At 72.6% G+C, this 55550-nt stretch carries 52 protein-coding genes, 3 tRNA genes and 1 pseudogene (1 of these 56 running past the window's edge); 30 read left to right on the forward strand and 26 right to left on the reverse strand.

What is annotated here, in order from left to right:
- Nucleotides 1-1398 precede the first annotated feature (1398 nt).
- Entirely contained in the window at nt 1399-1707 is a 309-nt protein-coding gene (locus ABZ249_RS26745; RefSeq protein ID WP_220564069.1) for a hypothetical protein, read from the reverse strand.
- A 276-nt stretch (nt 1708-1983) separates the two neighbouring features.
- On the opposite strand from ABZ249_RS26745, the gene ABZ249_RS26750 reads away from it, so the two are divergent.
- The 4 genes from ABZ249_RS26750 (at nt 1984) to ABZ249_RS26765 (ending at nt 3953) form a co-directional block, all read left to right on the forward strand.
- Nucleotides 1984-2802 carry a helix-turn-helix transcriptional regulator gene (locus ABZ249_RS26750; protein WP_355268271.1) on the forward strand — a complete coding sequence of 273 codons (819 nt, stop codon included), beginning with the start codon at nt 1984-1986 and terminating at the stop codon, nt 2800-2802.
- A 101-nt stretch (nt 2803-2903) separates the two neighbouring features.
- Entirely contained in the window at nt 2904-3026 is a 123-nt protein-coding gene (locus tag ABZ249_RS26755) for a DLW-39 family protein (protein WP_218619584.1), read from the forward strand.
- A gap of 194 nt (nt 3027-3220) precedes the next feature.
- Nucleotides 3221-3293 (forward strand) — tRNA-Ala (locus ABZ249_RS26760).
- 285 nt (nt 3294-3578) lie between these two features.
- Nucleotides 3579-3953 carry a YciI family protein gene (locus tag ABZ249_RS26765; protein WP_355268274.1) on the forward strand — a complete coding sequence of 125 codons (375 nt, stop codon included), beginning with the start codon at nt 3579-3581 and terminating at the stop codon, nt 3951-3953.
- Nucleotides 3954-4080: 127 nt separating this feature from the next.
- Here the strand turns inward: ABZ249_RS26765 and ABZ249_RS26770 are convergent, their stop codons facing one another.
- Nucleotides 4081-4617 (reverse strand): dihydrofolate reductase family protein, encoded by a 537-nt coding sequence (locus tag ABZ249_RS26770; protein ID WP_355268277.1) that lies wholly within the window; start codon nt 4615-4617, stop codon nt 4081-4083.
- A gap of 1124 nt (nt 4618-5741) precedes the next feature.
- On the opposite strand from ABZ249_RS26770, the gene ABZ249_RS26775 reads away from it, so the two are divergent.
- Nucleotides 5742-6074, forward strand: a complete 333-nt coding sequence (locus tag ABZ249_RS26775) for a WhiB family transcriptional regulator (RefSeq protein WP_220564073.1) — start codon at nt 5742-5744, stop codon at nt 6072-6074.
- A gap of 322 nt (nt 6075-6396) precedes the next feature.
- Nucleotides 6397-6990, forward strand: a complete 594-nt coding sequence (locus ABZ249_RS26780; RefSeq protein ID WP_355268500.1) for a DUF1707 and DUF4870 domain-containing protein — start codon at nt 6397-6399, stop codon at nt 6988-6990.
- Between the two features lie 83 nt (nt 6991-7073).
- Here the strand turns inward: ABZ249_RS26780 and ABZ249_RS26785 are convergent, their stop codons facing one another.
- On the reverse strand, nt 7074-7670 hold the full coding sequence (locus ABZ249_RS26785; RefSeq protein WP_220564075.1) for a YtxH domain-containing protein: 597 nt from the start codon (nt 7668-7670) through the stop codon (nt 7074-7076).
- 310 nt (nt 7671-7980) lie between these two features.
- Between ABZ249_RS26785 and ABZ249_RS26790 the strand changes: the two genes are divergently transcribed.
- Nucleotides 7981-8505 (forward strand): peptidylprolyl isomerase, encoded by a 525-nt coding sequence (locus ABZ249_RS26790; RefSeq protein WP_355268280.1) that lies wholly within the window; start codon nt 7981-7983, stop codon nt 8503-8505.
- Nucleotides 8506-8594: 89 nt separating this feature from the next.
- On the forward strand, nt 8595-9503 hold the full coding sequence (locus ABZ249_RS26795) for a rhomboid family intramembrane serine protease (protein ID WP_355268283.1): 909 nt from the start codon (nt 8595-8597) through the stop codon (nt 9501-9503).
- Between the two features lie 160 nt (nt 9504-9663).
- Here ABZ249_RS26795 and ABZ249_RS26800 read toward each other — a convergent pair whose 3' ends face one another.
- The 8 genes from ABZ249_RS26800 to ABZ249_RS26835 all read right to left on the reverse strand — a co-directional run bounded on the left by ABZ249_RS26800 (nt 9664) and on the right by ABZ249_RS26835 (nt 19288).
- Nucleotides 9664-9918: a cell division protein CrgA gene (locus ABZ249_RS26800; protein WP_220564078.1), complete on the reverse strand. Its 255-nt coding sequence runs from the start codon at nt 9916-9918 to the stop codon at nt 9664-9666.
- 167 nt (nt 9919-10085) lie between these two features.
- Complete coding sequence (pknB, locus tag ABZ249_RS26805; RefSeq protein ID WP_355268286.1) at nt 10086-11900, reverse strand: Stk1 family PASTA domain-containing Ser/Thr kinase; 1815 nt, start codon at nt 11898-11900, stop codon at nt 10086-10088.
- Between the two features lie 62 nt (nt 11901-11962).
- The gene (locus ABZ249_RS26810; protein ID WP_355268289.1) at nt 11963-13456 is read right to left on the reverse strand and encodes a serine/threonine-protein kinase; all 1494 of its coding nucleotides are present in this window, start codon (nt 13454-13456) and stop codon (nt 11963-11965) included.
- Nucleotides 13456-14910 carry a penicillin-binding transpeptidase domain-containing protein gene (locus ABZ249_RS26815; RefSeq protein WP_355268292.1) on the reverse strand — a complete coding sequence of 485 codons (1455 nt, stop codon included), beginning with the start codon at nt 14908-14910 and terminating at the stop codon, nt 13456-13458. Before ABZ249_RS26815 ends, ABZ249_RS26810 begins: the two co-directional genes overlap by 1 nt.
- The gene (locus tag ABZ249_RS26820) at nt 14907-16316 is read right to left on the reverse strand and encodes an FtsW/RodA/SpoVE family cell cycle protein (RefSeq protein WP_355268295.1); all 1410 of its coding nucleotides are present in this window, start codon (nt 16314-16316) and stop codon (nt 14907-14909) included. The genes ABZ249_RS26815 and ABZ249_RS26820 overlap by 4 nt, the downstream gene beginning before the upstream one ends.
- A 6-nt stretch (nt 16317-16322) precedes the next feature.
- Nucleotides 16323-17720: a Stp1/IreP family PP2C-type Ser/Thr phosphatase gene (locus ABZ249_RS26825; protein ID WP_355268298.1), complete on the reverse strand. Its 1398-nt coding sequence runs from the start codon at nt 17718-17720 to the stop codon at nt 16323-16325.
- Complete coding sequence (locus ABZ249_RS26830) at nt 17717-18277, reverse strand: FHA domain-containing protein (protein WP_277615496.1); 561 nt, start codon at nt 18275-18277, stop codon at nt 17717-17719. The genes ABZ249_RS26825 and ABZ249_RS26830 overlap by 4 nt, the downstream gene beginning before the upstream one ends.
- Nucleotides 18278-18529: 252 nt before the next feature.
- Nucleotides 18530-19288: a DUF3662 and FHA domain-containing protein gene (locus ABZ249_RS26835; protein WP_220565429.1), complete on the reverse strand. Its 759-nt coding sequence runs from the start codon at nt 19286-19288 to the stop codon at nt 18530-18532.
- Nucleotides 19289-19556: 268 nt separating this feature from the next.
- Between ABZ249_RS26835 and ABZ249_RS26840 the strand changes: the two genes are divergently transcribed.
- Nucleotides 19557-19639: transfer RNA gene (locus ABZ249_RS26840), tRNA-Leu, on the forward strand.
- Nucleotides 19640-19848: 209 nt separating this feature from the next.
- Here the strand turns inward: ABZ249_RS26840 and ABZ249_RS26845 are convergent.
- Nucleotides 19849-22230, reverse strand: a complete 2382-nt coding sequence (locus ABZ249_RS26845) for a glycoside hydrolase family 3 N-terminal domain-containing protein (RefSeq protein WP_355268301.1) — start codon at nt 22228-22230, stop codon at nt 19849-19851.
- 270 nt (nt 22231-22500) lie between these two features.
- Between ABZ249_RS26845 and ABZ249_RS26850 the strand changes: the two genes are divergently transcribed.
- Entirely contained in the window at nt 22501-23115 is a 615-nt protein-coding gene (locus tag ABZ249_RS26850; RefSeq protein WP_355268303.1) for a transcriptional regulator, read from the forward strand.
- Between the two features lie 78 nt (nt 23116-23193).
- Here ABZ249_RS26850 and ABZ249_RS26855 read toward each other — a convergent pair whose 3' ends face one another.
- Nucleotides 23194-23742, reverse strand: a complete 549-nt coding sequence (locus ABZ249_RS26855; protein ID WP_355268306.1) for an SSI family serine proteinase inhibitor — start codon at nt 23740-23742, stop codon at nt 23194-23196.
- A 95-nt stretch (nt 23743-23837) separates the two neighbouring features.
- Here ABZ249_RS26855 and ABZ249_RS26860 point away from each other — a divergent pair, with 95 nt between their 5' ends.
- The 7 genes from ABZ249_RS26860 to pheA all read left to right on the forward strand — a co-directional run bounded on the left by ABZ249_RS26860 (nt 23838) and on the right by pheA (nt 30025).
- The gene (locus tag ABZ249_RS26860) at nt 23838-24167 is read left to right on the forward strand and encodes a rhodanese-like domain-containing protein (RefSeq protein WP_220564088.1); all 330 of its coding nucleotides are present in this window, start codon (nt 23838-23840) and stop codon (nt 24165-24167) included.
- Between the two features lie 76 nt (nt 24168-24243).
- The gene (locus ABZ249_RS26865) at nt 24244-26292 is read left to right on the forward strand and encodes an ATP-binding protein (protein WP_355268309.1); all 2049 of its coding nucleotides are present in this window, start codon (nt 24244-24246) and stop codon (nt 26290-26292) included.
- Nucleotides 26293-26415: 123 nt separating this feature from the next.
- Nucleotides 26416-27048, forward strand: coding sequence for an ATP-binding protein (locus ABZ249_RS26870; RefSeq protein WP_355268312.1), 633 nt, complete (start codon nt 26416-26418; stop codon nt 27046-27048).
- Nucleotides 27049-27169: 121 nt separating this feature from the next.
- Nucleotides 27170-27526, forward strand: a complete 357-nt coding sequence (locus tag ABZ249_RS26875; protein ID WP_355268315.1) for an STAS domain-containing protein — start codon at nt 27170-27172, stop codon at nt 27524-27526.
- A gap of 11 nt (nt 27527-27537) precedes the next feature.
- Complete coding sequence (locus ABZ249_RS26880; RefSeq protein ID WP_355268318.1) at nt 27538-28326, forward strand: glycosyltransferase; 789 nt, start codon at nt 27538-27540, stop codon at nt 28324-28326.
- A gap of 69 nt (nt 28327-28395) precedes the next feature.
- A complete protein-coding gene (locus ABZ249_RS26885; protein ID WP_355268321.1) occupies nt 28396-29040 on the forward strand; it encodes a DUF4446 family protein in 645 nt (214 codons plus the stop codon).
- 37 nt (nt 29041-29077) lie between these two features.
- The gene (gene pheA / locus ABZ249_RS26890) at nt 29078-30025 is read left to right on the forward strand and encodes a prephenate dehydratase (protein WP_355268324.1); all 948 of its coding nucleotides are present in this window, start codon (nt 29078-29080) and stop codon (nt 30023-30025) included.
- A gap of 24 nt (nt 30026-30049) precedes the next feature.
- On the opposite strand, the gene ABZ249_RS26895 is transcribed toward pheA, so the two are convergent.
- On the reverse strand, nt 30050-30205 hold the full coding sequence (locus ABZ249_RS26895; protein WP_355268517.1) for a hypothetical protein: 156 nt from the start codon (nt 30203-30205) through the stop codon (nt 30050-30052).
- A gap of 137 nt (nt 30206-30342) precedes the next feature.
- On the opposite strand from ABZ249_RS26895, the gene serS reads away from it, so the two are divergent.
- Entirely contained in the window at nt 30343-31608 is a 1266-nt protein-coding gene (gene serS / locus ABZ249_RS26900; RefSeq protein WP_355268327.1) for a serine--tRNA ligase, read from the forward strand.
- Between the two features lie 86 nt (nt 31609-31694).
- On the opposite strand, the gene ABZ249_RS26905 is transcribed toward serS, so the two are convergent.
- Both ABZ249_RS26905 and ABZ249_RS26910 read right to left on the reverse strand, forming a co-directional pair.
- Nucleotides 31695-32234, reverse strand: a complete 540-nt coding sequence (locus ABZ249_RS26905) for a bacterial proteasome activator family protein (protein WP_355268330.1) — start codon at nt 32232-32234, stop codon at nt 31695-31697.
- Nucleotides 32235-32268: 34 nt separating this feature from the next.
- Entirely contained in the window at nt 32269-33243 is a 975-nt protein-coding gene (locus ABZ249_RS26910) for an NAD(P)H-quinone oxidoreductase (protein WP_355268333.1), read from the reverse strand.
- 188 nt (nt 33244-33431) lie between these two features.
- On the opposite strand from ABZ249_RS26910, the gene ABZ249_RS26915 reads away from it, so the two are divergent.
- The 3 genes from ABZ249_RS26915 (at nt 33432) to ABZ249_RS26925 (ending at nt 37059) form a co-directional block, all read left to right on the forward strand.
- Nucleotides 33432-35084, forward strand: coding sequence for a MinD/ParA family protein (locus ABZ249_RS26915; protein WP_355268336.1), 1653 nt, complete (start codon nt 33432-33434; stop codon nt 35082-35084).
- A 60-nt stretch (nt 35085-35144) separates the two neighbouring features.
- Entirely contained in the window at nt 35145-36062 is a 918-nt protein-coding gene (locus tag ABZ249_RS26920) for a universal stress protein (RefSeq protein ID WP_355268339.1), read from the forward strand.
- 73 nt (nt 36063-36135) lie between these two features.
- Entirely contained in the window at nt 36136-37059 is a 924-nt protein-coding gene (locus ABZ249_RS26925; protein WP_355268342.1) for a universal stress protein, read from the forward strand.
- 81 nt (nt 37060-37140) lie between these two features.
- Here the strand turns inward: ABZ249_RS26925 and ABZ249_RS26930 are convergent.
- The 3 genes and pseudogenes from ABZ249_RS26930 to ABZ249_RS26940 form a co-directional block, all read right to left on the reverse strand.
- Nucleotides 37141-37515 (reverse strand): annotated as a pseudogene (locus ABZ249_RS26930) (VOC family protein).
- Nucleotides 37516-37601: 86 nt separating this feature from the next.
- Nucleotides 37602-38033 carry a hypothetical protein gene (locus tag ABZ249_RS26935; protein ID WP_355268345.1) on the reverse strand — a complete coding sequence of 144 codons (432 nt, stop codon included), beginning with the start codon at nt 38031-38033 and terminating at the stop codon, nt 37602-37604.
- Between the two features lie 136 nt (nt 38034-38169).
- Nucleotides 38170-38258, reverse strand: a tRNA-Ser gene (locus ABZ249_RS26940).
- Between the two features lie 131 nt (nt 38259-38389).
- Here ABZ249_RS26940 and ABZ249_RS26945 point away from each other — a divergent pair.
- Nucleotides 38390-38848, forward strand: a complete 459-nt coding sequence (locus ABZ249_RS26945; RefSeq protein ID WP_355268505.1) for a DUF4442 domain-containing protein — start codon at nt 38390-38392, stop codon at nt 38846-38848.
- Between the two features lie 137 nt (nt 38849-38985).
- Nucleotides 38986-40131, forward strand: coding sequence for a DNA polymerase III subunit beta (gene dnaN / locus ABZ249_RS26950; protein WP_355268348.1), 1146 nt, complete (start codon nt 38986-38988; stop codon nt 40129-40131).
- Between the two features lie 277 nt (nt 40132-40408).
- On the opposite strand, the gene ABZ249_RS26955 is transcribed toward dnaN, so the two are convergent.
- Nucleotides 40409-41218 (reverse strand): DUF2786 domain-containing protein, encoded by an 810-nt coding sequence (locus ABZ249_RS26955; RefSeq protein WP_355268508.1) that lies wholly within the window; start codon nt 41216-41218, stop codon nt 40409-40411.
- Between the two features lie 88 nt (nt 41219-41306).
- On the reverse strand, nt 41307-41705 hold the full coding sequence (locus tag ABZ249_RS26960; RefSeq protein WP_220564102.1) for a hypothetical protein: 399 nt from the start codon (nt 41703-41705) through the stop codon (nt 41307-41309).
- Between the two features lie 383 nt (nt 41706-42088).
- Between ABZ249_RS26960 and ABZ249_RS26965 the strand changes: the two genes are divergently transcribed.
- The gene (locus ABZ249_RS26965; protein ID WP_355268351.1) at nt 42089-43723 is read left to right on the forward strand and encodes a serine hydrolase domain-containing protein; all 1635 of its coding nucleotides are present in this window, start codon (nt 42089-42091) and stop codon (nt 43721-43723) included.
- 58 nt (nt 43724-43781) lie between these two features.
- On the opposite strand, the gene ABZ249_RS26970 is transcribed toward ABZ249_RS26965, so the two are convergent.
- Entirely contained in the window at nt 43782-44267 is a 486-nt protein-coding gene (locus ABZ249_RS26970; RefSeq protein WP_355268354.1) for an NUDIX hydrolase, read from the reverse strand.
- Between the two features lie 130 nt (nt 44268-44397).
- Between ABZ249_RS26970 and ABZ249_RS26975 the strand changes: the two genes are divergently transcribed.
- Nucleotides 44398-45708 (forward strand): hypothetical protein, encoded by a 1311-nt coding sequence (locus tag ABZ249_RS26975; RefSeq protein ID WP_355268357.1) that lies wholly within the window; start codon nt 44398-44400, stop codon nt 45706-45708.
- 9 nt (nt 45709-45717) lie between these two features.
- On the opposite strand, the gene ABZ249_RS26980 is transcribed toward ABZ249_RS26975, so the two are convergent.
- From ABZ249_RS26980 to ABZ249_RS26990, 3 genes are all read right to left on the reverse strand, one after another.
- Entirely contained in the window at nt 45718-46503 is a 786-nt protein-coding gene (locus ABZ249_RS26980; RefSeq protein ID WP_355268364.1) for a hypothetical protein, read from the reverse strand.
- Between the two features lie 718 nt (nt 46504-47221).
- On the reverse strand, nt 47222-47875 hold the full coding sequence (locus tag ABZ249_RS26985; protein WP_355268367.1) for a hypothetical protein: 654 nt from the start codon (nt 47873-47875) through the stop codon (nt 47222-47224).
- A 2-nt stretch (nt 47876-47877) separates the two neighbouring features.
- Nucleotides 47878-48411: a hypothetical protein gene (locus tag ABZ249_RS26990; protein ID WP_355268370.1), complete on the reverse strand. Its 534-nt coding sequence runs from the start codon at nt 48409-48411 to the stop codon at nt 47878-47880.
- A 638-nt stretch (nt 48412-49049) separates the two neighbouring features.
- On the opposite strand from ABZ249_RS26990, the gene ABZ249_RS26995 reads away from it, so the two are divergent.
- Together ABZ249_RS26995 and ABZ249_RS27000 are read left to right on the forward strand one after the other, a co-directional pair.
- Nucleotides 49050-49214, forward strand: a complete 165-nt coding sequence (locus tag ABZ249_RS26995) for a hypothetical protein (protein ID WP_355268373.1) — start codon at nt 49050-49052, stop codon at nt 49212-49214.
- Nucleotides 49215-49344: 130 nt separating this feature from the next.
- A complete protein-coding gene (locus ABZ249_RS27000; protein ID WP_355268376.1) occupies nt 49345-52326 on the forward strand; it encodes a BTAD domain-containing putative transcriptional regulator in 2982 nt (993 codons plus the stop codon).
- Here ABZ249_RS27000 and ABZ249_RS27005 read toward each other — a convergent pair.
- On the reverse strand, nt 52259-53107 hold the full coding sequence (locus tag ABZ249_RS27005; protein WP_355268379.1) for an oxygenase MpaB family protein: 849 nt from the start codon (nt 53105-53107) through the stop codon (nt 52259-52261). The genes ABZ249_RS27000 and ABZ249_RS27005 overlap by 68 nt on opposite strands.
- Before the next feature lie 63 nt (nt 53108-53170).
- Between ABZ249_RS27005 and ABZ249_RS27010 the strand changes: the two genes are divergently transcribed.
- From ABZ249_RS27010 to ABZ249_RS27020, 3 genes are all read left to right on the forward strand, one after another.
- A complete protein-coding gene (locus ABZ249_RS27010) occupies nt 53171-53695 on the forward strand; it encodes a hypothetical protein (RefSeq protein ID WP_355268382.1) in 525 nt (174 codons plus the stop codon).
- Between the two features lie 539 nt (nt 53696-54234).
- Nucleotides 54235-54780, forward strand: coding sequence for a lytic polysaccharide monooxygenase auxiliary activity family 9 protein (locus ABZ249_RS27015; RefSeq protein WP_355268511.1), 546 nt, complete (start codon nt 54235-54237; stop codon nt 54778-54780).
- Between the two features lie 159 nt (nt 54781-54939).
- Nucleotides 54940-55550, forward strand: partial view of an ABC transporter ATP-binding protein gene (locus ABZ249_RS27020; protein WP_355268385.1) — the 5' portion only. It continues 160 nt past the right edge of the window; only the first 611 of its 771 coding nucleotides appear in the window; its start codon is at nt 54940-54942; its stop codon lies beyond the right edge, outside the window.

The raw sequence follows: 55550 nt of genomic DNA on the forward strand, positions 1-55550 counted from the left end.
CGCCGGCCCCGACCCACGGCACGGAAAGGCGTTCGCGGCGTGCTCCCCGGGGGGGCAAGGCCGCGGTTCTGTTTCCGGCCTGGGGCTGAGGCCGCGGGTCTTGGCGGCGAAACCCCCAGTGGCGGAGGCCGCAGTCATACCTCCCTGAACCCCCTGCGGCGGAGGCCGCGGTTCCTCCTCCCCAACCCCCCCTCCAACTGAGGTCGCGCGCACCCACAGCTCTCACCCCCTACGGCCAGGGTCGCGGTCCTGTGCCCGGTCTGGGGCCGGGGCCCGTGGGTACGTGTGGCTTTCACCCCCGCTCCCGTCCGTACCGCGGTCATCCGCGGGAGTAGGCGGCAGCGTGGAGCCCCTTCACCGCCGCCGGCGCCCCCAACCTTTCCAAGCGGTGCGGGTGCGCGCGCCTCGCGCGGACCCGTCCCCGGAAAGCGCACCCCCACCACCCACCATGTGCGCCCAACGAAACCGCCCGGCGCTCTGCCGGACACCGACTGCGCGGGGACGGATCCACGCTCCGCGGCTGTACCCTCCCAGGCGATCGAGCTCTTGGAAACCAGTCACCCGTGGCTGCGACCACAGACCGCCGTTCCCAGGCGGTGCACGTCTTGGAAACCTCACAGTCCCTTTCACCCCCTGGGGCCGGGCACCCCACTGGCGTGACACGGCTATGGCGGAGGTCCCGGTCCGCCCTCCCAAACCCCCTGCGGCGGAGGTAGCGGTTCGCCTTCCGGCTGTGGCCGGGGTTCCCGGTCGGGCGGGAAACCCCCAGGGCCCGGGGCCCGCAGGTACACGCGGCCCCCACCCCCACGTGTCCAGGACGGCGGCAACGCCCACCCCGACCCCCTGTGGCCGAAGGAGGCGATTCTCCCTCCCCCTGTGTCTACGGAGCCCCGGCAGGCGCGCCTTCACCCCCACACGGCGTTGGAAGGGCGTACACGAGCACTTGAGCGAAACCGGAGCAGCCCGGCCCGCCCCGACCCCGAGATGACCACACCCCCGGAGCCGAAGGAGTCGGACCCCTCCAGCCACCCCCGTCACTCCCCCACCCCCGGGCAGCCCGCGGAACGGGCCGTCCCCCCGGGACCGCGGGCACTCCGATGGGGCGGGTGGCGGTCGAGGGACCCGCGTGGGGTGTCGGGGTATGAAAGGTGTGCGGCCGCGGTCCGGAGTCCGGCCCGCCGGCCGTCCTGCCGGAGGGTCAGTCCTCGTCGGCCTCGGGGGTCTCGATGAGCTGCCGGAGCAGCGCAACGAAGTCGTCGTCGCTCATGGCGGACCAGTCCACGTGCTCGTTCATGCTTGCGGTGTCCCCAAACTGGCCACCGATAAGCCTGCGGTACGTGAATTGATGTGAGAAGTCTGGGTTAACTCCGCATCGTTCCAGGTCGACCCGGAGCCGGATCAGATACGCCGCTGGAGGGCGCTCCTGCATTCCGGGCAGCGGCAGCGCTTGTTGTACCCGGTGACGGTGCCGTGCGGAAGGGACGGGTCGCGCTGGGCCGTGAGGGTGGAGTCGAGCTGCTCCCCGAACGGCTGGAGGATCCTCGCGGTGGAGAACACCTGCTTGGGGCTGATGTCCAGCTCCGCGGCCGCCTCGTCGATGTGCTTCCCCATCCGGAGTTTCGCGATGAGGCGGGAGCGGGTGCTCGGCGGCATGTCCGCTTCGGCGTTCGCGATCAACTGCTCGACGTCGTCGATGGGGTGGCTCATGGGTTTCCTCTACGTGTGCGGGCGAGCCCGCCGGGGCGGGCACCTTCTGCATCGTACGCGCTTTCCGTAGTTGTGGCCCGTGGTGACGTTGGGGCTGTTGTTCCTCTTGTACACCTTGTTCCCCCGTTCGGGACTCTCGTCACTGTTGGTGGTGAGCGACTTTCCCTCTTAATGCATCGAATCAGCCGCTCTTTTCTAGAAACTCATTGCTAGATGCTAGATGCCGTGTTTCGCTGGTCACATACCTTCGACACTCTCCGTCATTGGAACGGTGCCATGACCAGTCCCACGGTCCGCCGTCGGCGGTTGTCCGCCGAGCTCCGCCGCCGTCGTGTTCAAGCGGGTCTGACCCTCAGCGATGTCGCCGAAGAACTGGAATGGTCGCCGGCGAAGCTGGGCCATATCGAAACGGGGATCCGCAAGTGGCCGTCGGTCATGGAGATCTCCGCGCTGCTGCGGTTGTACGGGGTCACCGGCGGACAGCGGGAGGCGATCCTGACGCTGGTGCGCGAGTCGCGGATGCGGCCCTGGTGGACCGAGTACGAGGACGTCCTCTCCTCCGCCTACGTCGGCAACGAGGCCGGGGCGGTCGCGCTGCGGGTGTACGGCGGGATCCTCGTGCCGGACCTGCTCCAGACCCCGGACTACACGGCGCTGGTGGGCCGCGCCCTCGGGTACGGGGACGCGGCGGTGGAGCGGATGGTCGCCGCCTACCTCAAGCGCCAGGAGCTCCTGGAGCAGGTGCACTACCACGCGATCGTGGAGGAGGACGCCCTCCAGCGGATCTCGGGCGACCGAGGGCTGCTGCGGGCGCAGGCCACCCGGATCATCGAGTCGGCCTCCGAGCGGGTCACCGTGCAGCTGCTGCCGACCTCGGCGGGGCCGCACCCGGGGATCGCCGGACCCTTCTCCGTGCTGGAGTTCGACGAGGACGAGGCGGACCTCGCGTACGTCGACGCCACCCAGGGAGGAACGATCGTGGAGGCGGACGAATCGGTCGCCACCTGCAAGAAGGTCTGGGCGGAACTGACCCGGATCGCCCTGCCCCCCAAGGCCACGACCGGGATCCTGCGGCGGATGGCGCTCCTCACCTGACGGCTTGCTAGTCTGCTAGGTGACAACCTCATAAAGTTCTCTACGGAGCCCCCTGACGGGGGTCTTCCATGACGAACCGGATCAACGAAAGGGTCCAGACAGTGAAGAAGATCATCGTTCTGGCGCTGGTGGCCCTCGGGGCTTTCGCCATCTACCGCAAGATCCAGGCGGACCGTGCCGAGCTCGACCTGTGGACCGAGGCCACGGCGGCCGGCGAGAACTGAGCCGGTTCGGCGCGGCGCGCGCCGTCCGATGCCAGTGCGCGGCACGAAGACGTGGGTGGGCCGGCGTTCCCGTGGTGCGGCCCACGGCTTTGTGGCGTTCGATCCCTGACTCCACGGCCCCGCGGTCGTGAACGGGGCCACGCCCTGGTGAGGGTATGCTCTGCGTAGCGACCGGGCCTGGTGCCGGGGTGCGAGGGGCCATAGCTCAGCTGGCAGAGCGCCGGTTTTGCATACCGGAGGTCAGGGGTTCGACTCCCCTTGGCTCCACAGCGGACAACAGCAGGTCGGAAGTAACGGGCGGGGACTCCTTCGGGGGTCCCCGCTTCGCGTTCCCGGGGATCGCGGCAGGACCCGGCCGGAGCCCCCGCCGTTCCCCGGCCGACTCCCCCGGGCTCGGCTCCGCGGACCCCTGGCGCGGGTCTTTCGATCCCCATCAAAACTGTGGCGGGCGTCATGCCTTTCGGTGGAGGGTGGGGTCAACAGGAGGCCGGAACCACGGATCCGCGAACGGGTCCCGACCCGGCCGGCAGCCCGAAGGAAAGAGAGCCGATCATGCCGCAGTACTTCCTCACGATGCCGCACGACAGCGCCGACGAGCCGACCATGGAGTCGATGCAGGAGATGGACCCGGCCGAGCTGGAGGCCGTGCTGGCCGCGGCCAACGCCCTCAACACCGAGCTCCAGGAGTCGGGCGCCCTCGTCCACGCCGGCGGCCTCCACCCGCCCTCGACCGCGGTCACCGTGGACGGCACCGGGGCCGAGGTCAAGCGCACGCCCGGTCCGTTCGTCGAGGCCGCCGAGTACGTCGGCGGGTTCTGGATCATCGACGTCCAGGACGAGGAGGCGGCGCTCGGCTGGGCCGAGAAGTGCGCCACCGCCCTGAAGGCGCGCATCGAGGTCCGCGCCTTCCAGGAGGTCCCCGAATAGGCTCGGGACGGCGCACCGGCACCGTTGACGGCTTCCCCGGCCCCGGGGGAGCCGCCGTGGCGTCGGGGCCGCGGAACCCGGTGTGCGCGCCGCCCGGCCCGCCGCCGGGGACGGCCGCACCGATCCGCTACACGCGCCGATAGGTCAGGAACAGCGTTCCCGCCGCCGACCGGGAGAGGGCGGTCAGTTCGAGCCGCTCGGCGGGGAACCCCTCCTCGAACAGCCGGCGGCCGCGTCCGGCGACGGCCGGGGCGACGACCAGCTCGAGGACGTCGACCAGCCCCTCCCGCCAGAGCGACCGGGCGAGCCGGATGCTCCCGTGGACGCCGATGTCGCCGCCCTCATCCCGCTTGAGCCGGGCCACGTACTCAGCCGCGGGCGAGGACACGAACGTGGACCGCTCCCACCGTTGGTCGGGGTCGGCGGAGCCGAACACGACCTTCTCCGTCCGGTTCACGAACGTCGAGAACGGCTCGACGTCCGAGGTCGGCCAGTAGTCGGCCCAGTAGTCGTAGGTGCCGCGGCCCAGCAGCACCGTGTCCTGTCCGGCGATGACCCGGCCGAGGTTGTCGAAGACCTCCCGCCCGGGGTCGGAGAACCAGTCCCCCGGCTCCTCGGCCACTCCGTCGAGCGACAGCAACTGGTAGAGCACCACGTCCCGCATCGGCGAGACTCCTTCCGTCCGTGCGCGGCCGGGGGCCGGGCCCCGGGCTCCGCCCCCGAGTATGGCGGGCCGGGCCGGCGGTGTCAGGGCCATTCGGTCGGGTTCCCGGACATCCCGGCCGCACGGCGGCCCGGGCCGGCCGAGCACCGTCTTCCGCCGGAGCGCGCAGGAGGCCCCTCGGTGCGGAACAGCGGCAACGCCCGCACGGCCGCCATCGCCCCCCGCCGCCGGGGCGCCGACCCCGGCCGCCCGGTTCCGGCCGCCCGCTCCGCCTCCGCTTCCCGACTTCGCGCTTTGTCGATGTGGAGAGATGTCGCCGGGTCGCCGCCGGGCCTTCCCCGCCCCCGGCCCGACCCTCCCCGCCCCCGCTCCCGGACCGGGCACCGGTCCGGGACGGGCACGTGCCCGGGTCCGTCGGGGCCGGAGGGGCGCGTGTTCTCCCAGGCCCGCCTTATCCGAATTCATCGCCATTGGAGTGTTCGCCTGATAGGCGAGAAAAGCGCGCGTTGAGGCTCCGTGTCAGGGTCGAATGGGGGCTTTGTACGCACGACGCCGGGAATCCTTTCCGTTACCGGCCGGTAGGGATACGGGGCCTGTCGACCCCGTGCGAAATGGGTGACCTGCGGGGTTGCGGAGTGTGTGTGCCGTGGCGGCCGTATAGTCCGTTCGGGGGATGCGAGGGCCGGGTAGCCCGCTTCGGTGAGCTGTGTCCGACCCGGGACGAACGCCCGTCGGGCGCGATGAAACCGCAGGTCATCCCGCTTGTCGTGGAATGGTGCGGGTGGAGTGTTTCGCTGGGGTCACAGTAGTCCCCTTCTCTGATGTGGCGTAACTCTCCGTGTGTGTATGATGACACTCCATCTAGGTGCAATGGTCCTACTGGGCCATATGAGAAATAGGCCAGTTGGGGTCTGTTGGTGAACTGAGACGATCCGTAGTTTCGACACCAGCGACAACGAGGAAGACAGCGCGCCGAAACGATCGACCCCCGAAGTCGGCCCGGGCGGCCCCCCGTCCGGACACGTTCCCGTCCTCGGATTCGGCCCGCGTCCTCCTCCCCCGCCGGTGCTGCCGGCCGGCGGGTTTCCGATCACCACACATGCTGATCTTGGGAGTGGGGCAACATGTGGAATGAGAAGATGGCGGCCCGCGCCAAATGCCGGGAGATCGACCCGGACGCCCTGTTCGTGCAGGGAGCGGCCCAGAACCGCGCCAAGCTGATCTGCCGGGGCTGCCCGGTCCGCACCCAGTGCCTCGCCGAGGCGCTGGACAGCCGCATCGAGTTCGGTGTCTGGGGAGGCATGACCGAACGCGAGCGGCGGGCCCTGCTGCGCCGGCGCAAGGACGTCACCAGCTGGTACGACCTGTTGACCAGTGCCGAGCGCCGCTACGAGGAGAACCGGGGCCGCCAGGAGGCCCCCCGCGAGGAGACGTCCCCCGTCACCGCGCACCACTAGACCCACGGGGGCCGCGGGGGAGGACGCGGCCCGTACCGGACGCGCCGGACACGGCGCGGGCGGGGCCGGGGAGGGAGAGCCCCGGCGGGGACCGTGCACGGCACGCGGCCGTGCGGAGGGACGGTGCCCACCCCCTACGAAGGTCGGGGCCCGCACCCACGAAGGTCCGCCACCGGGAGGAGAGGCGGATCAGGGGAGCATCAGGGTCGATCCCGATACCGGAGGACCCTCACGTCGCGCATCATGGAGGGAGTGCGGCCGTCGCGGTCGCACTCCCAGCGCGGGGGAGAGGGAAGTGGTCGTGCAGGAACCTCAGCACCCTGTGAGGCGCCCCTGGGAGCGCCCACAGCCTCAGATCCGGCTCACCCATGCCGACAGGGACGCCGTGACCGAAGTCCTTCGGGAGGCGTACGGCAAGGGTCAGCTCGACGAAGACGAGTTCGAGGAGCGCCTCGACCGGGCGATGCGCGCCAAGTTCGGCGCCGACCTCGAACCCCTCACCCAGGACCTGGGGCTCACCCCCCAGGGGCGTCCGGCCGCGCCGGCCGGCGCACGCGCCGCCCGGGGCGGGGAGGCCCCCGAGAGCACGTCGGTGGAGCGGGTGGTCGCCGGGCTCGCCCACGCGGGCAACTACTTCTTCCCGCTCATCGCCCCGCTGGTCCTGTTCCTGGGGGCCGCCAACGTCTCGCCGTACGTCCGCCGCCAGGCGCTGGAGTCGCTCAACTTCCAGCTGGCCTGCATCATCGGCGCCGTCCTGAGCCTGGTGACCTTCTGGCTGGTGGTCCCCATGTTCTTCCTGGTCGCCATCATGGTCGGCTGGGCCATCATCCCGGCCATCGGCACCATCGCCGCCCTCATGGGCAAGGACTGGCGCTACCCGCTGCCCCGCCGGCTCCGCCTCGTCAAGGACGAGTAGGAGCCGCACGGGGCACCGAGCGCACGGCGGCGGGCGGGGGCGCGGGCGGGACCGCGTCGTCCCGGCCCGCCACCCGCGGTCGGCTAGCTTCCGGAGCGGCCGTTCTCCTTCGAGCGGTCGCCCGCGGCGGCCTTGACCGCCTCCTTGGCGTCCTTCGCCTTCCGAGCGGCGGTCCCGGCCTTCTCACCGGCCTTCTCCGCCGCCTTGCCGGCCTTGTCCTCCAGGTCCTCCCGGGTCTCCCTGACCTGCTCGCGGGCCTGGTCCAGGTGCTCCTGCCATTCGGCGTCCTGGGACGCCTGGCGCATCCGGACCAGGGAGTACACGATCACACCGCCCACCAGGGCGGCGCCTCCGATCAGGACGGCGCGGGGGACGCGGCGCCCTCCGTTGCGCAGACCGCGCAGCCCGCGCCGGGCGGGCCTGGGGTCGACCCGCTGGGCCGCCGCCGTGAGCAGCCCTGCCACGCGGGGGGCCACGGTGTCCTCGACCCTGCTGGCCGCCGTCTCCAGTCGGGGCGCGGTCCAGCCACGGGCCTGGAGGAGCGTCCGGGCCGCCTGCTCACGGGCCTGGTCCGCGTACGGGCCGAACCGGTCGGCCTGTTCCCTGGCCAGGTCCTGCAGCCGGGTGATGGCCACCTCGGCCTCCTTGCGTGCCTTGCGACGCTTGGCAGTGATAGGCACGTCGTCAGCTCCTTCGGTCGTTCACCGGTTTCATGCGGTCGCACCCGGTGCGGCCGACGGCGGTGCCGACGGCTCGCGTCCGGGCCTTCCCGTCGTCCTTCCCCGTTATCCGGGTGTTATCTCAACATACGTCCTCTCCGTCGGCGATCGGCGTTTCGACACCGCGGACGGGGTACGTCCGCCACAGGGGGTGAACCGGGCGTACCGTGACGTGGGGGACGTTCCCCCCGGTCCCGCCGGGTTCCGCCGAAGCCCGTGTGTCGGACGGGTAACGTGATCTCGTCAACGAAGTCGACCGAAAGGCACTCAGGTGTCGGACTCCAAGGCCCAGCCGACCGCACGGCTGAACACCTCCAAGGGAACCATCGTCATCCGGCTCTTCGAGGAGGAGGCGCCCGAGACGGTCGCCAACTTCATCGGCCTGGCCGACGGCTCCAAGCAGTGGATGGACCCCGCCACCGGCAAGCCCGGCAAGGGCAGCCTCTACGAGGGCACGGTCTTCCACCGCGTCATCGAGGGCTTCATGGTCCAGGGCGGCGACCCGCTGGGCAGCGGCCGTGGCGGCCCCGGCTACACGTTCAAGGACGAGATCCACCCGAGCCTGCGCTTCGACCGCCCCTACCTGCTGGCCATGGCCAACGCGGGTCCGGGCACCAACGGCTCCCAGTTCTTCATCACCGTGGACAAGCCCTACTGGCTCGACGGCCGCCACACCATCTTCGGCGAGGTCACCGAGGGCCAGGAGATCGTCCAGGCCATCTCCGAGGTGGAGACCGACGCCCAGGACCGTCCCCGCGAGGACGTCGTGATCAACAGCGTCGAGATCACCCGCTAGCGGCCCGGAGCGCTCCCTCCGGGGGTGCGACCACGGGACACGGGAGCACCCATGGGACCACGGCAGCGCACAGGAGGTAGACCCAGACCATGACCGCCTCTCCCCCGCCGCCCGGAGCCGATCCGGAACCGCAGCGGCCCGTCCGGCCCACCTGCTACCGGCACCCCGACCGGGTGACGGGGCTGTCGTGCACCCGGTGCGAACGGCCCATCTGCCCGGACTGCATGACGGCGGCGTCGGTGGGGCAGCACTGCCCCGAGTGCGTCGCGGAGGGCAACCGGAGGGTGCGCCGGGCCCGCACCGTCTTCGGCGGCGGGGTCGTCTCGGCCCCGTACGTCACGTGGACGATCCTGGGGCTGATGGGCGTCGGCTACGTCGCCCAGATGCTCACCTCGGGCTCGCCGCTCAGCACCTCCGGTTCGTCGCTGGTGCAGTGGCTGGCCATGTGGGGGTACGGGGTGGCCTTCCAGGGGGAGTGGTACCGGCTCATCACCGCCGCGTTCCTGCACTCGGGCCTGTGGCACATCCTGTTCAACGGGTGGGCCATGTACGCCCTGGGCCCGCAGCTGGAGCGGTGGCTGGGCCACGGGCGCTTCCTGGCGCTGTGGGTGCTGGGCGCGCTGGGCGGTTCGGTGCTGAGCCTCCTGGCGACGCCGGACGCGGCGTCCATCGGTGCCTCGGGCGCGATCTTCGCGCTGTTCGGAGCGGTGCTCATGCTCGGCCGCAGGCTCGGGCTGGACGTCCGGATGGTGTGGATGCTGATCGGCATCAACCTGGTCATCACGTTCGTCTTCCCGAGCATCTCCTGGACCGCCCACATCGGGGGGCTGGCCGTCGGCATGCTGCTGGGGGCGGTCTTCGCCCACCTGCCCGGCAGGTCGGCCTCCCCGCGCACCAGGAACCTCGTCCACACCGCGGCGCTGGTCCTGCTGGCGGCGGTGCTGGCGGCGCTGGTGTTCGCGTCCCCGGTGCTCCTGACGGCGTTCTACGCGAGCTGAGCCAGCCCCAACGCCGAAGGCCCCCGGAGCGGTGCTCCGGGGGCCTTCGCGCGTCCGCGGCCGGCCCGACCCGGCCGCGGGCAGCATGGAGGGAGCCGCCCACCGAACGGGGCGGCCCTTCAGCGCGGGGGCGCCGGCCGGGGGACCGGCGCGCGGGAGGTCAGTGCCAGCGGGTGGCCAGGATGATGGCCACGATGATGCCGGAGAAGCCGACGGCGAGGTTCCAGTTGCCGAGGTCCTGCATGTAGGGCACGTACTGTCCCGCGATGTAGAAGACCGCGATCCACAGGATGCCCAGGATGAAGAAGCCCAGCATGGTGGGGACCAGCCAGCGTGGGCTGACCTTGGGCTTCTCCTTCGAAGGAGGCGGCGTGTAGACGACCTTCTTCTTGCGATCGTTGCGGGACTTGGGCACGGTCGCTGCTCCAGTACGGGTGGGGCCGGTCATAACGGAAACACAGTCTATGCCCAGCCCGTACCCCGCCGTCACCCCCGGGGGCGGCTACGCCGGGGACGCGAACGGCGGCGGGGCCGCCCCTTCAGGGGCGGCCCCGCCGTTGTCCGCTTCCGTACCGCTCCGGTCTAGTCCCGGGTCCCGTGCTCGAACACGAACCCGTCCCCCTCCGGCGGGTTCTCGCCCTCGGGGGGAGTCTCCCCGCCGTTGTCCGGCGGCTCCGGCGAGTTCGGGTCGGTGGGCGTCTCGGGCTGGCTCGGTGCGATCGCCACCGTCACGGTGACCGTGGTGCCCGGCGCCACCTCCTGGTTGGCCGCGATCGACTGGCTGACGACCGTGTTGGGCGGGTTGTTGGGGTCCTCCACCTCGTGGAAGGACGCCGTCAGGCCGCGCTCCTGGAGGGCCGCCTCGGCCTGGTCGCGGGTCATCCCCACCAGGTCCGGGACCTGGGCGTTGCCCGGGCCGCTGGAGACGTAGAGCCGGATCTCGGTGTCCGGGGCGACCGCGCTGCCCGCGGGCGGGTCGGTGTTGATCGCCGTCCCGGCCGCGACGGTGTCGTGGTTCTGCTCCTCGACCGTGACGTTGGTGAACCCCGCCTCGCTGAGCGTGTTCTGCGCGTCGGTCTGGCTCTGCCCGTCCACCGAGGGGATCTCCTGGGCGTCGGGACCGCTGGAGACGTACAGAACGATCCGTTCGTCCAGCGCGATCTCCTCGCCCGCGGGCGGGTCGGTCTCCACGACCGTCCCCTCCTCGGCCTCGGGGTCGGCGCGCTGCTCGACCCTGACCTCGGTGAACCCGGCCTCCTCCAGCTCGGCCTGGGCGTCCTCTGCCGACGCCCCGACCACGTCCGGGACCGCCGTCGTCTCGGGCTCCCCCGGCCCCTGGTTCATCAGGAAGAAGACCAGGATGATCGAGGCGACGACGCCGATGCCGAGCAGCGACCACAACACGATCTTGCCCGTGTTGTTCTTCTTCTCGTCCCGGTAGTCGTCGTAGTCGTCGTCGTAACCGTCGTCGTAGCGGTCCCCGTACCGGTCGTCCGCGGGCGGCAGCATGGTGGTCGCGCCGGCGGCGGCCATCGCCATGTTGCCCGCCTGGGTGGGCATGCCCGCCAGGCCGCGCTGGATGTCGGCGCGCATCTCCGCGGCGCTCTGGTACCGCTGGTCGCGGTCCTTGGCCATCGCCCGCAGGGTGATGTCCTCCAGCCAGGCCGGCACCTGCGGGTCCACCTGGGACGGCGGCACCGGCTCCTCGCGGACGTGCTGGTAGGCGATGGACACCGGGGAGTCGCCGGTGAACGGCGGACGGCCGGTCAGCAGCTCGTAGAGCACGCAGCCGGTCGAGTAGAGGTCGCTGCGCGGGTCCACCCGCTCGCCGCGCGCCTGCTCCGGGGAGAGGTACTGGGCGGTGCCGATGACCTGCGAGGTCTGGGTCATGGTCGCCTGGTTGTCGTCCATGGACCGGGCGATGCCGAAGTCCATGACCTTGACCTCGGCGTTGCGGGTCAGCATCACGTTCGCGGGCTTGATGTCCCGGTGGACGATCCCGTTGTCGTGGCTGTACTCCAGCGCGCGCAGGATGCCGTCGACGAGCTCCGCGGAGCGGTCCGGCAGGAGCCTGCGGTCGTCGTCGAGGAGTTCCTTGAGCGTCCGGCCGTCCACGTACTCCATGACGATGTACGGGATCGAGAGTCCGTCGATCACGTCCTCGCCGGTGTCGTAGACGGCGATGATCGTCGGGTGGTTGAGGGAGGCCGCCGACTGGGCCTCCCGACGGAAGCGGGCCTGGAAGACGTGGTCGCGGGCCAGATCGTGCCTGAGCGTCTTGACGGCGACCAGGCGGTCGAGTCTCAGGTCACGCGCGCGGTAGACCTCGGCCATGCCGCCGCGCCCGACGATGCCGTCGAGTTCGTAGCGCCCGCCGAAGAGCCGGGGTTGGGACATGTCGTGTACTGATCCTTGTTCTGGGCCCGCGTGCGGACCTTCTTACTCCGAGCGTCTCTCGCTCATGGCCTCGTCACGGAATCCGTGTCACCGCCGGCCGGGGGGCCCTCGCCGCCGCCACCGCCGCCACCGCCGCCGTTCTCACCGCCACCGCCCCCTTCACCGGGGTCGGTGGTGCCGGGGTCGGTCTCGCCGTCGGTGGGCTCCTCGCCCCCCTCTCCCGGGTCGGTGGTGCCGGGGTCGGTCTCGCCGTCGGTGGGCTCCGGGGTGCTGCTCGGGGTCTCCTCGGGGGTGGTCGGCGTGTAGTCGGGTGTGTAGTCGGGGACGGCGGGCACGTCGGCGGTCTCCTCCTCCACAGGTTCGGAGGAGGGGCTCGACGAGGGCTCGTCGACGACGGCGGGGGACCGCGTGTCGCGCACGTTGTTCGCTCCCTCGGAACCGTTGCCGCTCAGGAAGAAGCCGCCCAGGACGGCTGCGACGATGAGGACCGTCGCACCGAGGGCGGCGAGGAGCACCGGCAGCCCGATCCGCCGTTGGGACGCCAGCCTAGCGGAGTCGTCTTCCTGACCAGGCGTTACGGTCTGCTGTCCGGTGGTGCGCCGGGGTGTGGCCCCGGTGGTGCGCCCGGCGTCGGGGACCGCGGCCGCCACCCGGGTGGCGGCCACTCCGCCGAACCCGGCGGAGGGGGTGGGCGGGCCGGTGCCCGCGTTGGACCGGATGACCGCGGCCATGTGCGCGACCTCGCCCGCCGACGCGGGCCGGTCCTCGGGGTCCTTGCACAGCAGCAGGAACACCAGGTCGTCGAGCTCGGCGGGCACGTGGTCGGGCAGGGGCGGCGGCTCGTCGCGGGTGTGCGCCAGGGCGAGCGCGACCGGGCTGTCGCCGGTGAACGGCGGCTCCCCGGCCAGGCACTCGTAGGCGACCACGCCGAGCGCGTACAGGTCCGAGGACCCGGTGGCGGGCCGCCCCGACGCCTGCTCGGGGGAGATGTACTGGGCGGTCCCCATGACCATGCCGGTCTGGGTCAGGGTGACCGACATGTCGCCGCGGGCGATGCCGAAGTCGGTGAGCTTGAGCCTGCCGTCCCCGGTGACCAGCAGGTTGCCCGGCTTGATGTCGCGGTGCACCACCCCGCGGGCGTGCGCCGCGGCCAGCGCCTGGGCGGCCTGGCCGATGAAGTCCAGGGTCTCGTCGGGGGTGAGGCCGCCGCGCTCCTTGAGGACCTGGGAGAGGGGCTCGCCCACCACCAGCTCCATGATGAGGTAGGCCCGGCCGTCCTCCTCCCCGTAGTCGAAGACCTGGGCGATGCCCGGGTGGGACAGGCCCGCGGTGATCCGCCCCTCGGTGCGGAACCGCTGTCTCGCGGTGGGCTCGGCCATCTGCGACGGGTGCAGGAGCTTGACCGCGACGGGCCGGTTGAGCAGGGTGTCGGTGGCTCTCCAGACCGTGCCCATGCCGCCGGAGCCGATCTGCTCCTCGAGTCGGTAGCGGTCGCTCAGAACGGTCCCGGTGAGTCCACCGGGACCGTTCTGGGAAGAAGGTTCGTAGGTGCCCACTACTGAACCACTGCCTCCATCAGTGCCCGTGCGACCGGAGCCGCGAGTTCGTTGCCGCTGCCGCCGCCGAACTCCACCACCACGGCGACCGCGACCTGCGGGTCGTCCGCCGGGGCGAACCCGATGAACCAGTTGTGGGTCCGGTCGGTGCCGTTCTCCGCGGTACCGGTCTTGCCGGCCACCTCGATGCCCGGGATGGCGGCGTTGAGGCCGCTGCCCTCGGGCGGTGTGGTGACCAGGACCATCATGTCCTTGATCGTCTCCGCGGTGCTGGCGCTGACCGCCTCGGAGTGGGTCTCCGGGGAGGTCTGCGTGATCACCGACAGGTCGGAGTCGCGCACCGACTCCACCACGTAGGGTCGCATGACCTCGCCGCGGTTGGCGATACCGGCGGCGACCATCGCCATCTGCAGCGGGGTGGCCTCGACGTTGGACTGGCCGATGCCGGCGCGGCCGAGGATGCTCTCGTCGGTCTCCACCGGCGCGTAGCTGTCCACCACCGACAGCGGGACCGTGAGCTCCTCGTCCGGGTTGAACCCGAACGCCGTCGCCTGCTCGCTGAGCGCCTCTCCACCCACCTCGATCGCCCAGTTCGCGAACGACGTGTTGCAGGAGATCTGGATGGAGTGCGCCAGGGTGTCGGGCTGGCCGCCGTTGCAGCTGCCCATGGCGTTGGGCAGCGGCGGACCGGACGGGAACTGGAGCTGGTCCGGCGCGTCCTGCGTGCTGTCCGGGCCCGCGTCCAGGTTCTCGATCGCCGCGGCGGCCGTGACCACCTTGAACGTCGAACCCGGAGGGTAGCGCTCGTTGAGCGCCCGGTTCAGCAGCGGCTTGCGCGCGTCGTTCTCCAGCTCGACGTAGTTGGCGACCGAGTCGTTGGGGTTGTTGATGTCCACGACCGTGTTGGGGTCGTAGGACGGGTAGGAGATCGCGCCCAGGATCGCCCCGGTGTTCGGGTCGAGGGCGACCGCCGCGCCGTTCATGTCGCCCAGCGACTCGAACGCGTTGAACCCGGCCTCCTGGACCTCGGGCAGCAGCGTCAGCTGCACCTGGGCGCCCTCGGGCTCGCGACCGGTGATCATGTCGCGGAAGTTGCGCACGGCCAGCCGGTCGTCGCTGCCGTTGAGCAGGTCGTTCTCGACGGCCTCGATGCCGGAGGCACCGTAGTTGCGGAAGGAGCCCACGATCGGCGTGTACATCGAGCCGCCCTCGTAGACCCGCTGGTAGCGGGCCGGGTCGCCCTCCTCCGCGATGTTCTCCGAGTAGGCGACGTTCTCCCCGCCCACCAGGATGGGGCCGCGGGGGGCGCTGGCCTGCTCGGCGTACTGGCGCCGGTTGAGCGGGTCCTCCTTGATCGTGGGCGCCTGGATGCCCTGGATCCAGGTGATGTTGGCCATGAGCACCAGGAACATGAGCAGGCAGAAGATGCTCAGTCTGCGGATCGTCGTGTTCATCGTCGGATCACCTGGGTCGCGCCCTCGTCCTGGATCGCCTGCGGTGCCGGCCGTCGTGCGTTGTCGCTGATGCGCAGCAGGATGCCCATCATGATCCAGCTGGTCAGCAGTGCGGTGCCGCCGGCGGACATGAACGGTGTGGTCGAACCGGTCAGCGGGATGACCCGCGAGACCCCGCCGAGCACGATGAAGGTCTGGTACACGAGCACGAACGCCATGCCGCTGGCGAGCAGCTTGTTGAACGTGCCGGTGGAGGCCAGCGCCACCCGCATCCCGCGCTCCACCAGGACGAACAGGACCATGAGCACGGCCAGCAGGCCGGTCACGCCCAGCTCCTCGCCGATGGAGGCGAGGATGAAGTCGCTGTCGGCGGCGAAGATGTCGGTGGGCCGCCCGGCGCCCAGGCCGGTGCCGAACAGGCCGCCGTAGGCCATGCCCACGATGCCCTGCACCAGCTGCTGGCTGCCGCCGACCGCCTCGTAGACCTCCTGGTCGAAGGCGTTGATCCAGATGTTCACACGCGCGCGCACGTGCCAGAACAGGAAGTAGGCGATGGTCGCGCCGCCGCCGAACAGCACCAGGCCCAGGGTCACCCACGAGGAGCGCTGGGTGGCGACGTACAGCATCGCCAGGAAGGTGCCGAAGAGCAGCAGCGAGGTGCCCAGGTCGCGCAGGACGACCAGCATGCCGATGGCGATCAGCCAGCCGACCAGGATCGGGGCCAGGTCGCGGGCGCGCGGCAGTTCCATGAGGGTGAAGCGGCCGACCTTGATCGGCTTGCCCACGATCTGGAGCACCTGGCGCTTGCTCATCAGGTACGAGGCCAGGAAGATGACCAGCGCGATCTTGGCGAACTCCGAGGGCTGGAACGTGATCGGGCCGATCTTGATCCACAGGCGGGCGCCGTACACCTCGTGGCCGATGACCGGCAGGGCCGGCAGGGCCAGCAGGACCAGCGCCACCAGGGCGCTGATGTAGGTGTAGCGCTGCAGGACCCGGGGGTCCTTCAGGAAGATGATGATGAGGAAGCAGAAGATCAGGCCCAGGGCCGTCCAGACCAGCTGCATGCCCACGCCGGCGCTCTCGATGTTCTCGCTCTCGACGGCGTTGAGGCGCCAGATCATGGCGACGCCGATGCCGTTGAGGAACAGTGCGCAGGGCAGGATGAGCGGGTCGGCGTAGGGGGCCACGAACCGCATGGCCGCGTGGGCGGCGACGGCCAGGGCGCCGAACGTCAGCCCGACGGTCCAGGTGGCCGCCGGGACCCGGCCGCTGAGGTTGAGGCCGGCGATCGCGATGCCCAGCATCGTGATGACGACGGCCACCACGATCAGGACCAGCTCGGCGTTGCGCCGTTTGACGGGGGGGAGTGCGGTGGGGGCCTCGGGTGTCGACGTGTCACTCACCTGGCCTCACCCGCTTCCTTCCTCGGTCCCCGTGCCCTGTCCGCCCTCGGCGGCGGTGCTCTCGCGGAGGTCCTCCACCCGCTGCCGCGCGTCCTGGAGGTCGTCGGCCGGGATGTTGTTCTCGATGGACTGGCGCTCGGCCTCGGAGAGCGTGTCCAGCGCGAGCCCGGAGTCCTCGACCTCCTCGGAGAGGCTGAAGCCGGCGATGTCGGTGTTGATGCCGCGGTAGATCGCGACGTTCTGCCCCGACTCGGACGGCGCGATGAAGTACTGGGAGTCGATGTACTGGCGCCCGAAGTAGTAGCCCGCGCCGGCGACGAGGGCGACGATGACCAGGAAGCCGACGATCATCGGCCACCAGCGGCGGGTCTGGAGCTCCGGCTCGCCGTTCCCTCCGCGCGGGCGGCGCGGGGCCGGGGGCTCCTCGTACTCGGCGTAGGGCTGCTCCTCGTAGGGGGCGGCGGCGTAGGCGCCGCCCACCGGGGGGCCGCTCGGCGCCGGGGCGCCGGCGTAGGCCGGCTCGTCGACGACGGGGTCCATCTCGGCGGTGTCGCCGCCGGTGGAGCGCAGCTCCTGGGCGCGTCTGGCGGGGCTGTCCTGCCCCTGCTCCATCATGTCCCGGCGCTGGTCGGCGGCGCCGACCACCTGGGCGGCGCGGGTGGGGCCCTCGCGGTCGGCGTCGGTCTCGATCACGTCGGCGATGACCGCGGTGATGTTGTCCGGGCCGCCGCCGCGGATGGCCAGGTCGATGAGCTTCTTGGCGGCCGAGCGCAGGTCGGGCTCGGTGGCCAGGGTCTCGTGGATGGTCTTCTTGCTGACCACACCGGACAGGCCGTCGGAGCACAGCAGGTAGCGGTCGCCGACCTTGGCCTCGCTGATGGAGATGTCGGGGTCGACCGGGCTCTTGCCGTCGAGGGCGCGCAGGATCAGGGACCGCTGCGGGTGGGTCGCGACCTCCTCCTCGGTGATCTTGCCCTCGTCGACGAGGGTCTGCACCAGGGTGTGGTCGTGGGTGATCTGCTCGAAGCGCGAGCCGCGCAGCAGGTAGGCGCGGGAGTCGCCGATGTGGATGAGGGCGACCCGGGGACCCGACCACAGCATGGCGGTCAGGGTGGTGCCCATGTTCTCCAGCCGGGGCTCCTCCATGATCCGCCGGGACAGGGAGGCGTTGGCCTGCTCGACGGCCTGCTGGAGGGCCTCGGCCATCTCGTCGGCGGGGTGGTCCTCGGCGTCGAGGCGGCTGATCGAGGAGATCGCGATGGAACTGGCCACCTCGCCGCCGGCGTAGCCGCCCATGCCGTCCGCCACTGCGAGCAGGTGCTGGCCTGCGTAGCCGGAGTCTTCGTTGCCTTCGCGGAGGCATCCTACGTCGGAGTACGCCGCGTATCGGAGAGCGATTGTCATTTGCGCAGTTCCAGGACGGTCTTGCCGATACGGATGGGCTGACCCACCGTGATGGGCTGGGGGCGGTTCAGCTTCTGTTGGCCGAGGTAGGTGCCGTTGGTCGAGTTGAGGTCCTCGACGAACCAGCGGCCGTTGTCGGAGTAGACGCGCGCGTGGCGGCCCGACGCGTAGTCGTCGGTGATGACGAGCGTCGAGTCGGGCGCGCGCCCGATGAGGATGGGCTGGGACGCGAGCGGGACGGTGGTGCCCGCCAGCGGACCCTGGGTGACGGCGAGGATGGAGGGCTCGTTCCGGCGCGGGCGCTGGGGGCGGGCGGGAGCGGCACCCGAGTGCGAGGGGGTGCCGCCGCCGCGCGGTGCCTGCCGGGGGGCGGGGCGCGGCTTCTTCTTCGGCTTGCGTTTGGAGGGACCGAAGAGGTCGGTGCGGACCACACCGATCGCCATGAGGATGAACAGCCAAAGCACCGCGAGGTACGCGATCTTGATCAGTATGAGGGTCAAGTTGGACATCGAACTGCTCTTCAGCCCCTGTCGTGCTCCGGCCGGGGTGGCGGTCATCGGCGCCGCCACCGTGTCTTCCCCACCTTCGTTCCGGTGAGTTGAGGTCGCTGGTCCGCGGACCGTCGGGTCGCGGCCATTGTGCCCGATCGGTCGGGTCTTCGCGGAGACTACCTTCCCGGCCGGATATCCGACAGCAGGTCCGAATGGACCCGACCCCGGACTTGACCTTTGTGACGCCGACGCGACGGTGTTGGTTGCGCCCGGATCGCGCCGGCCGGCCGGAGTCCTCGACTGTTGCCGGTCTTCGGCTCAGTCGCGTCGGAAGGTCATGGTGGTGCGGCCGAGGCTGATCCGCGTGCCGTCCACCAGACGGGCCTGGCGCACCTGCTGGCCGTTGACGAAGGTCCCGTTGGTGGAGCCCTTGTCGACCAGGATCGCCTCGTCGCCGTCCAGGCGGATCTCCACGTGGTGGCGCGAGACGCCGTTGTCGACCAGGCGCAGGTCGCAGTCGGTGCCGCGGCCCAGGAGCGTGACCGGGGTGGTCAGCTCGAAGGACTGCTGCATCCCGTGGCTGGCGATGCTGCCCTCGGCGGTGGCGCCGCCGGGGGAGATCAGCAGGCGGGGACGGCCGGCCTGGCGCTGCGCGCCGGGCGCGGGGTCGCCCACCGGGGTGCGGACCTCGCCCTCCTTGCTCACCATCGTTCCGCGGACCACACCGGAACGGATGCGGAAGCGGCCGGTCTTGAGGCCCTCGTCGGACCTGAAGTGGACCCGTACCGGACCGACGAAGGAGTAGCCCTGTTCGGTCGCGTAGTCGCGGGCGAGCTTGGAGAGCTCCTGGCCGAGGCTGTCCGCGTAGACCTCCAGGCGCTCCTTGTCGCTGGCCGCCAGTTCGACGATGAAGTCGTTGGGGACCAGGGTCCGGCCCTGGGCGACGATCGCCGCGCGCTCGTCCATCTCCCGCTGGACCGCACTCGCCACCTCGACCGGTTGCAACTCGGACTTGAAGGCCATCGCGAAGGTGCCTTCGATCATGCCCTCAAGCCTGCGCTCGAAGCGTTGGAGCACTCCCACGAGCTACCTCCCTTTGTACTCCACATCCGTATGTGTAGACGATCGTAACCGGGCGATGGTGCCCCTGGTTTCATACGTACCCCCGCAAGAGGGGCGGTGGGCCCCCGCGGGAGGGGCGGCCGGGGCTCCGGAGGGGTCCGGAGGGGGTCCCGGGAAACGATGTGCGACCCGCGCTCAGAGCGTGCTAGCCTTATCCATGTCGCCAGGGGGAAACGGACGAAAAGCCCGGATCACCTGGCAACACAACTGAATGCAGTCACTCGGGCGGGTGGCGGAACGGTAGACGCGCACGGTTCAGGTCCGTGTGTCCGAAAGGATGTGAGGGTTCAAATCCCTCCTCGCCCACAAGATACCCGGTGGAGATCGCGAGACGATCACCACCGGGTTCTTCTTTTGCCCGGGCCCCGGTCCGACGGGGCCCGCGGGGCCGGTGGGCGCCCGCACGGGGACCCGTGGCCGTTCCCGGCCACGGGCGCGCCCCGCGTCCACCGGACGGGTCCCCCTCTCCCCTCTTTCCGTCCCTCTTCTTCTCCCCGTCCGCTCCGCCGCCGTCCTCAGCGGCCCGGGCCGCCGTGCGCCGCGGCCTCACCGTCCACCGGGTCCAGCCGCACCGCGCAGGTGAGGCGACGGGTGTGGTCGACGGTGCGGGCGGGGCCCGCCAGGTCCACGGGGAAGGTGTGGCGGAGGTCCTCGGAGGACGCCGCCAGCGACAGCTCCAGCCGGCCCGGGTCGACGGCGCGCACCCCGTCCGGCCCGGTGTAGGAGGACTGGTCGGCGTGGACGGTGAAGTCGACGGCGCGCGCCTCCCCCGGCTCCAGGTCGATCCGCGCGTAGCCCACCAGCCGCCGTACCGGCAGCGCCACCCGTGCCACCGGGTCGTGCAGGTACACCTGGACCACCTCCGTCCCGGGCAGGTGGCCGGTGTTGCGGACGGTGCAGCCCACGGTCACCTCGCCGTCGGTGGGGACGGACACCGGGGCGCCGTCGAAGGGGCGGCCGCCGACCCGCGGGTCCTCCCAGGAGAAGGAGGTGTAGGTCAGGCCGTGCCCGAAGGGGTGGCGGGGAGTGGGGTCGACCGAGCTGACCTCGCTGCGCCGGGCCAGGGGCGCGCCCAGGTAGGTGGCGGGCTGGCCGCCGGGGGAGCGCGGGACGGAGAGGGGCAGCCGTCCCCCCGGGCCGATCCGGCCGGACAGCACCCCGGCGATGGCGGAGGCGCCCTCCTCCCCGGGCATGAACGCCTGCACGACCGCGGCCGAGGCGTCGGCGACCGCGCCCAGGGCGTAGGGGCGGCCGGTGACCAGGACGGCGACCACGGGGGTGCCGGTGGCGACCAGCGCCTCCCACAGCTCCTGCTGGACCCCGGGCAGGCGCAGGTCCTCGGCGTCGCAGCCCTCGCCCGAGGTGCCGCGGCCGAACAGGTCGCTGCGGTCGCCGAGCACCACCACGCACACGTCGGCCTCCCGGGCCGCCGCCAGGGCGGAGTCGAACCCCTCGGTCCCGGGCCCGTCCACGGAGCACCCCTGCGCGTGGACGATCCGGGTCTCGGGCAGCTCGCCGCGCAGCGCCTCGTGCACGGTGGGGACGTCCACGCCCAGCGGGGTGCCGGGGTGGTTGCGGCCCACGTGGGCCGGGAAGGTGTAGCAGCCGAACATGGCGTCGGGGGTGTCGGCGAGCGGCCCGACCAGGGCCAGCGTGCGCGGGGCGGCCAGCGGCAGGACCCCGCGCGGGTTGTCGAGCAGGACGATGGAGCGCTCGGCCAGCGCGCGGGCGAGGGCGCGCTGCTCCGCCGGGTCGAGGTCGACGGGGGAGTCGTCCGGGTCGGGCGACCAGCCGGGGTCCAGCATGCCCAGCGAGCACTTGTGCAGCAGGACGCGGCGGGCGGAGCGGTCGACCAGCGCCTCGTCGAGCTCTCCGGCGCGGACCAGGGCGACGAGCCGGTCGCCGTAGCAGTGCGGGTCGGGCAGCTCGACGTCCACGCCGGCCTCCAGGGCCAGGGCGCCCGCGTGCCCGGGGTCCCCTGCGACCCGGTGCACGGTGTCCAGGAAGGTGACGGCGAAGTAGTCGGAGACGAGGGTGCCCTCGAACCCCCAGCGGTCGCGCAGCAGCCCGGTGAGCAGCCGGCGGTCGGCGGCGGCCGGGAGCCCGTCGTTGTCGTTGTAGGAGTTCATGACGGACCCGGCGCCCTCGCGTACGGCCGCCTCGAACGGGGGCAGGACGACGTCGGCGAACTCGCGGGGGCCGACGGACACCGGGGCGTGGTTGCGCCCGGCCCGGGAGGCGGCGTACCCGGCGAAGTGCTTGAGGGTGGCGATGACCCCGGCCGACTGGAGCCCGCGCACGTAGGCGGCGCCGATGGTGGCCACCAGGTAGGGGTCCTCGCCGATGGTCTCTTCGACGCGGCCCCAGCGCAGGTCGCGGGCGACGTCCAGGACGGGGGCGAGCCCCTGGTGGACGCCGAGCCGGCGCATGGTCCCGCCGATGCCCGCGGCCATGCGCTCGACGAGGCCGGGGTCGAAGGCGGCGCCCCAGGCCGGCGGGACCGGGTGGATGGTGGCCCGCCAGGCGGCCAGGCCGGTCAGGCACTCCTCGTGTGCGATGGCCGGGATGCCGAACCGGTTGGCGGCCATGACCTCGCGCTGGCTGCGGGCCAGGGAGGCGCGGCCCGCGACCGGGTCCACCGGGGCGGTGCCGAAGGGCCGGGTGAGCTGGCCCAGGCCGTTCTCGATCACCTTCTCCCAGGCGAGGGGTTCACGGGAGGCGTCGTGCTGGTGGGGGGCGACCGGGGCGCCGGAGGCGTCGGCGCTCACCCAGACGCCGTTGAGCTGGGCCGCCTTCTCCTCCAGGGTCATGGCGGCGAGCAGGTGGTCGACCCGCTCGCCGTCGGGCAGGGAGGTGTCCCGCCAGGCACCGTCCAGGGGTTCGGGGGGTGGGGTCATCGGGAGGTGCCCTTTCCGTGGTCCAGAAAGTTTCGGAAGTTTTATCGAAACCAATGGAACGAGAATGTACGTTCGGCGGGCAGTCGGGTCAAGGAGAGAAGAGAGGTGAATCACAGGGCGTGCGACTGCCTGGGGAAAACTGCCTGTTCATTACGGTATGTAGACGAAGGTCCCTTGAGTGTCGACGGGAGTGTGCTCCGAAAATTTCGGAGCCCCGTGGCGGCGGGGGCGCCCGCTCCGCCCGAACCGGACAGATGACACACTGCGGGCGTGGGAATCACCGAACGCCTTCACGAGATCGGGCGGCCGATGGTCGCCGAACAGCTCGCGCACCCGACCGTCGCCGGCATCGCCCGCGGCGACCTCGACGACCGCGCCTTCCGCTACTGGCTGGAGCAGGACCACCTCTACCTGCTCGACTACGCCCGCGCCTTCTCCCGGCTGGCCTGGCAGGCGCCCGACGCGCACCTCGCCGACCTGGTGGGCATCGCGCACAGCACCCTCAACGAGGAGCTGGAACTGCACCGCTCCCTGTCCGGGGAGTTCGGCGCCGACCTCACCACGCGCGACAAGGGGCCGGCCTGCGCCGCCTACACCGCCTGGATCATCGACGCCGCGGCCGACTACCGCGACGGCCTCGCCGCCGTCTACCCGTGCATGTGGGGCTACAACCGATTGGGCATCGCCCTGGCCCGGAACCGGCCGGCCGAACCGCGCTACCGCCGCTGGGTGGACACCTACGCCGACCCCGGGTTCACCGAGCTGACCGAGCGGTACGGGCGGATGCTGGAGGAGGCGGACCCCGACCCCGAGCGCGCCGAGCGCTTCTTCCGCGAGGGCATGCGCCACGAGCTCGCCTTCTGGGACACCCCGTACACCGGCTGACCCCGGCCCCTCCCCCGCCTCCGCCCCGACGGGAAAGGGGTGCGGGCCGTCGGCCCGCACCCCCGTGAAGCCGCCCGGTCAGGGGTTGATGACGGCCTCGACGTCGGCGAAGCGGTCGATCTCGCAGCCGTTGCTCTTGTTGAACTCGGTGTCGACCTCGGTGTCGCCGATGTGGCCGGTCACCCGGACCACCTCGGGCCCGCCGATCTGCATCGTGCACATCATGTCGGTGGTGTCGAGCAGGAACGGGTCGGTCCCGACCTCCCCGATCTCCGCGCACGCGGCCTCCGGGTCGGGGTGGTCGCCGCCCTCGGGGGAGCAGGTGAGCGTCCACACCCCCTCCTCGAAGCCGGATTCGGGGGAGAGGCCGCCCTCGTCGCTGAGGGAGCGCTCGATGGTCAGTTCGGTGGCGGAGCCGCCGTCGGGCGCCTCCTGGGGGGATTCGGTACCCTCCTCCTCCGCGGAGGGGGCATCCTGGTCGGGGGCGGAGGGACTGGATTCGTCGGACCCGGGCGCCGGGGCGCCCACCTCGGCGGGCTCGTTGCCGCAGGCCGTCAGGAGCAGGCCGAGGGCCGCGAGCGCGGCGAGGCGGGTCGGCAGGGCCGTCGCGATGGTGTGCTGAGCCATGACGCTTGGACGCCGCCGCGTCACACACGGTTCCCTCCCCCCGGGAGAAATCTCCGGAGGATCTCCGGAGCGGACGGATCTGATGGAGGTCATGGATGTTCGGCAACGTGCCCGAGGTCGGCGTCACCGAGGTGCCCGAGGACGGCTACCTGCTCGACGTACGCGAGAACGACGAGTGGGAGGCGGGCCACGCGCCCACCGCCGTGCACATCCCGCTCGGCCTGCTCAACACCCGGGCCGGCGAGATCCCGCAGGACCGCAAGGTGTACGTGGTCTGCCGCGCGGGCGGCCGCTCGGCCCAGGCCGTGGCCGCGCTCAACAACGCGGGCTGGAACACGGTCAACGTCGCCGGCGGCATGCAGTCCTGGGAGCGCGCCGGACTGGACATGGAGGCCGGCTCCGACGCCGAACCGAGGGTGATCTGAGTCGCATCGGGGCCGGAAAGCGATCGGATTGCCCAAAGCCCTGCCCCGCGGGGCCCTCGGGTGGCACTATGACGTCGTGAGTTCCGAGCGCGCGCCCCTCAGCGCCGAAGCCGTGCTGGCCTCGTCGGCGGACGCGGTGGTCGGTCTCGACAGCGAACTCCGGGTGTTCCTGTGGAACCCGGCGGCCGAGCGACTGTTCGGCTGGCGGGCCCGCGAGGTGCTCGGGGGCGCGCTGCCGATCGTCCCCGCGGAGCTGAAGGCCGAACACGGCGCGGTGCTCGAACAGGTGCGCGCCGGCCCCTCCCTCACCATTCACAGCCGTCGCGTGCGCAACGACGGCACCCCGATCGACGTGCGGATCAGCACCGCCGCGCTGCCCGCCGACGACGGCGGGCACGCCGGCTGGGTGCTCACCCTCTACCCCACGGACAACGAGGCGCAGGCGCACACCGCCGCCATGGAGCGCGCCCGCCTGGTGCGCCGCCTCACCGACGTGGTCGTCGACATCAACGCCGACCTGAGCCTGCAATCGGTGCTCGACCGCATCTCCAGCGCCATCACCGAGCTCACCGGGGCCGATGCCGGCGGCTTCGTGCTGCTCAACGAGGACCGGGTGGAGCTGGTGAGCATCACCCGGCTCTCCGACGAGCTCCAGGGTTACAGCGCCCCGCTGGAGACCAGCCTGTTCGGCGAGCTGCTGCGCAGCGGCAAGTCGGTGCTGCTCGCCAACGAGGACACCCGCGGCCTACAGGACCTGGTCTGGGCCGACCTGCCGGGACTGCACACCATCGCCCTGTGCGCCTCCAACGTGCACGGCCGCCCCTACGGCGGCCTGTACGCGCTCTACAGCCAGCGCCGGGTCGGCCACGTCGAGCTCGAACTGCTGGAACTGCTGGCCGCCCACGCCGGGGTGGCCATCGGCAACGCCATGGCCTACGAGGAGCTCAACCACCAGCGGGTCCACGAGCAGGCGGTGGCCGACTCCAGCGCCGACGGCATCGCCGTGCTGGACTTCGGAGGCCGGGTCCGCAAGTGGAACCGCTCCGCCGTCGAGCTGACCGGCTACCCGGCCGAGGTGGTGGAGGGCCGCCACCCGCCGTTCCCGATCCCCGCCTGCCACGGCCGCCCCATCAAGCACCGGCTCAAGGACGGGCGCTGGCTGGAGATCCTCATGGCCCGCATCCCCCGCACCCACGAGTGGGTGGTGGACTTCCGCGACATCACGGCGCAGAAGGCCATGGAGGACGAGCGCGAGGCGTTCCTCGCCACCACCGGCCACGAGCTGCGCACCCCCATCACCGCGATCCACGGCTTCGCCACCACGCTGATCCGCAAGTGGTCGCGGATGAGCTCGGAGGCCCAGCGCGAGGCGGTGGGCAACATCGTGGACCGGTCCACGGCGCTGACCCTGCTGGTGGAGCGGCTCAGCCTCGGCTCCGACGCCTCCCGGGGCGAGCTGGACGTCAACCCGGTCCCGTTCGAGCTGCCCCGCGTGCTGCGCCAGGCCGTGATGACGTTCCGGTCCCTGTCGGACCGGCACGACGTGGTGCTGAGCGCGCCCGAGGGCCTGCCCACCGTGTTCGCCGACCCGCTGGCCACCGGCATCATCATGGACCAGCTGCTGGACAACTCCATCAAGTTCTCCCCCGAGGGCGGCACGGTGCACGTCGCGGTGGCGGTGGAGGGCGACGCCGTCGCGGTCTCCGTGGACGACGACGGCCCCGGCCTGCGCCCGGGAGACGAGGAGCGGGTGTTCGACCGGTTCTTCCAGGGCGGGGTGCGCGGCGACCGGCGGCGTTTCGGCGGCCTGGGACTGGGGCTGTACATCGTGCGGAAACTCGCCCAGGACCAGGGCGGGGACGTCACGGCGCGCAGGCTGGAGCGCGGCACCCGCATGTGCTTCACCCTGCCGCTGCACCGGGGCGAGGGCCCCGGCCCCCTCGGGGACGGCGACGACGGCGCGGTCGTCGAACCGCCCGGGGTGGCGGCGGTCCGGGTCGGCGTGACCGGACGGGAGGCGCCCCAGGGGCCACCCGCGCCCCAGGAGTCGCCGAAAATCTCAACCGGCCCCGAACCCCTTCCACGTCAGCGATCCACGCGCCCCAAGGCCGGCCGACCCGTGTGATTCACCGGGGCGTTGGTTTCCGTTCGAGGTGATCGGGGCATTTCCACCCCTGGCGGAATTCGCCGTCACACAACGGGCGGGTTCCGGACCGCACCAGAGCACGAACGCGCAGGGACGAAAGCCGTGTCAGGAGATCACACCCCGTTCGACCCGGGGGAGCACCCCACCAAGGTCGAACGGCACGTCATCCTCCCCTACGTCCCCACCACCGTCATGGACGCGCGCCGCCGGCTGGGTGACGACCTGCGCTCCCTGGGCGTCGCCGAGGAGTGCATCGACGACGCCGCCCTCATCATCAGCGAACTGGTCAGCAACGCGCTGCGCCACGCCAGCCCCCTGCCCACCCCCGCCAACCCGGCCAACAGCGTCGGCGTCGCCTGGCGGGCCGAGACGGACGCCTCCGGCCCCGGCGGCTGGCTGGAGATCTCCGTCCGCGACGGCGGCTCCACCACCATGCCCCGGGTCGCCGACCCGGGCACCGCCGGCCTGGGCGGGCGCGGACTGGGGATCGTCCAGCACCTGGCCGGGCGCTGGGGCACCGAGATGGACGCGACCACCACCACGGTCTGGGCCGTCCTGGACCTGCCCGCCGAGGACGTCGGCCGCGCCGTACGGGAGGCGGGCGCCGAGGCCGGCACCGCCGCACCGGCCGCCGGGACGACCGGCCGGGCCCGGGACCCGCGCGCCGGCGGCCCCGTGGTGTCGCTGCCCTTCACGGTCCACGACGGGGGACGCGCCCGCGGCGCCCTGCTCTGACCGCTCTGAACCCGCCGCCCGCACGGCCCGTTGCCGGGGCGCCGGGAGGGAACGTGACCGATGTCGCGAAACACCGTCAACGAGGTGGCCCGGCCAGGACCTGGCCGCTACAGTCACGACTGTGGAGTTGAAGATATCGAGCCGATCTCAAGATGACCTCGCGGTGGTAACCGTCGGAGGCGAGATCGACCTGTACACGGCACCCCGATTGCGCGACGAGCTCATCACGGCCCTCGACGAGGGGGCCCGGAGGCTGGTCATCGACATGTCGTCGACCGAGTTCTGCGACTCGACCGGCATCAGCGTCCTGCTCTCGGCGATGAAGCGCTCCCGCGACAAGGGCGGCGACCTGGAGCTGGTGGCCCCCAAGCCGGCCGTCATGAAGGTCCTGGAGGTCACCGGCCTGCACGAGGTCTTCGTCATCCACCCCGACACCGACGCACTGCCGGTGGCCGCGGGGACCGGAACAGCCCCGTAGGCCGGACCGCGGTGACACGGGGCGAAGTCGGCGGACCCGGAGCGGCGGGGGTCGCCGTGGTGATCGCGGCCAAGGACGAGGAGGCCCGCGTCGGGCGCACCGTGGCCGCCGTCCGGGCGCTGCCCGGGGTGGACCTGGTCGTCGTGGTCGACGACGGGTCCACGGACCGCACCTCGGAGGTGGCCCTGGAGGCCGGCGCCCGGGTGCTCCGGCACAACCGCAACCGGGGCAAGGGCGCGGCGATGGAGACCGGGGCCGAGGGCGTCCGGCTCATCGAGGAGCACGAGGAGGGCGCCGACGGGATCCGCCCGCCCCGGCACCTGCTCTTCCTCGACGCCGACCTGGAGGCGTCCGCCGCCGGGGCGGCACCGCTGGTGGAGCCGGTCGTCGAGGGCAAGGCCGACATGGCCATCGCGCTGTTCCCCGCCACCCGGCTGCGCCTGGGCGGCCACGGGTTCGTGGTGCGCCTGGCCCGCGGCGGCGTGCGCCGGGCGACCGGGTGGGAGCCCGAGCAGCCGCTCAACGGACAGCGCTGCATCACCCGCGCCGCGTTCGAGGCGGCCCGGCCGCTCGCCCCGGGATTCGGGGTGGAGACCGGGCTGACCATCGACGTGCTGCGCGCCGGGCTGCGGGTGATCGAGGTCGAGGTGCCCCTGGAGCACCGGGCCACCGGCACCGACCTGCGCGCCCAGCTGCACCGGGCGCACCAGTTCGTCGACGTGCTGCGGGCGCTGGCCGCCCGCCGGGTGCGACCCGCCGTACGGCGTGTCCTGTCCGGAGGCCGTGGCAGGCGGGGATAGGAGACCCTTTCTCCGCGAAATCGCCGATAGTGACACCGCTGGCGCTCTCGGTGGCGATACGCTCACAGAATGTTCACCATGATCCTGGCCGTCGCGGGCGTGCTCACGGGTCTGGGCGGACTCGCCCTGGGCGGGTACGCGCTGGCCAGGGCCCGCGCCATCGATGCCGACACCCGTGTGCTCGCCCAACGCGCCGCCGCCTCCGCACAGGTCGGCGGCACCGACCCGCTCGCCGTGCGCGACATGGCGGTGCTCCACTACGACGCCCTGGAGGAGATGTCCGGGGCGCGCTCCTTCTCCCTCGCCCTGCTCAACGGCGACGGCGACGGAGTGGTCGTCACCTCCATCAACGGCCGGACCGAGTCGCGCACCTACGCCAAGGCCGTGGTGCGCGGCGAGTCCGAGACCCTGCTCAGCCCGGAGGAGTACCGCGTCGTGCGGGCCGCCCGGCTGGGCGAGGGCATCGGCACGACCGTGCCCGCCCCGCGGGTCTCCGGCCCGGTGGTCGCCGAGGACGCCGAGGACCCGGTCACCGTCGTCCCCGACCCCGAGGCCCCGGAGCCCGGCGGGGAGGCCGTGGAGAAGGGGGACGCCGAGCCGGCCGGGGAGAAGAGGGACATCGTCGCGGTGCCCGACATCGACGCCGACGACACCGACCCGCAGTCCCGCACGGGCCTGCGCAGGGCGCCCGCGCCGCGCAGCGGCCCCGAGTGACCGCCCCGCCGTCCCGCGTGCGTATAGCCTGAACACCATGCCCAACCGTTACGCCTACCTCGGCCCCGAGGGCACCTTCACCGAGGCCGCGCTGCGGGCCCTGCGCCCCGACGCGCCCGTCGCCGCGCGCGTCCCCTGCGAGGGGGTCGCCGCGGTCTTCGACGCCGTCCGCTCCGGCGCGGTCGAGGGCGGCGTCGTGCCCCTGGAGAACTCGGTCGAGGGCGGCGTCACCTCCACCATCGCCGAGCTCATCAACGGCGAGCCCCTGGTCATCAGCGGAGAGACCGCGGTCCCGGTGGAGTTCGCGCTGTTCGCGCGGCCCGGCGTCACGCTGCACGACGTCAAGACGGTGGCCACCCACCCGCACGCCCTGGCCCAGTGTCGGGGCTGGCTGGCGCGGCACCTGCCCGACGCCGAGACGCACACCGTCTCGTCCACGGCCGCCGCCGCCCGCAGCGTCTCCGAGCCCGGCGCGCCCTACGACGCCGCCATCTGCGCCGTCATCGCCGGTGAGCGCTACGGGCTGCACGCCCTGGCCACCGGGGTGGGCGACCGCGCCGACGCCGCCACCCGGTTCATCTACCTGTCCCGGCCGGGCCGCCCGACCGCGCCGACCGGCGCCGACCTGACGTCGGTGGTCGCGTTCATCGCCGACGACCACCCGGGCGCGCTCATCGAGGTCCTCACCCAGTTCGCGGTGCGCGGGGTCAACCTCACCCGGCTGGAGTCGCGTCCCACCGGCGACGGGCTGGGCAGCTACTGCTTCTGCATCGACGCGGAGGGGCACGTGGCCGACGCGCGCGTCGGCGAGGCCCTGATGGGGCTGCGCCGGGTCTGCCGCGACGTCCGCTTCCTGGGCAGCTACCCGCGCAGCGGGCGGGCCACCGAGCTCGACCCGCCGCTGCGCCCCCGACCCGCCACCGAGGCCGACTACGCCGAGTCGGAGCGGTGGCTGGCGCGGATCCGCTCCGGCGGCGTCGACTGACCTCCCCCGGAGGGCCACCCGGGTTCAGTCGTCCAGGACGTCGCCGCCCTCGGCCTCGAACACCCACTCCTCCGCCGCGGCCCGGCGCAGCTCCAGGTAGAGCGCCAGCCGCAGCGCGGTGTCGCGCGGCCGCTCGGTGTCGAGCGCCTCCAGCGCGGCGCTCAGTTCCTCGGTGGTCATCTCGCTCAACGGTTTCACTGCCGTCCCCTCCCCGGAACCGGTGATGTCTCATCGTGAGGACGTGGTGACACCGCGTTCATGACGCGAACCCGGAAAAGATGTCGGCGGGGGCCGGACCGAACGGTAATCTGCAAGACGTGATCGACCTTCGCGCTCTCCGAGAAGACCCCGAACGACTCCGCGCCTCGCAGCGCGCACGCGGGGAGGACCCCTCCGTCGCCGACCGGCTGCTCGAACTGGACTCCGAGCGGCGCTCCGCGCTCACCCGGTTCGAGACCCTGCGGGCCGAGCAGAAGAGCGTGGGCAAGTCGGTCTCCAAGGCGTCCCCCGAGGAGCGCGAGGCGCTGCTGGCCCGTGCCAAGGGGCTGGCCGCCGAGGTCAAGGCCGCCGAGGCCGAGGCCGACCGCCTCGCCGCCGAACTCGACCGGGCCGTGGCCGCGGTGCCCAACCTCGTCGAGGAGGGTGCCCCCGAGGGCGGTGTCGACGACTTCCGGGTGCTGGAGACCGTCGGCACCCCGCGCACGTTCGACTTCACCCCGCGCGACCACCTGGAGCTGGGCGAGAAGCTCGGCGCCATCGACATGGAGCGCGGCGCCAAGGTGTCCGGGGCGCGCTTCTACTTCCTCACCGGGGTCGGCGCCCAGCTGGAGCTGGCGCTGCTGAACATGGCCATGAACCAGGCCGTCGCGGCCGGGTTCGTCCCGATGATCCCGCCCGTCCTGGTCAAGCCCGAGACCATGGAGGGCACCGGCTTCCTGGGGGCCCACGCCGACGAGGTGTACCGGCTGCCCGCCGACGACCTCTACCTGGTGGGCACCTCCGAGGTGCCGCTGGCCGGGTACCACGCCGGGGAGATCCTGCCCGCCGACGCCCTGCCCAACCGGTACATCGGCTGGTCGCCGTGCTTCCGCCGGGAGGCGGGCTCCTACGGCAAGGACACCCGCGGCATCATCCGGGTGCACCAGTTCAACAAGGTGGAGATGTTCGTCTACACCCACCCCGACAACGCCCACGAGGAGCACAAGCGGCTGCTCGCCTGGGAGCGGGAGATGCTCGACAAGCTGGAACTGCCCTACCGGGTCGTGGACATCGCCGCCGGCGACCTGGGCACCAGCGCCGCCCGCAAGTACGACTGCGAGGCGTGGGTCCCGACCCAGGGGACCTACCGCGAGCTGACCTCCACCTCGAACTGCACCGAGTTCCAGGCCCGCCGCCTCAACGTGCGGTTCCGGGACGAGGACGGCAAGCCGCGCTTCGCCGCCACCCTCAACGGCACGCTCGCCACCACCCGGTGGATCGTCGCCATCCTGGAGAACCACCAGCAGGAGAACGGCTCGGTCGTGGTCCCCGAGGCGCTGCGCCCCTTCCTGGGCCGCGACGTCCTGGAGCCGGTCGGGAAGTAGGCCGTCCGCGGAGCACACGAGGAGCCCGTCCCCGAGGATGAGGGGGCGGGCTCCTCGCGTGTGCGGGGCGTTCCCCGGAGGGGTCCCTACAGGTAGAGCCCGGAGCTGCCGTCCTCGCGGCCCGGCGCCCGGCCCTGGCCCTGCTCGGCCTGCAGGCCCGCGACGCCCGGGGGCAGGGCCTTGCGCATGTTCTCCAGCTGGGCGCGGGCCGCCATCTGCTGGGCGAACAGGGTGGTCTGGATCCCGTGGAACAGGCCCTCCAGCCAGCCCACCAGCTGGGCCTGCGCGATGCGCAGCTCGGCCTCGCTGGGGGCGCTGCCGTCCGCGAACGGCAGGGTGAGGCGGTCCAGCTCCTCGATCAGCTCCGGCGCCAGGCCGTCCTCCAGCTCCTTGATGGAGGACGTGTGGATCTCCTTGAGGCGGGTGCGGCTGGCCTCGTCGAGGGGCGCCGCCTTGACCTCCTCCAGGAGCTGGCGGATCATGCTGCCGATCCGCATCACCTTGGCGGGCTGCTCCACCATGTCCGCGAGCGTGCGGGGCTCCTCGTTCCCGTCGTCGTCCGCGTGCGGGTTCGCGCCCATGACCAGGACCTTGGGCTGCTCGTTCGGATCGTCCGTATTGCTCATGTGTCCCCTTACCGAATGTCGTCGACCGCGCCCGTCAGCGGGTGAGCAGGATCTTGCCGGTGTGCGCGCTCGATTCCATGACGTCGTGCGCCTCCGCCGCGTTCCGCATCGGTAGGACGCGGTCCACGACGGGGCGGATGGCTCCTTGTTCTACCAACGGCCATACCTGCTCCAGTACTCCCGCGACGATGGCCGACTTCTCGTCCCCGGGGCGCGAGCGCAGGGTCGTGGCGTGCAGGGAGAGGCGCTTGGCGAGCATGCGGCCCAGGTCGGCCTCGCCGGAGCGGCCGCCCATCAGCCCGATGATCACGAGGCGGCCGCCTGTGGTCAGGGAGCGCAGGTTGGCGTCGAGGTAGGAGCCGCCGATGATGTCGAGGATCAGGTCGGCGCCCCCGGCCTCGCGCATCCGGGCGGCGAAGTCCTCGGTGCGGTGGTCGATGGTGATCTCCGCGCCCAGCTCCCGGCAGGCCGCCAGCTTCTCCGGGCTGCCCGCGGTGACGGCCACCCGGGCCCCCAGGGCGCGGGCGAACTGGATCGCGAACGTGCCGATGCCGCTGCCGCCGCCGTGCAGGAGCACGGTCTCGCCGCTGCGCAGACCGCCCACCATGACCAGGTTCGACCACACCGTGCAGGCGACCTCGGGCAGGGCCGCGGCCTCGACCAGGTCCACACCCGCGGGGATCGGGAGCAGCTGGCCGACCGGCACGGCCACCTTCTCGGCGTAGCCGCCGCCGGACAGCAGGGCGCACACCCGGTCGCCCACCGCCCAGCCGGAGCCCTCGGTGCCCGGGCCCAGTTCCAGGATGGTTCCGGAGCACTCCAGCCCCGGGTATTCGGACGCCCCCGGCGGCGGCGGGTAGGTGCCCTGCCGTTGGGCGACGTCGGCGCGGTTGACCGCGGTGGCGGCCACGTCGACGAGGACCTCCCCGTCGCCGGGGACGGGATCGGGGACCTGGGACCAGGCCAGGACCTCGGGTCCGCCCGGTTCGGTGATAAGGATCGCGTGCATGGGAACGACCGTATCCGCTGCGGCGGCCGGTTCCCGGCGGTGGCCGGAAGTGGATCGTGTTCGAGAAGGGATGGGGGATGCTTCGGCGGGCCGCGGCGGGTAAGAGTGAACCCAGGGAGCGACCCCCGCTCCCCGGCGGGGTACCCCTCTCCCTCCGCAGTACACCCCCTTCACGCAGGAGAACTCCGGTGTCACACCAGGATCAGAACGGGACGGACGCAGGCTCGGTGTCCGAGGAGTCGGAGGTGTCCCCGTGGCGGCGTGCGGAGGACGGGCCCGACGAGGCCGGGGCCCCCGTCACCGAGATCGCCTCGCGCAGGCCCGCCGCGCCCTCGCCGCGCGAGCAGTGGTTCGGCGGCGACGCGCCGCCTCCGCCGCCCTACGCGGCCCCGATCCCGCTGGAGACCCCGATGGCCCCGGCGCCGCCCCCTCCCGTAGAGGCGGACGGGGCCACCGGGGCGGACGGGGCCTTCGGGGCGGCTGCGGCGGACGACGATGACGACGACGGCGAGGACGAGGTGCGGTCCGACACCGTCCGGCTGATGCCGCGCATACGCGAGCGTCCGGCCCGCCCGCTGCGACGGCCCGCGCACCCCGGTCCGGACGGCGGGGCCGACCCGCTGGCCCCGCGCGACCTGCGCCGCGACGCCGACGTCCCCGAACCCGAACAGCTGCCGCCGCTGGAGGCGGGCGCCGCGGACCCGGAGCCGCCCGCTCCGCCGGCGCCGCAGGCGGGGCCCGCGGGGCCCGCGGAGGGCCGGGACCCGGCCGCCGCTCCCCCCGTCGCCGCGTCCCCCTTCACCGGGACCGGGGTCCCGCAGCCCCCGGCCGCCCCGGGGCCTGCGGCGCAGGCGTCCCCGCTGCCCGGGGTGCCGCCGACCCCGCCGGTGCCGGGGATGACCGGGGAGCGGCAGACCTCCGACTCCCTCAACGCCGCCACCCTGGTCCGCAACCGGCACCAGGGTCCCAGCGGCGGGTGGCGGCGCGCCGTGCACACCGCCACCCTGGGGCTCATCAACCCCGGCGAGTCGCCCAAGGTGCTGCGCCGGCGCGAACTCATCGCCCGCGCCTGCACCCCCGTCGCCACCGGCCACCACCGGGTCGCCGTCCTCAGCCTCAAGGGCGGGGTCGGCAAGACCACCACCACGGTCGCCCTCGGTGCCACCCTGGCCTCCCTGCGCGGCGACCGGGTGCTGGCCGTGGACGCCAACCCCGACCGGGGGACCCTCTCCGACAAGGTGCGCCTGGAGACCGCGGCGACCATCCGCGACCTCCTCAACGAGCGCCACCTCGTGTCCCGCTACGCCGACATCCGCGGGTTCACCTCCCAGGCGCCCAGCCGCCTGGAGATCCTCGCCTCCGACCGCGACCCGGCCGTGTCCGAGGCGTTCGGCGACGAGGACTACCGGGAGGTGGCCCGGATCGTCGAGCACTTCTACTCCATCTGCATCACCGACTGCGGGACCGGGCTGCTGCACGCCGCCATGCGCGGCGTCCTGGGCCTGGCCGACCAGGTCGTCCTGGTGAGCTCCGCGTCCGTGGACGGGGCGCGCAGCGCCAGCGCCACCCTCGACTGGCTGGAGGCGCACGGCCACGAGGGGCTGGTGCGCGACGCGACCGTCGTACTGTCCATGGTGCGCTCCGACAGCAAGAGCAGCGTGGACCTCGACCGCCTCGAAGGCCACTTCGCCGCCCGCTGCCGCGCCGTGGTCCGCGTCCCCTGGGACGGCCACCTGGAGGAGGGCGCCGAGGTGGACCTCGACCGGCTCGCACCCGCCACCCGCGACGCCTACCTGCGGCTCGCCGCCACCGTCGGGGAGGGATTCGCCCGCCACGGGTGACGGTCCGAGGATTGACGGCCCCCCTTACCGACAATGAACCGGGAAGAGGGGGGTCGAAGGATGAGCGAACGGAAGCGTCCGCCGGCGGTGGTCGTGGGAGTGGACGGCACGTCCGGCGCCCGTGCCGCACTGGCGTGGGCGGTCGGGGCGGCCGCGCGGCGCCGGGTCCAGCTGCGCATCGTGCACGGGCTGGGCCCGGAGGCGGTCGTCGGCGCCGCCGCCGTGGGCCGAGGGACCGCGGGGCGCGGGTCGGCGGGCGAGGCGCGCGCCTCGGCGCACGAGCTGCTCACCGAGAGCGCCGAGTACGCCCGCCGCGCCCGCCCCGACGTCGAGGTGATCACCGTCCTGGCGGTCGCGGACGCCCCGGCCGTCCTGTTGGAGGAGGCCCGCCGCGGCGACGTCATCGCGGTCGGGTCGCGGGGGCTCGGTTCGGTGCGCGCCATCATGCTCGGCTCCATCGGCGTGCGCACCTCCGCGCACGCGCCCTGCCCGGTCGTGGTCGTCCCCGACGCCGAGCCCCGCGGGTACCGCGGACGCGTCGTGGTCGGGGTGGACGGCTCGCCGTCCTCGCGGCGGGCCCTGCGCTTCGCCCTGGAGGAGGCGCTGGCCACCGACGCCTCCGTGGTCCTGGTTCACGCGCTGGGGGAGGACGCGCCCGCCGCCGACGCGGCGACCGGCGACGAGGCGCCCGACCGGCGGCCGGATGAGGTCGTCGACGGGGTGCTCGCCGACGTCGTGGACGAGCGCACCGGACACCTCGACATCAGCGCCGTGCGCGTGCGGGCCGACCCGGTCCGGGCGCTGCTCGACGCGGGCGCGGACGCCGACATGGTCGTCGTCGGCTCGCGCGGCCGCGGCGGAGTGCGCGGCCTGGTCCTGGGCTCGGTCAGCCAGGGGGTGCTCCACGACGCGGGGATCCCGGTGGCCGTCCTGCCCCCGGGTTCGGACGGGGCCGACGGACGTCCCCCGAACCGGTGACCTTGCGCCCTGTGCCGTTCCGGGGCCCATGGGGTGTACTCGGTGATGATGGGTGCCTAGAGGGGGTTGTCACATGGTGAACGAGGACCGCACACCGCGCGTGGTGGTGGGCATCGACGGATCGGACAACGGGCAGGCCGCCCTGGAGTGGGCCGCGGCCGAGGCGGACCGCCGGGGGGTGCCGCTGCGGATCGTGCACGCCCTGGGCATGCCGCTGATCGTGTCCGCGTACGGCGGCCCCGCCCGGTTCGAACCGACCGAGGAGATCCAGGGGCAGGCCACCGAGGTGCTCCAGGACGCGGTGGCGCACGTGGCCGAGGGGCGGCCGGACGTGCGCACCGAGACCGTCACCGCCCTGGAGGAGGCGCCGCTGGCTCTGCTGCGCCAGAGCCACCGGCACGACCTCCTGGTGGTGGGCACCCGGGGGATGGGCACCGTCAAGTCGATGTTCGTCGGCTCCGTGAGCATCCGGGTGGCCGCCCAGGCGCCCTGCCCGGTCGTGGTGGTGCCCTCGCAGGGGGGCGGGCCCGCGACCACGGGGCTGAAGCGGATCGTGGTCGGCGTCGACGGGTCCCGCAACGGCCGCCGCGCCCTGGGCCTGGCGGTCGCCCTGACCGCCGAGACCGAGGGCGAACTGGTCGTGGTGCACAGCTGGGAGGTGCCCTACCCGTACGACCCGGTGGCGATGACCGCGGCGGGCTACCAGCCCCAGGAGGACCTGTTCGAGAAGCAGTCCGAGGAGCTGGTCGCCGAACTGCTCGCGGAGGCCATCGACGAGCAGCGCGACGACGTGAACATCGACGTCACCGTGGTGCGCACCCAGAACGGGCCCGTGAACGCCATCCTGGAGGCCGCCGAGGGCGCGGACGCGATCGTCGTCGGCTCGCGCGGCCGCGGCACCGTCCGGGGCCTGCTCCTGGGCTCGGTCAGCCAGGGGGTGCTCCACCACTCCGAGATCCCGGTGATCGTGCTCCCCAGGCACGCCGACGAGGACTGAGCGCACGCCCCGGCGGGAACGCCCCGCCGGGGCCGCCGCTTCCGCGCGGCGGTCGGCGCTCCGAGCCCCGTGTCTCCGGCGCTACCGGGCCTCGTACTCCAGGCAGAAGGGGTGCCCGGCGGGGTCCGAGTACACCCGGAACCACACGCCGGTCCCGTTCTCCTCGGTGCGCAGCAGCGTCGCGCCCATCTCCAGCACCCGCTGCTCCGCCGTGTCGATGTCCTCCACTCAGATGTCCATGTGGGCCTGCTGCGGCCGCTCCGGATCCGGCCACCGGGGCTCCTTGAGCCCCTCCGCCGGCTGGAACGCGAGCACCGGCCACTGCTCCCGGTCGCCGATGACCACCCACCCCTCGTCCCGCAGGGTGACGGGCCGCCCCAGCAGCTCCGAGTAGAACCCCGCCAGCCTCTCGGGGTCGGGGCAGTCGTAGACGAATGTGTGCAGCCGTCCGATCATGACGGCAGCCTTTCACGGCCCCCTCGGGGGCCAAGCCCTTTCCGCGGCGCGGCCGGGGACCGGGCGCCCGCCGCCGGGGTCCGGCCTCAGTCGTCGATCTCGATCCCGCGGGCCCGCAGGACCTCCTGCAGCTCCTCGTTGAGAGCCTCGGCGAACTCCACGCGCTTGAGATTCGGCAGCAGGTCGAGGTCCTCCAGCGAGGCGATGGCGAACAGGTTGTCCTCACCGTCCCAGACGGGGGCGCACTCCTGGTAGACCTGGTTCCCGCCGTCCAGGCACAGCTCCTCCACGCCGGCGAGGAGCTCGTCACTGATCTCCAACCGCTCGAAGAACTCCCGTGACTGCGGGACGACCTTGTAGGCGAGACCGTTGTTGTACGCCCAGTCCCAGGGGTCGGCGCCCAGGCCCTGCTCCTCGAGGACGGCGGCGAGGCTGTAGGCGGGCGTCAGCACCTCGTCGGTGTACATGAGCTGCTCGACGACGGCGAGCTTGAAGTTGAAGTCCTTGAACCTGGTCATGGCGCGACCCTAGCCGGTCCCCCCGACGCCCCCGCCGCCCCGCCCGGCCGGACGCCGCCGGTCCGCGCACCCGGCTCCCGGCCCCGCCGAACACGAAGGGCCGCCCGCTCGTCGAGCGGGCGGCCCTTCGCCACCGCGGAGGGTGTGGGATTTGAACCCACGAAGCCCCGTCAAGGACTTGGTGCTTTTCAAGAGCACTGCACTCGGCCGCTATGCGAACCCTCCCGGCGACCCCGCGGGTCTCCGCGAGTCATCGTAGCCGACATGCCCCGCCGGTACGCGCGGGCCGGGGAAGTCGCCGTGCGACGAGTGGCGCATTTCGGTTACTCGCGAGTAACATTCGGGGCATGGCAAACATGAACGCCGAGACGGCGGAGATGGTCAAGTCCGGTTTCCTGGCCGCGGTGCCCTTCGCCCGCACGCTCGGCCTGTCGTTCGAGTCCCTCGACTTCGGCCGGGCGGTGATGAACCTGCCGGACAGGCCCGAGCACCACAACCACATCGGCGGCGCGCACGCCGGGGCGATGTTCACCCTGGCCGAGTCCGCCTCGGGCGCCATCATCATCGGCACCTTCGGCGACACCATGGACCGCGCGCTGCCGCTGCCCACCAAGGCCGAGATCCACTTCCTCAAGATGGCCACCGGCGACATGACCGCCGAGGCCGTGCTGGGCCGCCCGCGGGACGAGGTCGTCGCCGAGCTCGACGGCGGTCAGCGCCCCGAGTTCCCCATCGACGTCGAGATCAGCATGGCCGACGGCACCGTCACCGGCAAGATGACCATCACCTGGACCCTGAAGCCGAACCGCCGGTGACACCCGCCCCCACAGCCACATCCTGAACACGATCGGCCCTGGTCGCACCCCGTTCCGCGGGGCCGCCCGGGGCCCGTCGATTTGTCGGCACCGCTGGGTAGGTTGACCCTGACCACGCCGACGAGGAGGCAGAGATCGTGAAACTCCGTGTGGACCGCGACGCGTTCGCCGAGGCCGTCGCCTGGACGGCGCGCGCCCTGCCGAACCGCCCGGCGGTGCCGGTGCTGGCCGGGATGCGCCTGGAGGTCCCCGACGGCGGTTCCGCCCTGCACCTGTCCGGGTTCGACTACGAGGTCTCGGCCCGCTCCTCGGTTGAGGTGCTGGCGGAGGAGGCCGGCGCGGTGCTGGTCCCCGGCCGGCTGCTCGCCGAGATCGTGCGCAACCTGCCCGGCGGCTCGGTGCACATCGACACCGACGGAGCCAAGGTGCGGATCAGCGGCGGCGCCGCCCGGTTCACCCTCATCACCATGCCGCTGGAGGACTACCCCACCCTGCCCGGCATGCCCGAGCGCATCGGCTCGGTGCCCGCGGACACCTTCGCCGAGGCGGTCCGCCAGGTCACCCCCGCGGCGAGCCGCGACGACACGCTGCCGATGCTGACCGGCGCCTACCTCGACTTCACCGGCGACACGCTGAGCGTGGTGGCGACCGACCGCTACCGCATCGCGGTCCGCGACCTGTGGTGGAAGCCGCAGGACCCGGCGGTCGACACCTCCGCGCTGGTGCCCGCGCGCACCCTGCACGACATGGTGCGGGGCGTCATCGGCGGCTCCAACGTGGAGGTCGCGCTGTCGCCGGGCGGGGCCGGCGGCCTGGCGCCGGGGGAGGGCGCGATCGGCTTCGAGAACGGGGACCGGCGCAGCACCACCCGGCTGATCGACAGCGACTTCGTCAAGTACGCCTCCTGGTTCCCCGCGGAGTTCTCCTCGCGGGCCGAGGTGGCGGTGGCGCCGCTGACGGAGGCGGTGAAGCGGGTGGCGCTGGTGGCCGACCGGCACACCCCGCTGCGGCTGGTGTTCACCGAGGGCGAGGTGACGCTGGAGGCGGGCTCGGGCGAGGACGCCCAGGCGGTGGAGGCGATCGCCGTGGACTACCAGGGCGACCCGCTGCGGGTGGCGTTCCGCCCCGACTACCTGATGGACGGCCTGTCGGCGATCGCGACCGACTCCGCCCACCTGAACTTCACGGAGCCGACGAAACCCGCCGTGTTCACCGATGTCCCTGCGAAGGAGGGCGAGGCACCGTCCTTCCGGTATCTGGTACAGCCGTTGCGGGTGTCCTGATCAGGGGATTCGGGCCTTATCCACAGCTTGCCGCCGAGTTATCCACAAGGTTTTCCACAGGGTGGCGCCCAGCCTGTGGATAACCCGGGGTGATCGGTCCCGGGAGGACCCGAATCGCCCCTGATGTGCTCTCGCATTTCCGCTTTGACGTGCAAGAACGACTTCGGCGGCGATTCTGTGCACAGCCTGTGGAAAACTTCGCGGGATCGGCCTCTTTTTGAGGTCGGAAAACGTACAAAACGGGGCAATTCACTTGAGCCGGTTGGACCGGGTTCTGTCACTCACCAGCGGGCAGAGTGGACGAACCCCCACCGGTTACGGACGTCTCCAGGCCGAGCTGCGCCTGCCGTCCCCGCTGGTACCCCGCCCTGGCCCCGGCCGCGCTGTGCGTCCGTTCGGGCCGGTGCTTGCGCAGCTGCGGGAACTGCTTCTGGAACTCCTCCTGGACCCGGTGCACATCGGCGCGCAGCACCAGCTCCGCACCCCGGGAGGGCGCCGCCCCGCCCTCGGCGGAACCGCCGCCCGCGCCGGTCGGGCGCGACATCTCCTGAAGCCGGCGCCGGAACTCGCGGATGCGCTCGGCCACCGCCTGCCCGTAGGCCCGCACGAACGACCGGTAGTACCGCTTGCGCTCGGTCTCCAGCTCGGACCGCGTGTAGTTGCGCAGCTCCCGGATGTCGGCCACGTGCCCCGAGCTCATGAACTTCGCCGACGACTCCATCTGCATGGAGATCGACGGCATGAGCATGCGCAGCGCGTCCAGCGCGCTCGCGGTCCCCACCAGGATGAGGATCCGGTCGGTGTTCTCCGAGGAGTTGCCCCGGACCGCCGACTGGCACCCGTAGGCGGCGGCGATGTCGGCCAGCGCCCGGACCCGGGCCTTGCCGTGGCCGCCCACCCCGGACACCGTGTAGTCCATGCGCCCGATCGCGTCGGGTTCCTCGCCCCGCTCCGCGCGGGCCTCGGCCTCCGCGATCGCATGGCGGGTCATCAGCTCGGCGGCCTTGGCGGTGAACGCCTGGCTCTCGGCATCGGTGACCGAGGGGTCCTCCGCCATGCGGAGGAGCCCTCGGACCCGCTCGACCATCTTCTGACGAGCTGCTTCAGTCATCGGCGCCCGGTTGCTCCCGTAGGTGTGTTCTCCTTCTTCCGCGACTGGGCGGAAAACACCGAGCCTACTTCTTGTCGCCGAGTACCATCGCGATCACGCCGACCGTCGCCCAGATCGCCAGGGCGGCGAACAGGCCGCCGAACAGGCTCAGGGAGAGGATCCCGTAGCCCACACCGCCCACGACGGCCGGCACGGCCGCGTAGCGGAAGGGGTAGTTGGCCGCGTAGCGGCGGCCGCGCCGGTCGGACTTCTTGCTGATCACGCCGCCGACGCCGCCGACGAGGGAGAAGAAGATCACGGCCGCGCCCAGGCCCGACATGACGGCGGGGAGCAGCCCGCCGCCCAGGTTGAGCAGGAAGAAGAGGGCGCCGCCAGCGGCGCCGCCCAGCACAGACGTCGTCCAGGGCCAGATCATCGTCGCCGAGGCGACGGGAGTGAATGCGTTACCGCGCTCCAGCGTCATGTCCACCGCTCCAGTCCGTTCGCGTGACGACCGCTCCGGACGGGCCGTCTCCACCAGCATGCATTGCCCCGGTCCGCGCGCACATCAGGGCACATCCCTGACTTACCCCGGAGTGTCCGCGGCCGCACCCCGCGGGTGCGGCCTGTGGATGTCCGGGAGAGCGCGGACCACGAACGGTCAACGAACGGCCGGCCCCGGGAGTGCCCGGCCCGGCACGGCACCGCCGGTCCGCCTTCGCGCCGGCCGCCCGCCGTCTCCTACGGGCCCCGTCCGCCGGACGGTCTCCCGCCGCGGTCCGGACCGCACACCCTGAGGAGTACCCCAGCAGGACCGGGTGGAGCGCACCATGGGCGGGAGCGCGCCGGGTGCCTAGCGTTCTCCGTATGACCCTCCCCGCGCCCGCCCGCCCCGCCCACCCCGTCCGCCCGGCCCACCGGGGCGGCCCCGCCCGCGCCCTCCGCGGCGCGTCGGCGCTGCTCGGGGCCTGTGCGCTGCTGCTCCTGTCCGCGGCCCCCTCGGCGGCCGCGGCGGTCGCCTTCGCCCCGCCTTCCCCCGCCGGGGCGGGCCCGGCCACCCCTTCTCCGGAGGCCGTCGACGCCCTGGTGGAGGACTACCGGGAGGCGACCGGCCTGCCCGGGGCGGCGGTGGTGCTGACCCACGGCACGGACATCGTGCACGTCGGCGGTTACGGCACCACCCCGGACGGCGCCCCGGTCACCGGCGGCACGCCCATGGCCATGGCGTCGGTCAGCAAGTCGTTCACCGCGCTGGCGGTCCTCCGACTGGCCGAAGCGGGGGAACTGGACCTGGACGACCCGGTGCGCGAGCACCTGCCCGAGTTCACGATGGCCGACCCCCGCGCGGAGCGGATCACCGTGCGCCAGCTGCTCGACCAGACCTCCGGCATGTCCGACGCCGAGTTCGCCTCCTACAGCCGGGGCCGGGAGACCCTCACCCTGCGCGAGTCGGTGGCCGACCTGCGCGGCGCCCGCCTGGCGGCCGAGCCCGGCACCCGCTGGGAGTACCACAACCCGAACTACCAGGTCGCCGCCCGCCTGGTCGAGGTGGTCGGCGGTCGGCCCTTCGCCGACCACCTGAGGGAGGAGGTGTTCGCCCCGCTCGGCATGGACGCCACCACGACGATCGACACGGACCTGGACCTGCCCGCCGGCGCCCGGGGCCACATCGTCGTGCTCGGCCTGGCCCTGCCCGCGGACGAGCCGCCCGGGTTCGGGAACGGCTCCGGCGGGGTCGTCAGCACCGCCGAGGACATGGGGGCCTGGCTCACCGCCCACACGGAAGGGGGCCGCGGGCCGGACGGGGCGGAGACGGGCCTGCTGTCCCCCGAGGGCTTCGAGGCGCTGCACACCCCCTCCGAGGCGTCCGGCTCCTACGCGCTGGGGTGGTCGCTGGGGCGGACCGCGTCGGGCGCGCGGGTCGTGGAGCACAGCGGGCAGATCATGACCGCCACCTCCCACCAGGCCCTGCTGCCCGACAGCGGGCACGGCATCGCCGTCATGGCCAACACCGGCACCTCCGGCGCGGGGGCGAGCGGGCTGGCCGACGCGCTCGTCGAACTCGTGGACTCCGGCGCGGCCCCGGAGCGGCCCGGGGCCGAGGGGGCGTGGGCGGCGCGGACCGACGCGGTCCTGCTCCTCCTGGCCGCCGCGACCGTCCCGCTCAGCGTCCGCGGGGTGCGCAGGGCGGGCGGATGGGCGCTCGCGCGCTCGGGCCGGGCGCGGTGGGCGACGGCGGCGCGCCTGCTGCCGTACGCCCTGCCGCCGGTCTCGGCCGTGACCCTGCACGAGGTGCTCGGATGGCTGTACCAGGGGCGCGACATGGCCTGGTTCCAGCCGCCCTACCTGTTCCCCGCGTTCTGGGCGGCGCTGGTCGTGTGCTCCCTGGGCTGCTGCGCGGTGCTCGCGGCCCGGCTCGCGCGCCTCGCCGCGCCGGCGGGGCCGGGCCGACCCGGGGACCCGGGACGGTCGTCGGCCGCGGGCGTGCGCACCGACGGCTGAGGACGGCCTCGGAAACCCCCGGCCCGGAATCCCCGCGCGGGGCCCGGCGCCGCCGGCGTCAGCCCGCCGTCTCCACCGACCTCTGCAGGTCCGCCACCAGGGCCGGCCACGCCGTCCGGAACGCGGGCAGCAGCGGCAGCGCCTCCGCCGCCGTCACCGGGACCCACCGGACCTCGATGCTCTCCGAGTTGGCGGGGGAGAAGGGGGCCAGCTCCGGCACGCTCAACAGGAACGTGTCGTACCGCCACACCGCCAGGTCGTGCTCGTGCGTTCCCACCACCGTGTACCCGCCCAGGTCGCCGGAGATCTCCTCGCGGAACTCCCGCACCGCGGCCTCCAGCGGTGTCTCGTCCCGGTTGCGCGCACCGCCGGGGATCCCCCACATGCCGCCCATGTGCGTCCACTCGGCCCGGTGCTGGAGCAGCACGTGTCCGGTTCCGGCCATGTCGGTTCCGTACAACAACAGCCCCGCGGCACCGTAGACTCCCCAGCGCCTGGACCCGTCCGGCAGGTGCACCCAGCCGTTGCCGTCGCCGTCCTCCATCAAGCCCTCCTGAATTCCCACGCGTCCCGCCCCCGCGCGCCGACCACCGTCCGCGACCGGGGGCCGGACACGGAAAGCCGCACCTCGTCGCGGTCCCTCCGTTCCCTACCCTCTACCCTTCTGAGAACCGATGGCCCGCTCGACGACTTCCGCAGCCCTGTTGCCCGTGTACGCGCTCGGCCTGGCCGCACGCTACTGGGTCCCCCTCCTGTGCGTCCACACCGTCGGCATGCTCGTGCACGCGGTGCTGATGCGCGGCCTGGTGCGCCTGGCCGACGTCGAGCAGACGCTCTCCCTGACGGGCCTGGGCCTGACCCTGCTGGTCACCCTCGTGACGTTCGTGATCATGTTCCAGCTGCTGCGCCCGGGGCTGCCCGTGATCGACTCCGAGCTGCGCTCGGAGGTGGTCCGGGAGGACCGGCAGCGCGGGTTCGTCGAACGCGAGCGCCGCGTGGTGGACGGGGTCGCCCTGGCGATCCTGCCGTTCCTCCTGTTCTACGCCGCCTGGGGCCTGATCCGCGAGCAGTACGACATGTACAGCATCGCCCTGCTCAACACCGGCGGCCTGGAGGCGTTCCAGGCGCCCGTCAACGTGCCCTGGTACGGGCTGCCGCTCATCGTCGCCGTCTCCGCGTGGCTGCTGCGCAAGCTCTGCTCGCACTTCTACCGCAAGGGGCACAGCGCCCTCCTGGGCATGCTCACCGCCCTGTTCGAGGGCGTGTGGGTGTTCATGTTCCTGTTCTCCCTGGGCATGGCGATCACCCAGGCGGAGGCCTGGGTGACCGGCCGGGTCTTCTGGGTGGAGATGCAGACCGGGGCCAAGGACCTGTTGAACGGGGCCGGCGCACTGGTCGGCCAGCCCGAGCTCTACGCCCGCATCCCGGTGTGGTGGGCCAAGGCGTGGAAGGCGGTCTCGACGGGGTTCGTGGGCCCGCTGCTGTGGCTGACGATCGCTGCGGTCGTCTACCGCGCCCAGGTCGACGACCACGACAGCGTCTTCGAGGAGCACCGTGTCCGCAACGGCCTGGACCGGGCGGTCAACCGGCTGGCCGGCACCGGCCGCTTCCTCGACCGGTTCGTCCGCAACGACCTCAAGGAGCAGATCTACCCCTGCCTGCACGCGCTGCGCTTCGTCCTGCGCGTGGGCCCGGTGTTCTACCTGTCGTACTCCCTGTGCTTCGTGCTGCTGGAGGTCGCGTTCACACAGCTGCACCGGCTGGTGTTCGTCCTGGCGGGCCCCGGCCCGCTGCACGCCGAGTGGTGGCCGCTGCTCCAGCCGATCGACTTCGTGATCGGCTCCCTGCACATGCTGCTGCGGGTGTGCCTGCTGGCGGCGGCCTTCGAGGTCGCGCTGCGCAAGGCGGAGGAGGACAGCGTCGGCCGCCGGGTGCGCCGGGTGGCGACGCACGCCCCCTCCGGCGGCTCCCGCCACGCCGGCTGACCCGTCCGGCTACTCCTCCAGCTCCTCGGCCTCGAAGACCAGGGCGTCGGGCCGGGGCCGTTCGGGGTCCGCGGAGGTGTCGACGGTGACCTCGTAGCGGAGGTCCCCGACCACGTCCTCGGGCACCAGGAACGACAGGATGATGGACTGCTCCTGACCGGGGGCGATGGTCTCGCCCTCGCCCGTGGTGCAGCCGTAGGCCCCGTCGCCCGCCTCCTCGCCGAAGTCGCGCATGGAGAACAGGTGCGTGCGCTCCCAGGAGCGGCCCCGCCCGTCCACGGCGCGGAACGCGCAGCTGTTCCGCAGCAGTTCGGCGGCCTCAGCGTCACCGGGGGTGACGCGGAAGCCGACGTCGAGGATCTCCAGCCCCTCGGGCGGCGGCTCGGAGCCTCCCAGGAACCCGGTGATGTACCCGGTGACCCGCCACCGGCTGCCCGCGAGGTCTGCGGTGTCGCCGACGTCCACGGGCCTCGGCTCGGGCGGGATCAGCCCGGCCTCGGTCCCGTCGCGCACCTCGGTCGTGTAGGGCCAGACCAGCATGACCGGGAACAGCAGCACCAGCACCGCCGCGTAGGGCAGGTGCAGGCGCTTCCACAGCGGCCGGGCGTGCCGGACGGCCTTGCCCCTGGCCCCGGTGGGCGGGGGGTCGGGCTCGCCGAAGGCGCCCGGGGGCCCGCCGTGCGCCCCCGCGAACGCCTCCGGGCCCCGGAACGGTCCGGGGCGGGGGCCGTCGAACGGCCCGCCGACGGGACCCCGGGGCGGGGGCCCGCCGACCGGGGGCCGCGCGCCGTCCACGGGCCCCGGGGGAGTCCGGCGGCCGGGCGGTCCCGGCGGGTACGCCTCGGCGGGCGTCCCGTCCCCGGGACGCCGCGGTGCCCGGCGGTGCCCGCCGCGCGGTTCCTGAGGAGGGTGCCCTCCGGCGGGACGGGGCGAGGGAGCCGGCGCGTCCGGCGGACCCGGCGCCCTGCGCCGTCCGGCCCGCGGCCCCTGCCGCGGCTCGGCGGGCGGCCCGCCTCCCGGATACCCGTCGGCCCCGGGCCCCTGCGGCGCCCGGCGGCGTCCCGCCCGAGCGTCCTGCGGCGGCTGTCCCCCGCCCGGCTGAGTTCCGGGCCCGGGCCCGTCCGGGGGCCCCGGAGCCCGGCGGCGGCCCGGGCGCGGACCCTGCCGGGGCCCCTGCTGCGGGTCCTGCCGCCGGTACGCCCCGCCGTTCACGGGGTCGCGCGGGTCCTGGGGCGGCCGCCCCGGTGCGCCGCCGAACCCCTCGGAGCCCGCGGACCGGTCCACCGGCCCCGGCCGCTGGCGCACGGGGCGCCGGGGGATCCGCTGCTCCGGCGTTCCGGGAGGCTCCCCGGGGTAGCGGCCGTATCCGTCGGCCCGGCCCGCCGGGGGCGGGCCGGACGGCGGTCCGGGCACACGGTACGGCGACGCCGGCGGCCCGCCCTCCCGCGGCGCGTCGCCGCGCCGGGGCCCGCCGGGCCTGTCGGACCCGCGGGGGTCCCGGGGGTCTCCGGGCTCATTCGGACGCATCCGCGGCCTCCCCTGCGTCGTCTCCGCCCGGGCCGTCCCCGGACATGTCGATCTCGGGCCCGGTCAGCACCACCGCTTCGGGGCCCGGTTCGGCGTCGACCCCGTCCAGGGCGACCTCCACCCGCGAGGACAGCCGCTCCTCGTACCCGGGCCGGTGCGTGAGCACCAGCGTCGGCCCGTCCAGGCGGTCCGGGGGCACCTCGAACACGAACGCGCCCCGCTGCGGGATCGCGGGGGAGAAGGTCCCCCGGTCCAGCGACGCCCAGAACCAGCCCCGCTCCTCGTACACCACGCCGTCGGCCATCCGCAGTTCCGCCGAGACCCCGTGCATCGTGTCCTCCAGGGCGGTCACCCGCGCCCACACGACCACCCACACGCCGTTGGCGGGGATCTTCTCGGCGTCGCCGACGACGCTGCCGGTCACCTCGATCTCGGAGGTGACGTCCACCCCGGTCACCTCGGCCTCGAACGCGCGGCTGGACACCACCGACCCCTGTGCCCCCGCGGTCGCGACGGGGTCCACCAGCGCGTCGTTGGCGACGATGAAGCGCTGGACGAAGAAGATCGCGGCGATCAGGCCGAGGCACAGCACGAGGTTCAGGGCGCGGCGCCCGAAGCCGGGACGGGACTGCGGGGGCACGGTCAGCCCTCCCCGATCGGCAGGTCGACCGTTCCGACGCTGGAGCCGGCGATCGGGGTCCAGAAGAACCCGCCGCCGCCCGTCGTGACGAGCTTCTCCGCCTGGCGCACCGTGATCCGGACCGTGTCCACCTCGTCGGGGGAGACGCCGTCGGGCAGGGGCCAGCTGAGCAGGGCCTCCTCGCGCATGTGCGGCTGCAGCCGGGTGGTGACGCCCTGGGGGTAGCGGGTCAGGGTCAGGTCGGGGTGCTTCACCCGGTGGTCGCCGGGGAACAGCCGCACGTCCATGGTCGAGCCGATGTCGAACATCGGCACCGGCAGGTCGGAGCCGTGCAGCTCCACGTCCACGAGGACCTGGACGACGGCGCCCTCCACCTCGTCGGAGGCCGGCGCCGCCTCGTGGGGGGTGATCTCGTACAGCACGTTGCGCAGCCGGGTGCCGGGCGGCTCCGGGGTGGGAGTGGCCGCGTCGAGTCCGCCGAACAGGTACAGGCCCAGCACGGCGACCGCCACGACGGCGGCCCCGACGGAGATCACCGCGGCACGCTGAACACGGTCGCCGGGGAGGAGGGGGTTGGGGCGACCGGGGGTTTCGTCCAGATGGGCGTGATGGGCCACGCGCCGCAGTGTAGGCGCAAACCCTCCTGACTCGCCGTAAACGGCCGGAAGAGGTCACACCGTCACCTGGGTCCACTCCCCGCACGGGGGACGGCACGGGGCACCCCGCCCACCGGGCCCGAACCCCGTGGGGGAGGGGGGAAACAGGGCCGTGAATGGCGATCGGATTCCTGTTTGCCCGGTGTCCGCCCGGGTATCGGAAAAGGCGAATGTGTCACCCCGGGTGCACGTCCATTCCACACTGCGTCGTTTCCCGAGCCCCCGGCTCCGGCCCCTTTCAGGGCTGTAAGTGGACTGAAAGCGGCCTGGAAGAGGATCTCTCTAGTGTCGAAGGCGTTCGGCACGACCGGTCGCCGCGAGAGGACGGCTCGCGAACCTCCCGACCGGATCGTCGTTCGTTGGACACATGCCACCCGTGGCGTTCCCTGAGGCGGAGTCCGCCACGGGTGGCCCGTCCGCCCAGAAGGGCGGTGAAGTCCGTGATGGTTCGCAGGCGACGTAGGGCCACCTTGCGGCTCTACACGAGTGCGGTGAGACGAGGAGTGCGAGTCCCCCAGATGCTGACTCTCGATGACCGCTTCGAGGAGATCGTGGCCGACGCGATGCCCGAGGCCAAGATGCAGCCCTACCGGGAGCCCGAGCCGGAGCCGGTGAAGCCGGTGCCCGCCGAGCACCCGGAGGAGGGCGTGCCCGCCGAGGAGAAGCCCGCCGAGGAGAAGTAACAGCCCGCTGTAGCCAAAAGGTCACTCCGAGTATCTTTGACAGAGGGGGAGATACTCGGAGCTTTTGGCTTGCCCGGATTCCGCTTTTCCAGAATTCCGCTTGCTAGGGTTGCTCCTTGTGGAATTCGGTGTGCTCGGCCCCATCGCCGTCTGGTCCGACGGCCGACCGGTTGCGATCGGCGGACCACGCCAGCGCTGTGTGCTCGGCGCGCTCCTGGTGAACCTCGGCCGAGAGGTCACCGTGGACCGGCTCATCACCTACCTGTGGAGCGACGACCCGCCGCGCACCGCCCGTTCGGTCATCCAGGTCCAGGTCTCCCACCTGCGCAGATCGATTCCCGGAAGTATCTCCACCACGGCCGGCGGCTACATCTTCGACGCCGATCCCGACTCCGTCGACCTGTACCGCTTCCGGCGGCTGCGGGACGAGGCCGCCCGGGCGGCCCCCGAAGAAGCGCTGGAGCTCCTCGACCGCGCCCTCTCCTGCTGGCGCGGCGTCCCCTTCTCCGGGGTCGGCTCCGAGGCACTGGAGCACACGGTGGTCGGCCCCCTCCGGGAGGAGCGCTGGTCGGCCGTCATCGCCTGGGCGACGTGCGCCCTGGGCCTGGGGCGGTACGCCGAGGTCGTCTCCCGACTCACCCCACTGGCCCGCGAGGAGCCGTTCCGGGAACGCCTGCAGCACCTGCTCATCACGGCGCTCTGGCACGACAACGAGAAGGCCCGCGCCCTGGCCGCCTACGAGGACTTCCGGGTCCGGCTGGCCGACGAGCTCGGCGTCGACCCCGGTCCCGAACTGGCGGCCCTGCACGCGCGCATCCTCCGGGAGGACGCCGACCAGGGGCGCCGGACCGCAACGGAACCAACGGAATCCGAGACGGTCTACCGCGTCCGCAACGACCTGCCCCGGGACCTGCCGGACTTCACCGGCCGCGTGGACGTCCTGCGCAGCCTCGAAAAGATCTCCCTCGCGGACGAGGAGGGGGCCGAGGTCTGCGTCCTCACGGCCGCCGGCGGCGGGGGCAAGACCACCACGGCCGTGCATTTCGGTTACGAATCCGCCAAACGTTATCCCGACGGGCAGCTCTTCATCGACCTGTACGGGTACACGGCCGGCAAGGAGCCCCTGGACCCGTCTTCCGCGCTCGGGTCCCTCCTGCGCGCGGTGGGGGTCCCGCCCGAAACGATTCCCGAGTCCCTGGAAGAGCGGTCCGCCCTGTGGCGCGCCACCCTCATGGGGCGGCGGACCCTGCTCATCCTGGACAACGCGTCCAGCTACTCCCAGGTCAGCCCGCTGCTCCCGTCCTCCCCGGGCTCCCTGACCCTCATCACCTCCCGCAACGAGCTGTCGGGGCTCAGCGGCGCCCGGTTCCTCTCGCTGGGCATGTTCGACGAGCGGTCCGCCCTGGACCTCTTCTCCCGGGTCCTGGGGGAGGAGCGCGTCAGGGCCGAGGAGGACCGGGCCCGCGAGATCGTGCGCATCTGCGGCGGACTCCCCCTGGCCCTGCGCGTGATCGCCGGTCGCATGCTCAGCCGCCCCCGCTGGACCTTCGGGCACGTGGCGCGGCGGCTCGGCGAGCAGAACCGCAAGTTCCGCGAACTGCAGGTGGACGGCCAGAGCGTCGAGACCGCCATCGACCTGTCGTACCAGAGCCTCAACGACGAGCAGCGGAGCGCCTTCCTGACCCTGGGCCTGATGATCGGCGACAGCATCGACCTGGCGGGCGGGGCGGCGCTGCTGGGCGTTTCGGTGGAGGAGGGCGACGACATCCTCCAGGAGCTCGTCGGCGTCTGCCTGCTCGACGAACCCCAGGGGGACGTGTACCGCATGCACGACCTCATAAGGGATTTCGCGCTGGACAGGGCCACCGCCGAGTTCGGCGCCGAACGTGTGGACCGCATCCGGGGCAGGCTGGCGGAGCACTACCTGCTGACCGCCCAGCACGCCGCCGACCTGTTGGGTCCCAGGGCCCTGCACGACGACGAGCGGTCCGACTCCGGGTACCGCACCGAACTCCTGCGGCGCGAGGACGCCGAGGAATGGTTCGACCTGCACCGGGAGAACCTGGCCGACACCATCGACTACTTCGCCTCGCGGGACAACGGGGAGCACGCCTGGCGCATGGCCGAGTCGGTGTGGCGCTTCTACGCCCTGCACGGCCAGATGGGCCTGCTCGTCAGTTCCCAGGAGCGCGCGCTCCAGGTCAGCGACCGGCAGGGGAACCGGCGGGGGCGGGCCGTCACGCTCATCGGGCTGGGGATCGGCTACTACTTCGCGGGGCGGTTCGACGACGCCCTGCGCATGCTCACCGAGGCGAGGGACCTGCTGGCGGCGGTGGGGGACAGCCGGGGCAGCATCCGGGCCCTGGCGAACCTGGGGATGGTCTACGAGCGGGTCGGAAGGCTCCGGGACTCGGCCGAGGCCATCAGCGGAGTGCTCGACCACGCGGTCGCCCTGGGGGACCGGCGCCTGGAGTCCCTCCAGTGGAGCAACCTCGCCGTGGTCCGCCAGGCGCTCGGACAGTACGAGGAGGCCCTGCACTGCGCGGCGCGGTCGTTGGAGACGGCCCCCGAGGAGGACGTGGGAGCGTCGGCCGCCCTGGTCAAGCGGGTCATGGGGGAGGCCAAGGTCGGTCTGGGGGACCTCGAGGGGGCGCTGCGTGACCTCGATGAGGCACTGGAGCTGTCCCAGCGGCTGCGGTTGGTCGGCAGCCGGATCTACGTCCACAACTCCCTCGGCATCGCCTACCGGGCCGCAGGGTGTCCGGAGGAGGCCGTCGAGGCCCACCGGGCCGCGCTGGCCCTGGCCGAGGAGTCCGGGGACCGCAGCGGCGACGCCGAGATCCTCACCGACCTGGGGATCACCCACGCCGAGGCCGGCCACCACGAGGAGGCCGCGGTCGCCCTGGAGAAGGCGCACGCCATCGCCTTGGAGCGCGACGAGCGCTACACCGTCGCCCGCGCCTGCCTGGCCCTGGGCACCCTGCCCGCGCCCACGGTGACCGCCGACCGGGCCGAGGGGCTGCTGCGCACGGCGGCGGAGATCCTCACCGAGGTGGGGTCGCCCGACGCCGAGCGCGCCCGCGCGGCCCTGGCCGACCGCTTCGGCGGCTGAACCGGGCGGGGCCGTCCGACCGGCGCATCGACCACAGGCACACGGTGGCGGGCAGCACCCGCACCGGCCGGGGCACGCGGGGGTAGACGGCCCGCGTGACGGCGAGGATCCCGTCGAACAGCCGTTGCCGCCCCGGCGACCAGGGCAGGCCGAACCCGTCGCGCAGCCGTTCCGGCAGGAGCCCGGCGGTGAGCAACCGCTGGAGGGGCATCAGCGCCCGCAGCACCGGCTGACGGGGCCGGAACAGGCGGCGGGTGATGTCGCGGGCCTCGTCTCCCACCTCGAGCCGGGCCGACGCCTCCTCCCAGTAGGCGTCGAACGCCTCGGGGGTCTTCGGCCAGGCCTCGGCCGGCAGGCCCAGGGCGGTGCCGAACACCGACGCCTCCCGCAGGAAGAGCGCGTACTCCTCGTCGTCGCGGAACCCGCCGAACACCATCGTGTACACGCGGGCGGCGTTGTGGCAGAGCGTCGCGGCCACCCACAGCAGGAGGTCGTCGTCCAGGGCGCGGTAGCCGGGGCCGGTGACCTTCTTGTGCATCGCCCGGACGACGGCGTGCAGGCGTTCGCGCTCCTCGGCGGTGCCGTACACCGTCCCGTAGACGTAGGCGAGCGTGCCGAAGAGCCGGGAGAAGGGGCGGTGCTCGAAGTCGCTGTGGTGGTACACCCCGTGGGCGACGCTGGGGTGGGCGATCTGGAGCAGCACGGCGTACCCGGCCCCGCCCAGGAGGCAGGACTCCGCGGTGATCCGACGGAGCGGCGATTCATCGGACGATCGGCCCATGTCCAGGATCGTAGGAGACGAAACGCTTTCTCCAGAAGGGACACGCGCCCTACCTTCTCTCTCATGCGAGACATGCGCGACGACGACACCGCCCTCCTGCGGCTGGTGGGCGAGGACGGGCTCGCCCGGGTCGACGCCGCCATCCGGGAGCGCGGCCTCCTCGCGGGGGTCATCGCCGTCCGGGAGGCGTTCCGCCCCCGGGGCGGCCTGAGCCTGTACGACGCGAGGGACATGGTCCTCGAACGGTTCGGGGAACTCGGGATCGACCCCTGTCCTCCCACGCCCCCGCTCGACGTGGAGGAGATGGCCTCCAGGGTCGAGGGGCACCCCTCCCGGCCCCGGGAGGTCGCGGCCGTCTGGGACGGGGACGACTTCGGGTGGTACCTGGTCCTGGAGGCGCACTGCGAGGACGGGTCGACCCTGGGCCTGGGGCGGATCCGGCGCGGCGGCGACCTGAGGCTCTTCAACGGCCGGGTCCCGCCCTGGCCGGAGGCCGTGGAGGGGCGCGAGGCCGGTACGGCCCTCGCCGCCCGGCTCGGGGTGCCGTTCCGGTTCGACCATCCGGAAACCCCGGGCTTCTCGGACTGACGCCGGAGCCGGTCCGGCCGGACCGGCTCCGGCGTCGGTTCCGGGGTCGGTTCCGGGGGCGGCCGGGTTCCCGTGAGACGGGCTTCAAGGGCCGGGTAAGGGAAAACTATCCCTTTGGTGAGGTCCAGTGGTCGGACCCCCATCGGCCCGGATTGGTCTACACCTCTCTGCGGCCGGACCGCCCGCACGCCGGTGCCCCCATCGCTCCTGCTCTCACTCCACGTGCCCGGCCGGTCGCCACCCGTACCAGTGGTCGGAAAGCGCGCAGTGGTCCGGAAGGCGGTCCGGTCCCACCCTCCCCTCCCGTGTCACCAGGCCCCTTGCACTCTTCGTCACAGCCTGCCTACGGTCTTCCGCAACGGGCGGGAACCCCCGGTGCACAGGGGTTTCCGGGACGACGCCGTCCGGTGCCCGGGGCCCATCCGAACCCCGAGCGCCCAGCCCGGCCCTGGACCGGGAACGGTCCGGGTCATCCCGCTACGCGTCCCCCGGTGTGCCCCCACACCATCGGGACCTTGACCCACACAGAAGGGCCCCGCATGCAGACCCGCAGGAACGACAGCCCCCGCAAGCACCGTTCGCTCCGCGCCGCGACGGCGCTCGCCGCCGCCACCACCCTCTTCTTCGGCCTCATGCCCATGGGCACGGCCAACGCGCACGGCTACATCTCCAACCCGCCGAGCCGCCAGGCGCAGTGCGCCGCCGGAATCGTCGAGTGCGGTTCCATCCAGTGGGAGCCGCAGAGCGTCGAGGGCCCCAAGGGCCTGACCAGCTGTTCCGGCGGCAACGCCCGATTCTCCGAGCTGGACGACGACAGCCGGGGCTGGCAGCGGACCGACGTCGGCCGCACCCAGTCCTTCACCTGGACCATCACGGCCAACCACCGCACCTCCACCTGGGAGTACTTCATCGGCGGCCAGCGGATCGCCGTCTTCGACGACGGCGGCGCGCAGCCGCCCTCGACCTTCTCCCACACCCTGGACCTGTCCGGCTACAGCGGCCCGCAGAAGATCCTCGCGGTGTGGAACGTCTACGACACGGCCAACGCCTTCTACGCCTGCATCGACGTCAACGTCCGCAGCTGACCCCCGCCGCACCCCCCGTGCGGCCCCCGGCCCGGCCCCGCACCCGGGCCGGGGGCCGCGGCGGTTCCGGGACCGCCGACCGCTGAGCGGATCCGCATCCGGGGCCGTGACCTGGCCCGGCGCGTTGATCCGGCGGTGAAAGCGGCCTACCGTCCGAACATGGACACCGATGCGGTCACGGTGACCGGCCTGACCGTCCGCCGCGGCGGACGGGACGTGCTCACCGGACTCGATCTGAGCGTTCCGGCGGGCGAGGTGGTCGGCCTGCTCGGACCCAGCGGCAGCGGCAAGACCACGCTCATGCGCGCGATCACCGGAGTGCAGCGGATCTCCGCCGGCACCGTCACGGTGCTCGGCCACCCGGCCGGAGCGGCCCCGCTGCGCACCCTGATCGGCTACGCGGCCCAGACACCCTCGGTCTACGCCGACCTCACCGTCCGGGAGAACCTCTCCTACTTCGCCTCCGTCCTGCGGGCGCCCCGGACCGACCCGGACCGGGTCATGGCGGAGGTCGGGCTCGCCGACCTCGCCCGCCGCCCGGCGGGCGACCTGTCCGGCGGCCAGCACGCCCGCGTCAGCCTGGCGGTCGCCCTGCTGGGGAAGCCGCGGCTGCTGGTCCTGGACGAGCCGACCGTGGGACTGGACCCGGTGCTGCGCGAAGAACTGTGGTCGCTCTTCCACGGACTCCGCGACCGCGGCACCACCCTGCTGGTCTCCAGCCACGTGATGGAGGAGGCCGGGCGCTGCGACCGGCTCGTGCTGATGCGCGA

It is taken from the genome of Nocardiopsis sp. NPDC006139, assembly GCF_040614155.1.
Lineage (GTDB): Bacteria > Actinomycetota > Actinomycetes > Streptosporangiales > Streptosporangiaceae > Nocardiopsis > Nocardiopsis changdeensis.

What these genes read in the sequence shown, in the direction of transcription:
- ABZ249_RS26860 (WP_220564088.1), top strand. Translation starts at nt 23,838, where the DNA reads ATGTTCGGCAACGTGCCCGAGGTCGGCGTCACCGAGGTGCCCGAGGAC.
- ABZ249_RS26905 (WP_355268330.1), bottom strand. Translation starts at nt 32,234, where the DNA reads ATGAGCAATACGGACGATCCGAACGAGCAGCCCAAGGTCCTGGTCATG.
- ABZ249_RS26910 (WP_355268333.1), bottom strand. Translation starts at nt 33,243, where the DNA reads ATGCACGCGATCCTTATCACCGAACCGGGCGGACCCGAGGTCCTGGCC.
- ABZ249_RS27015 (WP_355268511.1), top strand. Translation starts at nt 54,235, where the DNA reads ATGCAGACCCGCAGGAACGACAGCCCCCGCAAGCACCGTTCGCTCCGC.
- pheA (WP_355268324.1), top strand. Translation starts at nt 29,078, where the DNA reads ATGCCCAACCGTTACGCCTACCTCGGCCCCGAGGGCACCTTCACCGAG.
- ABZ249_RS26965 (WP_355268351.1), top strand. Translation starts at nt 42,089, where the DNA reads ATGACCCTCCCCGCGCCCGCCCGCCCCGCCCACCCCGTCCGCCCGGCC.
- ABZ249_RS26960 (WP_220564102.1), bottom strand. Translation starts at nt 41,705, where the DNA reads ATGACGCTGGAGCGCGGTAACGCATTCACTCCCGTCGCCTCGGCGACG.
- ABZ249_RS26830 (WP_277615496.1), bottom strand. Translation starts at nt 18,277, where the DNA reads ATGACCGCCACCCCGGCCGGAGCACGACAGGGGCTGAAGAGCAGTTCG.
- ABZ249_RS26970 (WP_355268354.1), bottom strand. Translation starts at nt 44,267, where the DNA reads ATGGAGGACGGCGACGGCAACGGCTGGGTGCACCTGCCGGACGGGTCC.
- pknB (WP_355268286.1), bottom strand. Translation starts at nt 11,900, where the DNA reads ATGTCCCAACCCCGGCTCTTCGGCGGGCGCTACGAACTCGACGGCATC.
- ABZ249_RS26815 (WP_355268292.1), bottom strand. Translation starts at nt 14,910, where the DNA reads ATGAACACGACGATCCGCAGACTGAGCATCTTCTGCCTGCTCATGTTC.
- ABZ249_RS26955 (WP_355268508.1), bottom strand. Translation starts at nt 41,218, where the DNA reads ATGGTCGAGCGGGTCCGAGGGCTCCTCCGCATGGCGGAGGACCCCTCG.
- ABZ249_RS26920 (WP_355268339.1), top strand. Translation starts at nt 35,145, where the DNA reads ATGAGCGAACGGAAGCGTCCGCCGGCGGTGGTCGTGGGAGTGGACGGC.
- ABZ249_RS26895 (WP_355268517.1), bottom strand. Translation starts at nt 30,205, where the DNA reads ATGACCACCGAGGAACTGAGCGCCGCGCTGGAGGCGCTCGACACCGAG.
- ABZ249_RS26885 (WP_355268321.1), top strand. Translation starts at nt 28,396, where the DNA reads ATGTTCACCATGATCCTGGCCGTCGCGGGCGTGCTCACGGGTCTGGGC.
- ABZ249_RS26935 (WP_355268345.1), bottom strand. Translation starts at nt 38,033, where the DNA reads ATGACCAGGTTCAAGGACTTCAACTTCAAGCTCGCCGTCGTCGAGCAG.
- ABZ249_RS26770 (WP_355268277.1), bottom strand. Translation starts at nt 4,617, where the DNA reads ATGCGGGACGTGGTGCTCTACCAGTTGCTGTCGCTCGACGGAGTGGCC.
- ABZ249_RS27010 (WP_355268382.1), top strand. Translation starts at nt 53,171, where the DNA reads ATGCGAGACATGCGCGACGACGACACCGCCCTCCTGCGGCTGGTGGGC.
- ABZ249_RS26745 (WP_220564069.1), bottom strand. Translation starts at nt 1,707, where the DNA reads ATGAGCCACCCCATCGACGACGTCGAGCAGTTGATCGCGAACGCCGAA.
- ABZ249_RS26825 (WP_355268298.1), bottom strand. Translation starts at nt 17,720, where the DNA reads ATGACAATCGCTCTCCGATACGCGGCGTACTCCGACGTAGGATGCCTC.
- ABZ249_RS26775 (WP_220564073.1), top strand. Translation starts at nt 5,742, where the DNA reads ATGTGGAATGAGAAGATGGCGGCCCGCGCCAAATGCCGGGAGATCGAC.
- ABZ249_RS26855 (WP_355268306.1), bottom strand. Translation starts at nt 23,742, where the DNA reads ATGGCTCAGCACACCATCGCGACGGCCCTGCCGACCCGCCTCGCCGCG.
- ABZ249_RS26765 (WP_355268274.1), top strand. Translation starts at nt 3,579, where the DNA reads ATGCCGCAGTACTTCCTCACGATGCCGCACGACAGCGCCGACGAGCCG.
- ABZ249_RS26750 (WP_355268271.1), top strand. Translation starts at nt 1,984, where the DNA reads ATGACCAGTCCCACGGTCCGCCGTCGGCGGTTGTCCGCCGAGCTCCGC.
- ABZ249_RS26975 (WP_355268357.1), top strand. Translation starts at nt 44,398, where the DNA reads ATGGCCCGCTCGACGACTTCCGCAGCCCTGTTGCCCGTGTACGCGCTC.
- ABZ249_RS27005 (WP_355268379.1), bottom strand. Translation starts at nt 53,107, where the DNA reads ATGGGCCGATCGTCCGATGAATCGCCGCTCCGTCGGATCACCGCGGAG.
- ABZ249_RS26845 (WP_355268301.1), bottom strand. Translation starts at nt 22,230, where the DNA reads ATGACCCCACCCCCCGAACCCCTGGACGGTGCCTGGCGGGACACCTCC.
- ABZ249_RS26795 (WP_355268283.1), top strand. Translation starts at nt 8,595, where the DNA reads ATGACCGCCTCTCCCCCGCCGCCCGGAGCCGATCCGGAACCGCAGCGG.
- ABZ249_RS26925 (WP_355268342.1), top strand. Translation starts at nt 36,136, where the DNA reads ATGGTGAACGAGGACCGCACACCGCGCGTGGTGGTGGGCATCGACGGA.
- ABZ249_RS26995 (WP_355268373.1), top strand. Translation starts at nt 49,050, where the DNA reads ATGCTGACTCTCGATGACCGCTTCGAGGAGATCGTGGCCGACGCGATG.
- ABZ249_RS26945 (WP_355268505.1), top strand. Translation starts at nt 38,390, where the DNA reads ATGAACGCCGAGACGGCGGAGATGGTCAAGTCCGGTTTCCTGGCCGCG.